The sequence below is a fragment of the Romboutsia sp. 1001216sp1 genome (assembly GCF_039841805.1).
Taxonomy (GTDB): domain Bacteria; phylum Bacillota; class Clostridia; order Peptostreptococcales; family Peptostreptococcaceae; genus Romboutsia_C; species Romboutsia_C hominis.
Genome location: NZ_JBDPHA010000006.1, coordinates 1 through 57671, shown reverse-complemented (window position 1 = coordinate 57671; position 57671 = coordinate 1). Strand labels below are relative to the sequence as shown.

Genomic DNA, 57671 nt, shown 5'->3' with positions numbered 1-57671 from the left:
AGGATAAAACCTATGTTAACTGGTGGGGGACAAGAAATCGGTGTAAGAGCAGGGACAGAAAATGCACCTGGTATATATGGATTAGGCGAGGCTATAAAAATTATAAATGATGATTTAAATTCTAAAATAGAAAAAATATCTTCTTTAAAGAATTTACTTAAAGAAGAAATATCTAAAAATATAGAAGATATAAAAATAAATTCTCCAGAAGATGGAGTGTGTCATATACTTAATATCTCATTTAAAGATATAAAAGGAGAAGTGTTACTTCATTGCTTAGAGCAAAAAGGTATGTATGTATCTACAGGTTCTGCATGTTCTTCTAAGAAAAAAGGAAGTCATGTACTAACTCAAATGAAATTAACTAATGAAGAAATAGAAGGAGCTATAAGATTTAGCTTATCAGATTTAAATACAGAAGAAGAGATTTTAGAAGCTGTAAAAATACTTAAAGAGGAAGTTGAATCTTTAAGAAAAATAATAAGAAGAAGTTGAATTTTTAAGAAAAACAACAAGAAGACGATAATCAAAATATGAGGTGATACATTTGTATAATATATTAATAGTTAAGTACGGGGAAATAGGTGTAAAAGGAAAAAATAGATACTTATTTGAAAATAAGTTAATAAAAAATGTAAAAAATATGCTTAAGCCATTAGGTGAATTTAAAGTTTATAAAGAATTTGGAAGAATATATGTAGACTTAGAAGACTATGATTATGAAGAAGTTGCAGAAGAAGTAAGAAAAGTATTTGGTATAGTAGGAGTATGTCCAGCAATAAGAGCTGAAAAAGATTATACTAAATTAAAAGAATTAGCATTAGAAGTATTAGAAGAAAAAATAGATGCAGGGGCAAAGAGCTTTAAAGTAGAAAGTAAAAGAGGAGATAAGAGCTTTAAATTTACTTCTCAAGAAATGAGTAGAGATATAGCAGGTTACTTAGTATCTCAAGTTAAAGACAAAATAGCAGTAGATATAAGAAATCCAGAAGTTAGAATACGTTGTGAATATAGAGAAAATCATGTAATGGTATACAGTGATACTATACCAGGGTATGGAGGATTGCCTCTTGGAACAAATGGTAGAGCGATGTCTTTATTATCTGGAGGAATAGATTCACCAGTTGCATCTTGGATGGTAGCAAAAAGAGGTATGGAACTAGAATGTATACATTTCCACAGTTATCCATTTACTAGTGAAAAATCTCAAGAGAAGGTAAGAGATTTAGGAAAAATATTAGCTAAGTACTGTGGAAGAGTAAGACTTCATAAAGTTAATATGTTAGAAATACAAAAAGCTATAGGTTTAAATTGTAAAGATGAAGAAATGACTATAATATCAAGAAGATTTATGATGAGAATAGCTCAAGCAGTAGCAGAAAAAAGACACTGTGATGCTTTAGTTACAGGAGAGAGTATAGGACAAGTTGCATCTCAAACTATACAAGGACTAACTTGCACAAATGCATCAGTTAGTATACCTGTATTTAGACCTCTTATAGCTATGGATAAAACTGAAATAGTTGATATAGCTCAGAAAATAGGAACATTTGAAACATCAATACTTCCAGAAGAAGACTGTTGTACAGTATTTGCTCCTAAAAAACCTGTGACTAAGCCTAGATTAGAGAGAATTGAAAAGTCAGAAAATGCATTAGATGTAGAAAAATTAATACAAGATGCTATAGAAAACATAGAAGTAGAAGATTTAGAATTCTAATTCTAAAATACTAATATTAAAATATATAACAAAAAAAGAAGTCCTAGGACTTCTTTTTTTGTTATATATAAATTATTCAAAAAAATTTAAGGGCTTATTTATTAAATACCTCAACACCAAATTCTTTTAAGACTTGGCTAGCTTTTTTAATATCTTCTGGAGTAGCATCAGGAACACCTTTTAACTCATACTCGATCCCCATACTTTCCCATTTGTGAACACCTATTGTATGATATGGTAATAATTCAAGTCTATCTACATTGTTAAGAGTAGATACAAACTTACCTAATGCTTCTAAGTTTTCTCTATCATCTGTTATACCAGGGACTAAAACGTGTCTTATCCAAACAGGTATATTTCTTTCATCTAAGTGTTTAGCTAACTTTAATGTTTTTTGGATTGTTACACCTGTTAAGTCTTTAGCCTTATCATCTATCATATGTTTTAAGTCAAGTAAAACTAAATCAGTATTATCAAGTATTGGATCTATTTTATCTATATCTACAAATCCAGAAGTATCTAAGCAAGTGTGTATACCATTTTTCTTAGCCTTAGCAAATAATTCTGCTACAAATTCTGGTTGAAGTGTAGCTTCACCACCTGAAACAGTTAAACCGCCACCAGAGAATTTCATATAAGATGAGTACTTAAGTACTTCAGTGATTAGTTCGTCAGTTGTATATTTTTTTCCACCTTTTGCATCCCATGTATCTCTATTGTGGCAATATTTACATCTTAATGGGCATCCTTGCATAAATACTATAAATCTTATTCCTGGACCATCTACTGTACCAAATGTTTCTATTGAATGAACTCTTCCTTTTATCATAATATCCACCTCTAAGTCGTTTTATAAATTAAGTTTTAAATATACTGTATACATAATATCGTCTAAATATATTATAAATTATTATATCTTTAAAGTCTATATTGTTTAAGTAATGTATAATTCCTTATATTTTAATTATACCCAGTAAGTACCTATACAAACTATATATGTAAAAAAATTTTAGATTATAATATTATTACATACAATTAATTTTAAAATAAATAAAAAAAGAGTGTAAGTTGATGAGACTTACACTCTGAAAAATTATATACTTTGACTTTTGATAATTGTTAAACTATCTGATGTAAGATTATAGATGTTATAAATTAAGCCATTTTTCCGTGGAATGTTCTGTTTATAACGTCTAATTGTTGCTCTCTAGTTAACTTGATGAAGTTTACAGCGTATCCTGAAACTCTTATAGTTAATTGAGGGTATTTTTCTGGATGCTCCATAGCATCTTCTAAAGTAGCTCTATCAAATACGTTAACGTTTAAGTGATGAGCTCCTTGAGCGAAGTATCCGTCCATCATTGAAGATAAGTTGTTTACTCTTTCGTTCATATCTTTTCCTAAAGCACCTGGTACTATAGAGAAAGTATTAGATATACCATCTTGAGCATGCTCGTATGGTAATTTAGCAACTGAAGATAATGAAGCTAAAGCTCCGCTGTTATCTCTTCCGTGCATTGGGTTAGCTCCTGGAGCGAATGGCTCACCAGCTCTTCTTCCGTCAGGAGTGTTACCAGTCTTCTTACCGTAAACAACGTTTGAAGTTATTGTTAATATAGATTGAGTATGGTAAGAATCTCTGTAAGTTTTGTTCTTTCTTATTTTGTTCATGAAGTTTTCTACTAAGTCACAAGCTATTTGGTCAACTCTGTCATCGTTGTTTCCGAATTTTGGATAATCTCCTTCTATTTCGAAGTCAACAGCTATACCAGCTTCGTTTCTTATAGTTTTAACTTTAGCATGTTTTATAGCAGATAATGAGTCAACGCAAACTGATAAACCAGCTATACCACAAGCCATAGTTCTGAATATTTCTCTATCATGTAAAGCCATTTCTAATGCTTCATAAGAGTACTTATCATGCATGTAGTGGATTATGTTTAATGTATTTACGTATAAGTTAGCTAACCAATCAGTGAATGGTTCGAACTTAGCCATAACTTCATCGTAATCTAAGTATTCTGAAGTTATTGCTTCGAATTTAGGTCCAACTTGTACTCCTGACTTCTCATCAACACCACCGTTTATAGCGTATAATAAAGTCTTAGCTAAGTTTACTCTAGCTCCGAAGAATTGCATTTGTTTACCTATTCTCATTGCAGATACACAACAAGCTATACCGTAGTCATCTCCCCAGTATGGTCTCATTAAGTCATCGTTCTCGTATTGAACAGAACTTGTATCTATTGAAACTTTTGAACAGAAGTCTTTGAATCCTTGAGGTAATCTAGTAGACCATAATACTGTTAAGTTTGGCTCTGGAGATGGTCCAAGAGTGTAAAGAGTATTTAACATTCTGAATGAGTTTTTAGTTACTAATGTTCTACCATCTATACCCATACCACCGATTGATTCAGTTACCCAAGTTGGGTCTCCTGAGAATAAATCGTTGTATTCTGGAGTTCTTAAGAATTTAACCATTCTTAACTTCATAACGAAGTGGTCCATTATTTCTTGAATTTCTTCTTCAGTTATTGTTCCGTTAGCTAAATCTCTTTCGAAGTATATGTCTAAGAATGTAGAAGTTCTACCTAATGACATTGCAGCTCCGTTTTGATCTTTTATAGCTCCTAAGTATCCGAAGTATAACCATTGAACAGCTTCTCTTGAGTTAGTAGCTGGCTTAGATATATCGAATCCGTAAGATAAAGCCATTCTCTTTAATGCTTCTAAAGCTTTTATTTGATCAGATATTTCTTCTCTAGCTCTTATAACTTCTTCGTCTATACATCTTACTTCGTATTCAGCTTTTTGAGCTAATTTATCTTCTATTAATCTATCTACACCGTATAAAGCAACTCTTCTGTAGTCACCTATTATTCTACCTCTTCCGTAAGCATCTGGTAAACCAGTTATTATACCAGATCTTCTAGCAGCTCTCATTTCAGGAGTGTAAGCATCGAATACCCCTTGGTTATGAGTTTTTCTATATTTAGTGAATATTTCGCTTATTTCAGGATCACATTCGTATCCGTAAGCCTTACAAGAATTTTCAACCATTTTTATACCACCGAAAGGCATAACAGCTCTTTTTAATGGTGCGTCAGTTTGGAAACCAACTATTGTTTCTAATTCTTTATCTAAGTATCCTGGTGCATAAGCATCTATCATAGATACTGTTTTAGTATCAACGTCTAAAGTTCCGCCATTTTCTCTTTCTTTTTTGAAAAGAGCCATAGCTTCTTCCCATAATTTTTTAGTGTTTTCAGTAGCTCCAGCTAAGAAAGAATCATTTCCTTCATATGGAGTGTAGTTTTCTTGGATGAACCCTCTAACATCTATTTCTTTAGTCCATCTACCTTCTTTAAATCCTTGCCATGCATTCATGTGAATAGCCTCCTTGTTAGGGTTTAAAATTTGTAAAGTTATTTATTGTTATTTAAATTTAAATATTTAATATTATTATTTAAATTTAAATATTTAAAAAATTTATATTATTAATCTAGCTAGATAATTTTTAGACAATATAATCATAACATATAAAAGGTATTTTGTATACAACCTTTCGCATAAATATTGTCGATAATTTTTAAATTTAATCTGAATTTGTTTTCCTTATAATCATATAATACCCAAGTGTTTTTATGCTAAAACAAAAAAATTTAAAAATAAAAAAATAGTATATATGTCCAAATAATGAATATCTATCTTATATAGGGGAGGGATATTATGTTATTTATTATTATACTATTTATTTTAGGTTTTATATTAATAACAAAAGGAGCAGATATATTTATAAACTATACAGTAATAATAGGGAAGAAGACTAATATATCGGAATTGGTACTTGGTGCTACGATAGTAAGTTTTGCAACAACTCTTCCAGAGTTAACAGTGTCAACAGTAGCATCTTTACAAGGGCATACAACAATGAGCCTAGGGAATGCAGTAGGTTCTATTATTTGTAACACAGGCTTAGTACTTGGGTTAGTAGCATTTATAAGTCCATTTAAAGTAGATAAAAATATGTTTTTTTCAAAATCAATAATTCTTTTAATATCAGTATTTTTAACAATATTACTTAGTATAGATGGAAATATTAATAGAATAGATGCATTATTGCTTCTTTTAATGCTTTTAGTATATATGTATACAAATTATAAAAGTGTAGAAAAAGATAGTAAAACAGACTTAAGTAAAAATTATAATAGAGGAAGTATAAATATAAAGGAAACATTGAAAATAGCTGTCTTTTTTATACTTGGATTAGTAATGATGGTTTTAGGCTCAAAATTATTAGTAGATAATGGGATAAAAATAGCAGAAATTATAGGCATACCACAAGGAATAATAAGTCTTACTGTAATAGCACTAGGTACGTCACTGCCTGAATTAGTATCATCAATAACTGCTATAAGGAAAAAGCATCATGCTATATCAGTGGGAAATGTATTAGGTGCTAACATATTAAATATAGTATCTGTAATAGGAATATCAGCAATACCAAATGATATACCAATTTTGGCACAAACAGCAAAAATAGATTTTCCTTTTATGATAGCTCTACTTTTGATTTTAATAATACCAACTATTAAAAAACATAAATTACATAGATGGCAGGGAATGCTAATGCTTTCAACATATCTTTTATATATGGCTACATTATATTATATATATATCGTTGCTTAATGGTATAAAACAAGTTGTATTATCTTGAATATTATAGATGAGTAAGGGATAAAATACTAATTGCATATTATTCGAATTAAATATATAATAGATAAGTTAATATAATTAGATAACGGAAAGGAAATAATATATGAACACAATAAAATTTGAAGACTTACCAATAAGTGATGATATAAAAAGAGCTATATCGGACATGGGGTTTGAAGAACCATCTCCAATACAAGCTCAATCTATACCTGTTGTATTATCAGGTAAAGATGTTATAGGTCAAGCACAAACAGGTACGGGAAAAACAGCAGCATTCAGTATACCAATACTAGAAACTATAAATCCAGAGGATAAAAGTTTACAAGCGGTGGTACTTTGTCCTACTAGAGAACTTGCAATACAAGTTTCTAAAGAAATAAGAAAAATATCTAAATACATGCACGGAATAAAAACTTTACCTATATATGGTGGGCAACCAATAGATAGACAAATAAAGTCTTTAAAAGGGGGAGTTCAAATAGTAATAGGAACTCCAGGTCGTGTTATAGACCATATAAACCGTAAAACATTAAAAATGGATAATGTTAAGATGGTTGTATTAGATGAAGCGGATGAAATGTTAGATATGGGGTTCAGAGAAGATATAGAAACTATAATAAGTAGAACTCCAGAAGATAGACAAACAGTATTCTTCTCAGCTACTATGCCAAAAGGGATATTAGAGTTAACAAAGGCATACCAAAAAAATCCAGAGCACATAAAGGTTGTTAGAAAAGAACTTACAGTGCCTAATATAAAGCAATACTATATAGAAACTAGATCTGCAAATAAATTAGAAGTATTATGTAGATTAATAGATGTTTACAATCCAAAATTATCAGTAGTATTCTGTAACACTAAGAGAGGTTCAGATGAATTAGTTAGTGAATTACAGGCTAGAGGATATTTTGCAGATGCATTACACGGGGATTTAAAACAAACTCAAAGAGATATAGTTATGGATAAGTTTAGAGGGGGAACTATAGACATATTAGTAGCAACAGATGTTGCAGCTAGAGGAATAGACGTTGATGATGTTGAAGCGGTATTTAACTATGATCTTCCTCAAGATGAAGAATACTATGTTCATAGAATAGGTAGAACAGGTAGAGCTGGTAGAGAAGGTATATCTTTCAGTTTTGTATTTGGAAAAGAAATGAGAAAGATGAAAGATATAGAAAGATATACTAAGACTAAGTTAATTAAGCATGGTATACCTTCAATAGCTGATGTTGAAGAAAAGAAAGTAAGTGCATTCTTCAAAGAAGTTAAAGCAACTATGGAACAAGGGCAATTAACTAAGCAAATGCAATGGCTAGAAACATTCTGTCAAGAAGAAGATTACTCTACAGTTGATGTAGCTGCAGCACTTTTAAAATTAGCTTTAGGTGAAGAACTTAAAGAAGAAATAGTAGAAGAAAAGCCAAGACAACGTAGAGAAGCGCGTTCTAAAGGTGGATCAACTGGGGCTCAAGAAGGTATGGCTAGATTATTTATAAATGTAGGTAGAAACCAAAGAGTTCAAGCTAAAGATATATTAGGTGCAATAGCTGGAGAAGTTGGGATACCAGGAAAACTTATAGGAACTATAGATATATATGACAAATATACTTTCGTTGAAGTACCTAAGCAAAATGCTAAAAAAGTATTAGAAAAGATGAAAGATATAAAAATAAAAGGTAACAAGATAAACATAGAAAAAGCAAACAACAAAAGAAGATAGATAAAAAGCATAGCAAAAGCTATGCTTTTTTATATGCAAAAATTTTCTATTAATTATTACTTTATATAAAGATAAATAAATTAATAGAAAAAAATGTATATTAATAAAAAATATGTAAATAATAAATATGTGGATTGCCAACATTTAACATCATTAATTATATAATTTATGTCTGATGTTGATTAAGACATAATAAAACAAAAGTAGTTAAATTTTGTTGAAGGATAAAAAGTAAATATAATAGAATTGATTAAGAGTTAATATACTCAATAATCAGGGGGGATACAAATGATAAACTACTACTTAGAACAAAAAACTCTAACAATAGAGTTTGTATTTACAGAACTAGACCACCATATAACAAATGAGGTTAGAGATGAAATAGATAATATATTACTATCTAAGCCTATAAAAAACATAATATTTGATTTTAGAAATATTAAATTTATGGATTCATCAGGGATAGGTGTAATTATAGGTAGATACAAAAAAATATCAGCTGAAGGTGGAAAAGTATCTATAATAAATGCAAATGAAAGAGTTGAGAAAGTATTTAATTTATCTGGAATGAATAAAATTATAGACATAAACAATACAGATGAAGTAGTAAGTTCTATATAAGGGGGAATACAAAATGAAGAACATTATGGAAGTTAAATTTTCTGCTAAATCTGAGAATGAAAGTTTTGCTAGAGTTATAGTAGCTTCATTTGCTGCGAAATTAGATCCGACTATAGATGAACTAGCAGATATAAAAACTGCAGTATCAGAAGCTGTAACCAATTCAATAATTCATGGATATGATGAAAATGAAGAAGAATTCGTATATTTAAGATGTGAAATAGAAGGAAATACTATAAAAATAGTAGTAGAAGATAGAGGTAATGGTATAGAAGATGTTCAAATGGCTATGCAACCACTTTACACATCAAAGCCAGAGCTTGAAAGATCAGGAATGGGATTTACTGTAATGGAGAGCTTTATGGATGATGTATGGGTAAGTTCAATAAAGGGTGAAGGGACTAAAATTGTAATGACTAAAAAGATAAACTTACCACAATAAAGTCCAAAAGAATAGAGGTTTTATTATGGGGATAATTGCAATAAAAGAAGAAAAGAGAGTATTGCTTAGTCATGAAGAAACATTAAAATTAATAGATAAAGCACAAAATGGAGATGAGGAAGCTAAGGAAATACTAATAACTAACAATCTAGGATTAGTTAGAAGTGTTGTAACTAAATTTTTAAATATAGGTTATGATAGAGATGATTTATTTCAATTAGGATCAATAGGTTTAATAAAGGCTATATATAAGTTTGATCCTAAGTTTAATGTAAAGTTTTCTACATATGCTGTACCAATGATATTAGGAGAAATAAAAAGATATCTAAGAGATGACGGAATGGTAAAAGTATCTAGATCTTTAAAGCAAATAGCTATAAAAGCTAAAACACAAAGCGAAATACTTAGTAAGAAACTAGGAAGAGAACCAAGTATAGAAGAAATAGCTAATGTATTAGAAGTGGAAAAAGAAGACTTAGTTATGGCAATGGAATCTAATTTTTCTGTAGAGTATTTACATGGAGTTATACATGAAGAAGAAGGGAATCCTATTTGCTTAATAGATAAGATTAGCTTAAAGGGAGAGTGCGAAGAAGAGAAAGTAATAGATAATCTTCTTTTAAAAGAAGTTTTAGGCAAATTAGAAAAAAGAGAAAGACAGATAATAATGCTTAGATACTTTGAGGATAAAACTCAAAGTGAAATAGGGGATATGCTAAATATATCTCAAGTACAAGTTTCTAGAATAGAGAAAAAGGTATTAGCTAAATTAAAATCATATATTAGTTAATAAAAAATAAAAAAACACTAGACAAATATTTGTTTAGTGTTTTTTTTATTTCAAATAAATTATAGATAAAAACAACCTAGGTTTAAATTTATATAAATATTATTTAAGTTTTAATATATTAGAATATTTTATTAGCTTAAACAAATAATAAAGTAAGAAGGAGGTATTATATATGGATGATATTTACTTAATACCTAAGAGTATAAAACCTTTTAACATATCAAAAAAAGAGATTTATATAGGTGAAATATATACTATCTATCCAGAGGCTTATGAAGCGAAAATAAAAGATATATGCTTAAGAAGCTACGACAATAATACATCTAAATATGATGTAATACATTTAGGTGAAGTTATAGAAGGAGTAAATAATAGGTTTCCAAAATTAAGGTTAAATTTTTTGAAACCTGAAGATATAATAATCTTCTTTGACAGCTACAAAAAAGATAGAACTAAATACATAAGAGTTTTCATAGTAGCAGTAGTAGTACTTATGGGTTCTATAATGGGAATAATGAACTTTCATGCAGATGTAAATATGGCTCATTCGCAATTTATGATGGTAAATGCAATCACAAAAGATGCAAAGTCTTATATGCCATATTTTCAAATACCATACTCAATTGGTATAGGAATTGGCGTAGCATTATTTTTTAATAAATTCATACCAAATTATTCTAGAGGAGAGCCTAGTCCTTTAGATTTAAAGATGGTTTCATTAAATAAAGAAATAGAAAATCAACTAAGAAAAAAACAGTGAGGTATTTTGTGAAATTATTTTTAATAATATTTGGAATATCATCAGGAGTAGTTGTTGGGTCAGGAGTAGTTTCTTTACTAATACTTGTAGGTATAATACCTAGAATGGCACAAATAAGTAAGACAAAAGAATTTATAGGGGCATATGAAAGTCTACTGGTTATAGGAACTTTATTTGGAAGCTTAATTTCAATTCAAGGCATGAATATACGCATAGGTAAAATGGGTGCTTTAGTAGCAGGGCTTGCTTATGGAGTATTCGTAGGTTTTTTAAGTTCAGGCCTAACAGAGATATTAGATTATATACCTGTAGTTGCAAGAAGATTAAAAATACCTGCTTTGTATTTAAAATATATAATTATAGCAATGCTTGTGGGAAAAGTAATTGGATCTTTAATAGGATGGTCTATAATTCAAGGAGGTTAATTTATGGATAAAAATTACAAAAAGTATGTTGAAGAAAAAAGCCCAAAACCAACATACGCGAAAAACTATATATTAGCATTTATAGTTGGTGGAATAATATGCGTAATAGGACAAGGTATAAATGATTTTTATATGAATTTTGTAGGGCTTGGTAAACTAGATGCAGCAGGCGCTACATCAATAACTTTGATATTTATAGGAGCTTTATTAACAGGTCTTGGTGTGTATGACCTTATAGGAAAAAGGGCAGGTGCAGGTTCAGCTATACCTATAACAGGATTTGCAAATTCTATAGTATCACCTGCTATGGAGTTTAAAAGAGAAGGTTATGTACTTGGAGTAGGAGCAAACTTATTTAAAATTGCAGGTCCAGTATTAGTATATGGAATAGGCTCATCTATTCTATGTGGATTTATATACTATATTTTCAATCTTATAAAATAAGGAGACTAAAATATGAAAAGTAAAAGAATTGGAAATAGAACAGTAAAACTAGAAAATAAGCCAACTATTATATCAGCTAGTTCAGTTGTTGGTCCCAAAGAAGGAGAAGGACCATTAAGAGAATATTTTGATATTATACTTGAGGATGACTTATGTGGTCAAAAATCATGGGAATTAGCAGAAAGTGATATGGTAAAAACTGCTATGAAAAAAACATGTGAAAAAGCTAATAAAAAATTAGAAGATATAAATTATATGATAGGTGGAGATTTGCTCAATCAAATATTTCCTGCATCTTTTGCTGCTAGGGACTTATCTATACCATTTATAGGAATATATGGAGCATGTTCTACTATGGCAGAAGGTATGTGTATAAGCTCTATGCTTATAGACGGAGGATTTGCAGACTTGATACTATCTGGAACATCTAGTCATTTTTGTGCAGCAGAGAGACAATTTAGGTTTCCTCTAGAATTTGGTAATCAAAAACCTATGACAGCTCAATGGACCGTTACTGGTGCAGGTAGTGTATTAATATCTCCAAAAGGGCAAGGGCCTAAGGTTACCCATGTAACTATTGGAAAAGTAATAGATAAGGGTATAGATGATGGTAATAATATGGGAGCAGCTATGGCTCCTGCAGCAGTAGATACTATATACTCATATTTTAATGATACAAAAGATGACCCAAATAGCTTTGATGTAATAGCTACAGGAGATTTGGGAAAACTAGGTAAAGAAATAACAGAAGAATTATTAGCTCAAAGGGGACTTGATATATCAAAAGTATATATGGATTGTGGAATAGAAATGTTTAATATGGAAAAACAAGATGTACACTGTGGAGGTAGTGGATGTGGATGTTCAGCTACTGTTTTCTGTGGATATATTTACAAAAAACTTAAAAATAAAGAATTCAATAAAGTAATGCTAGTATCAACAGGGGCTTTATTATCACCAACTAGTACTTTACAAAAACAAACAATACCCTGTGTAGCTCATGCAGTAATTATTGAAAATAAGGAGTGATTAAATATGCTTATGGATTATGTAAGGGCATTTATAGTAGGAGGAATAATTTGTCTTATTGGTCAGATTCTTCTTGATTACTTTAAAGTACAAATGCCCTATATAATGGTATCTTATGTTACTAGCGGAGTAATTTTAACATTTTTAGGGATATATGAACCTATAGTTAAGTTTGGAGGATCAGGAGCGACAGTACCTATAATAGGATTTGGATATTCATTAGCAAATGGCGTAAAAAAAGCAATAGAGACTAATGGGTTTATGGGAATATTCACAGGAGGTACAATTGCAACCGCAGGAGGAATAGCAGGAGCTATATTTTTTGGATATATGATGGCACTTATTTTTACACCAAAAGCTAAACCTTAAAATTAATAAATGTATATAAGTTAATAATTTAAGTTATATAAAATATTATAATATAAGGCATAAATAAAAAAAGACTATCTCAAAATAGAGAATAGTCTTTTTTATATATATTAAACTATTGTCCAGTTGGATTACTAGCTGGATTAGTAGCTCCACCGCTATTATCGGCAGGAGGAGTAGTATTTCCACCACCATTACTAGGAGGAGGAGTTGCAGTTCCGCCGCCATTATTAGGAGGAGTTGTAGTATTTCCGCCACCATTATCGGCAGGAGGAGTAGTATTTCCGCCACCATTATCAGCAGGAGGAGTAGTATTTCCACCGCCATTATCAGTAGGAGGAGTAGTATTTCCACCGCCATTATCAGCAGGAGGAGTAGTATTATTATCTACAGTACCTTCATTATTTTGGTTTTCAGGAGGTGTAGTAGATTCTTCATGTTTTGGCTTTACAGCATTGGCTCTAGAAGTATATTTAGTTGGAGATGTTCCATCTATAAATGCTGCTTTAACACCAGATGAAGATCTTCCACCATCTATTAAGTTAATTTTAGCAAAGTATACTTTATCAGGAACTTTGAAATCAACTTTCTTTAAGTTTTCATGAATTTGTCTCATAACTATAGACCAAAGTTTTGCTGCCGAACCACTTCCACCTTCAACACTTTCACGAGGTATAAATTCTCCTGTAGTAGGATTTTTTCTACCTGCATCATCACCTATATAAGTTGCACCAACGTAGTATGGAGTGTAACCAACAAACCAAGCATCTAAGGCTTTATTAGTTGTTCCTGTTTTACCAGCAACAGGCATTCCACCAGGTATAGCAGCTTTACCACCGATACCTTCAGTTATAACTGCCTTTAGCATATCAGTAATTACGTAAGCAACATCAGGATCAACAACTTTGTGTTGTTCAGGAGTATTTTTAACTATTAATTGTCCATCATAACTTGTTATAGTTGTAAATATAGTTGGCTCTATATAAACACCGCCATTAGCTAAAGTTCCATAAGCAGAAGCCATTTCAAGAGGTGATATACCATGAGTCATACCTCCAAGTGTTAATGCTGGGAATCTTCTATCATTACTTTCTGCATTTGCAGTATTACTATCAACTAAAGTTGTTATACCAAAATTCTTTAAGTAATCCATCATTATATCAACACAGTCTTTATAAGAATCACCTAAAAGTTCAGCAGTTCTTATAGCTATAGTATTTGATGAGTAAGCTAAAGCTTTACGTAAACTCATGATATCTTTACCAGGAGTAGTCGTATTTGGATTCCACTTATTATTTTCCTTAAACTTATAAGGTGTAAGATTTGCAGTAGTATCACTTAATGCAGTAGCTTGAGTTAATTTAAGTGTATCTATAGCAGGTGTATAAACTGATAATGGCTTTATAGTTGAACCTGGTTGTTGAGGAGTAGTAGCTCTATTTAGAGTTTTTCTTCCTGTTATATGTCTACCACCAACTAAAGCTTTTATTTCACCAGTTTTATAATCTAATATAACCATAGATGATTGAGGTTGCGTCATTCCATTGCTATGACGGCTACCAGGGAAGTTATTATCATTATCATATTCTTTTTCTAATATTTTTTGCATTTTAGGGTCTATAGTAGTGTGTATCTTTAAACCACCATTATAGAACATATTATATGCTTCGTCTTTAGTATTACCTTGTGCTACTAAAGCATCTATAACTTTATATTCTATTAAATCCTCAACTGAAGAAGAAACACTTTCTTTAGGCTTAGGTAGTTTTATATTTATTTCCTCAGCCACAGCCTCATTGTATTCTGATTGTGTTATAGCTCCAGTTTGTAGCATTTTACCTAAAACAATATTACGTCTTTCTTTAGCCTTAGGATTAGGTACAGCTTTTCTAACAACCATAGTACCAGCTTTTAATTGCTTGTAAGTATCATCGTTAGGAATAAGTCCCCAAGAATTTAACTTTTCAACCATATCTAATTCCATTGGAGTAGGATCATCAAGAGTATCATCAGGAGTATTTATGAAAAATAGTAATCTATTTGCAACATCATCCTTAGTTTCATTACCTTCCAGCTTAGCAGTAATATAAGCTGAATATCTTGACGGGTTTTGAGTAGAACCTGCAAGTAATGCTGACTCACCAAGAGTAAGTTGCGATGCTTTTTTATCAAAATATCCTCTAGCACCAGCCTCAGCACCAGCTAGACCCTTACCAACGAAGAAGTTATTTAAGTAAAGTTCTAATATCTCATCTTTACTTAAGACTTTACTCATTTCATGAGCATAGTATATATCCTTTATTTTACGAGGAAGGCTTTGTTCAGTAGATGTTAGTAACATTTTTGATACCTGCATAGGTATTGTACTACCACCTTGCTTATCTCCAGTAAGAGTTTTTACTACAGATCTTAGCAATCCTCTTATATCTACTCCACCATGTTCATAAAAACGCTCATCTTCTATAGCTACTATTGCTTTAGGAAGATATTTACCCATATCTTTTAGAGGTACAGGTTGCTTTTTATTTACACTAGGGGCATTAGAAAGTAGATCATTATTAGCGTAGTATATACGCGTTGTTTGATAAGTCTTTTCTTCTAGAAGCGCTTTTGATATTGGTTCAGCATTTCTTAATGAAGCAAAGACTACACCAGTTCCAACGGCTACTCCAGCAACTAATAAAACTAAACAAACTACCAAAATAGACCTGAGAGTCTTAAACTTATCTTTTTTCTTTTTTGGTTTAGTTTTTTTATTTGAGCTATTAGTAGATGAACCACGAGAAGTAGATGAACTACGAGTGGTAGATGAACTACGAGTAGCTGTTGAAGAAGAAGAACTTGATTTCTTTCTTCTTATTTTATTTCTATTTTCATTATTATCATTATTCATTAAGTTAACCTCCTTACTTAATGCAATATTATACCATATATATATGAAATTTTCTAATTACAGAATAAAATAGTCATAATTTATATATACTAAAAATCTGCAAAATACTTCCAAAACAAACATGTTATTAATTATATAATTTAAAAAATTATTATAACTTTAATAATAATTATTTTTATCTAATAATATAAAAAATATGTGATACTTTGTTTGCATAAAATATTATGGGGGTGATATTTTGAATAAAAATAGATATGATTTTAAAAATAGCTTTATTAAAAAACCACTAATAATATTTTTAATTATATCTATATTATCTATATTAATAGGAAGCTTTATATATGTAGATAAAAATTTAAGACCAACAATAACAGTTCTTGCAGAAACAAAAGCAATAGAACTGGCAAACAGATCTATAAATAAAGCTGTTGGAGACATTGTAAAAGATAAGATTAATTATTCAGATTTAATGAATACAAATATGGATTCTCAGGGAAAAATAACTATGATTCAAGCCAACACTATAATGATGAATCAAATAGCTTCAGATGTTGCTTTAGAAATTCAAGAAGAATTAAAAAAGGTAAAATCAACAACTGCATACATACCTATAGGAACAGCTCTTAAAAGTCCCATACTTGCTAAATACGGTCCTCAAATTAAGGTATCTATTGAACCAATAGGAACAGTATCAGTAGATTTTGAAACTAAATTTGAATCATCTGGTATAAATCAAACTAGACATACAATATATCTTCAAGTTAAGACACAAGTAAGAGTAGTAATACCACTTACAACATCAACTAAAGAAGTTAAAGCTAAAGTACCTATATGTGAAACTATAATAGTAGGAGATGTACCAAATAGCTTTATTAATTTACCAGAAAAAGGTTTACTAAATGTATCTCCTTAAATATAAAGATAAGCCAGGATTAACCTGGCTTATCTTTATATTAATTTTCATTCATCCACTTTATATAAACTGCATATCCAAGAGCAGGATTGTTTTCAATAGCATGTGATACAGCTCCGATAATTTTATCACCCTGAACAATAGGAGCTCCACTCATACCTTGAACAATACCACCTGTAAGAGCTAATAAATCTTTATCTACTACTTTTATTTTAAAAGTTTTAGCTTTAGGAGAATGTTGAAGTTGTATATCAACTATTTGTATATCAAATGCATCTTTTGTATAAGAACCAGTTTGTAAGATTATTTGAGCTTTTCCTAGTTTAACCTCATCCAAAGAAGCAACTTTATAAGGTTTTAACAAAGAATCTTTAAATGTAGCTATTTCACCTTTTATACCAAAATCTGAATTATGGGTAAACTCACCAATAACATCTTTTCTTACAGCATTGATGCAACCAACATGACCTCTACATGACTTGTCGATAGTTAAATCTTTTGTAGTATATATATTACCATTTTTGATAGGAACTTTTCTTGCCAATCCAATACTTATAGGATGGCCGACAGCTCCAAATCTATTTGTTTTAGGATTTATATAAGTTAGTGTAGCAAATCCACTTATATAGTTGTTACAATTTACCTTTTCTAATTCATTTTTAGTAGTTTTAAATGAAAAAGTATTTTCACCTCTTTTTACAAGAACAGCTACATCATCTTTAGTAGATAAATTAGACAATAAATCTGTAAAATCCTTGTAACTATTAACCTGAGTTCCATTAACCTTTAAAATTGAATCTCCCACACAAAATGAAGAACCTTCAATAAAATTTTTAACAACTAAATTTTCTAATTCAGCGTCTATTTGGATTAGATTTCCCATAGGAATTAGGTAATCTTCATCTTTTTGGATAGAATGTGAATAAATTAAATTAGTTGAGAGAAAATATAATAAAAATGATACACATAAGATAAATTTTAACTTTGATAAACTTTTATTTTTTAAATCTAAAAATTTATACATAAAACACCTTCTTTCTGCCTATACTTGATTGATTTTGGTGCCTTAATAATATATTGCACACTAATTTTCTTTTAATCCTTGTAAAATAGAAGCAATATAGTTTTAGATTACATAAATAAATAATTAATCAATAACCTAGAAAAAAATACTTTTTAAAATATAAATACATAATCAAATATCAAAATAAAAATAAAAAGTATTCATTTATAGTTCATAATATAGGGTATTTTAAAAATAAAATAAAAAATAATTACAGTTAAAGTATTTACATAAAAAATATTCACAAAAAAATAAAAACACTTATACAAAAATTGTTAAGTGTTTTTTCTTTTTACTTTTTTATAAACTTTCCTTTTATAAGATTTATTTCTAATTTTTTTAGTAGGTATATTAGTTATAGCAACATCTGGAATAGGAGATGGAACTGGTTCTGAGTCATCCTCTGAAAAGCATGCTTCAACTGATGAAATTAAAGCAAGTTCATCAGACAGTACTGCAAAAAAAGAAGCTAAGATACTCAAATCTTGAGTATCAAACTCCTCTGCAAGGGCAATGGATATAGTTGAAGCTAACACTATATAATCAACATAACCAAATTTACATAGTCTAGGCTTATTTTTATCATTACACTTATCATTCATTTTTATAACCACCTCCTATAAAAGGTCATATAAATATATATGAGTTTAATAAAAAAATAAAACCATAATATAAAAGTATAAAAAATTTCAAAAAGTAAAATATGTAATATTTAACTAAAAATGAATATAAGAGTACATTTAATGTAAAAATATATAAAGATATTAGTTTTAATATAAATTGAAATTTAGGAAGGTGTATGTAGTTGAAAAAATATAGAATATTAGTATTATCTATAATGACGATAGCAATTATAATAATATTTACTTCAAACCCAATGAGCAATTTAAATAAAGGGACAGGTTTAATAGGTAACATCATAAAACAAAATGAACAATCTAATGATGAAAAAGAAGCAAAAGATAATAAAGTTAATGACAATAGTACAAAAGAAAAGAATAAAGCTGATCAAAAGGAAATATTAATATGCATAGATCCAGGCCATCAAGAAAAAGGAGATAGAAGACCAGAACAGGTAGCTCCTGGCTCAGGTCAAACAAAGGCAAGAGTATCATCTGGTGCAACGGGTGTTTCAACAAAAAAACCAGAATACATATTAAATTTAGAAGCATCCATGGTTTTAAAGCATATATTAGAGGGTAAAGGATACAATATAGTGATGACTAGAGAATCTCATAATGTTAATATAAGTAATGCAGAAAGAGCTCAGTTAGCAAATGATAAAAATGCAAAAATGGTAATTAGAATTCATGCAGATAGTATAAGTAATCCATCAAAAACAGGAGCGTCGATTTTAATACCAGCTAAGGATGGTAAATATACAACTTCAATATACGAAGAAAGTAGTAAGTGCGCAAATTTAGTACAGGAAAAGATGAAAAATGATGGTATAAATATAAATGGTATATTTGAAAGAAATGATTTGACAGGATTTAATTGGTCTAAGGTACCAGTAATTTTAATAGAAATGGGATTCTTAAGTAATCATAGTGAAGATCAGATGATGTCAAATCCAGAATATCAAAGAAAGCTTATGCAAAGTGTAGCTGACGGGGTGGAAGAGTATTTTTTGACTAATTAGATTAGGTGAGGACAATGAAAAAAAAAATAGAAGGTGTTTATGCCAAAGCATTAACAAATACTTTTAAGTTTGTAAATCCAATAAAAAAAAGTATAATAAAAACAACTTGTGAAGTACATTTATTTATAAATGAAAATTCACTAGAAATATTAAAAAAAGAAGGAAATTATGAAATATATAATTTTTTTAAGGAATATGTAAATGATATAGAAAGAGGTCTTGTATGGGCTGATCAAGACTTTAAATCATACCACCATTTTTATAATCCAAAGGAAGGTAAAGGTAAGTATGGGTATGAAGATAATGCTCTAACAGTAGCTATAGGATATTACGATAAAGCGAAGAAATATTTTAAGGCAGGTAATTACACAAGAAGTATGTTTTTCTTTGGAGCAGCGTGTCATATAATACAAGATTTGACAATACCACAACATGCTAAAGGAAGGCTTTTAGATAATCATAGACAGTTTGAAGTGTATGTAAAAAATAACTATAAGAAAATAAAGCGATTTAAAGCACATGAAGAGCCTATTTTATTAAATAGTATAAAAGAATATGCTGATTATAATTCAATGTATGCCTTAAATGTTGACTATATGTATAAAAATGTCACTGACTTAAATACAAAATTTTATTTGATAGCAGTAAAAAGTATAAATATAGCTCAACGAACTACTGCAGGATGTATGGTAATGTTTTTTGAAGATGTAATGCATTTAAACTAATAAAGAAGAGAATGTTCTAGTATGAATTTTCATAAAAGAGCATTCTTTTTTTATAGATGCTAAAGGTTTGCTATTTACTTGATTTAACTTTAAAAAGAATATATTATATTATAGAATGTAAAGATAAAATAACAAAAGAGGTGTGAAAATGCTAGTAGTAGAAAATGTAAGTCATGGTTTCGGAGCGAGGACTATACTAGAGAATGTTTCATTCAGATTAAGAAAAGGTGAACATATAGCTTTAGTAGGAGCCAATGGAGAAGGAAAATCAACATTTTTAAATATAATAACTAAAAAACTTATGCCAGACGCAGGTAATATAAAGTGGTCATCTAGAGTAAGTGTAGGTTACTTAGACCAGCATACAGTACTTGAAAAAGGTAAAACTATAAGAGATATATTAAGAGATGCCTTTAAGCCTATGTTTGATTTAGAGCAAGAAATGTTAGCTATGTATGATAAAATGGGAGAAGCTAATGACGATGAAATGTCAAAGCTTATGGAAGAAACAGCTGAGATTCAAACAATATTAGAAAATAGTGGATTCTATATGATAGATGCAAAAATTCAAGAGGTAGCAAATGGTTTAGGTCTTGGAGAAATAGGGTTAGATAGAGATGTTACTGATTTAAGTGGTGGGCAAAGAACAAAAGTACTTTTAACTAAATTATTACTTGAAAATCCAACTATATTAATACTAGACGAGCCTACAAACTACCTAGATGAAGAACATATAGTATGGTTAACAAGATATCTACAAGAATATGAAAATAGTTTTGTATTAGTTTCTCACGACATACCATTTATAAATAATACATGTAATGTTATATATCATATGGAAAATGGAGAATTAAATAGATACAAAGGTAACTATGATGAGTTTATGAGACTTCATGAAATTAAAAAGCGTCAAGAAGAACAAGCTTATGATAGACAAGTTGAGGAAAGAAAGAAATTAGAAGACTTTATAGCTAGAAATAAGGCGAGAGTTGCAACTCGTGGAATGGCTAATAGTAGACAAAAACAATTAGATAAAATGGAAATATTAGAAAGACCAAAGGAAAAGATAAAGCCTACATTTGGATTTAAAGAAGCAAGAACTCCAAGTAGATTTATATTTGAAACAAAGGACTTAGTATTAGGATATAATGAACCATTAACAAAGCCATTAAACTTTACACTAGAGAGAAATCAAAAAATAGCTTTAAAAGGTATGAATGGTATAGGGAAGTCTACACTTCTTAAAACATTACTTGGTATAATAAAACCATTTGATGGTGAAGTTAAGTTAGGAGATTACTTAGAAGTTGGATATTTTGAACAAGAAAGCTCAAGAGAAAACACAGCTACTCCAATGGATGAAGTATGGGCGGAATTCCCAGGCCTTACAAACTTTGAAGTAAGACAAAATCTTGCTAAATGTGGTCTTACTAATGAACATATAACTAGCCAAATGAGAGTTTTAAGTGGAGGAGAAGCAGCTAAAGTTAGATTATGTAAAATAATGTTAAAAGATATAAACTTATTAGTTCTTGACGAACCTACAAACCACTTAGACGTAGAAGCTAAAGATGAATTAAAGAAAGCTATAAGAGAATTTAAAGGAACTGTATTATTAGTATGCCATGAGCCAGAGTTTTATAGTGATATAGTTGATGATGTATGGAATATAGAGGACTTTACAACTAAAATAGTATAATTATGTATTTAAGAGAATAGAGTATTTTATAAGACTAAGGGGTATGATTAATGAAAAAGATTATAAATATAATATTTTCGTTGTGCTTTAGCATATTAATAATAACTGGTGTAATAAAATTTACAGTAGGTTTTAAGCCTTTATACTACTATGATGTAGATAAGCTTAATATAGTAGAATTAACTAATATGTCTAAGGAAGACATAAAGTTAAATTATGACTATTTAATAGAGTATATTACAAGTAAAAAAGAAAATGATTTTGAAATGCCTACTCTAACTTCTTCAAAAGAAGGTAAAATACATTTTGAAGAAGTTAGAGAAATATATCAAAATGTTAATAAAATATTTAATGTATGTCTTATAATTTCTGTATTAGGAATTGTTTATAACATAAGAAATAAAAATATAAGATTTTTAAATTTAACATCAATATTATTAATAATTATGCCAGTTGCGTTGGTTATACCTATAGTCATAGATTTTGATAGCAGCTTTGTTGTATTTCATAAGCTATTATTTGACAATGACTATTGGATATTTGATCCAATATTAGATCCTGTTATAAAAATTTTGCCAGCAGAATTTTTTATGAATTCAGGTTTGATGATACTAGGTTTTATATTAGCATCTAGTATAATTATTCAGGGTATATATAGACTTTTAAAAAGAAAGAGAGAGCAATAGTATTATGCTCTCTCTTTAGTATATTACTCTTTTTCACTAGCTACTTTAATAATATCTTGAAATTTACTCATAATATAGTCATAGTTATTTTTATTATGAGGAAGTAGACACTGAGAACAATCTTTTATACCTTTATCTGTATATCTAAAATTTCCACCACAGTTTTTTCCTAGAGCGTATAAAGGACAGTAGCAAAATAAGCAATTAAATTCCTCGGGTTTATTAGTTTTATGACAAGGAAAATACTCGCAATTTTTATGGTTAAAAAACTTATAATTTTCACTCATGAGACTAACCTCCTAATTAATTAAACTAAGATAATTATACTAAATATTTCTATTAGTGGTATAATAAAAACATTAAAATCTTTGGAAAATCAGTAAGATAATGAGGTGTTATAATGGAACATATAGAAGAAAAAAAACAAGAAAGAGCCTTGCTTGTAGGACTTAATATAACTTCTACAGCAAAAAGAACAGATGATATAGATATAAATGAATCAATGGAGGAATTAAAAGAACTTGCAAAAGCTGCAGGAGCGGAAGTTGTAGGAAGTTTAATTCAAAATAGGCAATCAAGAGATTCTGCATTTTATGTAGGAAAAGGCAAAGTAGAAGAAATAAAGGCATACTGTGAATCTTTAGATGCTACAATGGTAATATTTAATGATGAATTATCAGGTGCTCATATAAGAAATATAGAAGAAATAGTAGGCATAAAAATAATAGATAGAACTACTTTAATACTTGATATATTTGCACAAAGGGCATTAAGTAAAGAAGGTAAACTTCAAGTTGAACTAGCTCAGTTAAACTACAGACTTCCAAGATTATATGGAATGGGTGGCCAAATGAGTAGAACTGGTGCAGGTATAGGTACTAGAGGACCAGGTGAACAAAAGTTAGAAATAGATAAGAGAAATATACTTAACAAAGCAGCTGACATAAGACGTGAACTTAGAGAAGTTAAAAAAATAAGAGAAACTCAAAGAGTACAACGTATAAAATCAAATATACCTATAGTTGCACTTGTGGGTTACACTAATGCAGGAAAATCAACATTATTAAATGAATTAATAAAAACACATAAAGATTATGAAGCTGAAAAAGAAGTATTTGCAAAAGATATGCTGTTTGCTACTTTAGATGTAACTTTAAGAAAAGCAGTACTTCCAAGCAAAAAAGAATTTTTAGCAGTAGATACAGTTGGATTTGTAAGTAAACTTCCACATGATTTAGTAGAGGCATTTAAAGCAACTTTAGAAGAAGTTCAATATGCTGATTTAATACTTCATGTAGTAGACGCTACAAACTCAAATTATGAAATACAAATGAAAACAACTGAAAAAGTTCTTAAGGAATTAGGAGCAGATAATAAAAATACAATACTTGTATATAACAAAATAGACAGATTAGACCTAGATATATACCCTAAAAACAGAGATGATGTAGTATATATATCTGCTAAAAAAGGTGTGAACATGGATAAGTTATTAGAACTTATAGAAAATGCCCTAAGTGAAGCTACATATCAAGTTAAGCTTTTATTACCTTATGAAAGAGGAGATATATTTAGTAAACTTAAAAATAAATATAATGTAGAAAATTTTGAATATGTAGAAAATGGAATAACAGTTGATGTTAATTTGTTAGAAGAGGATTATAATATATATAAGGAGTATATATTAGAAAAGTAGGTAATAATATGAATATAAGTTGGGACAATATAGGCAACTTAGAGGACCATTATATAACTTATCTTCTATACAAAGAATCTAAAACAGTTTCTCAAATCAGTAAAATAAGAAATATATCAGTTACAGAGGTAAATGACCAATTAATAAAGGCAAAGCTAGAAATAAAATCAATGTTAAAAGAAAAAATTGAGTTATCAAAAGACATAATAGACAAATTTTTAGGGAAAAACAAAAATGACAGATTAGATTTTATAAGTAGCCTAAGTGAAGAAAATTTAATAGACTTTAAAAGAAAGCTATACAAAAGAATACTGACAGAAAAAAATGCAGAAGACTTAATGATATTGATTTGGACAACAGGAGAGCTAAAGGATGATAGGTTCCTAAAATTACTACATCCTCTTACAAGTCATAGACATTCGGACGTAAGAAGGATAACATATTCAGCCCTTAGGAAGATAGAATCACCTAAAAGTAGAGAGTACTTACAAAGGGGATTATATGATACCAATCCTCAAACTAGACAATACTGTGCAAAAGCACTTGCTAAAATTGGAAATGAAAATAGCTTAAAGATGTTAAAACAACTAAAAAGCAAAAAACAATTTGAGAAAGACTACGTATTAAGAGCATATGAAGACGCTATTTATAATTTAGAAAATATAGATAAATAACTTAACATAAAGGAAAAATATTTTACATATAATTAACAAATTAGTTATTTATCTATAAGACATTAAAAACCTAACATTAGAAAATCTAATAAAAACTTTGAAACATTACTTTTTAAGCAAAATATCTAAAAATTTATTACATGCTATAGAAAGTTAAATAGGAGGGGTTTTAAATGATAGTAAGACATTGTGCTGGTGGAGTAGTATTTTATGCAAATAAGGTTCTTTTGATAAAAAACGATAGAGGAGAATGGACACTTCCAAAAGGTAAAATATTTAATGGTGAACTAAAAACAGAAAGTGCAATATTAAGTGTAAAGCAAGAAACAGGTGTAGAAGGAAAAGTTTTAGGGGTAGCCGGAGATAGTATGTATGAATTTTTCTCTAGAAGCAGACAACAACAAGTATGCAACTCAGTTACTTGGTATATAATGGAAACATCAGATACTAGTTGTGTATTAAATAAAGAATTATTAGATGGTGGATTCTTTAAGGTAAAGGATGCTATAGAACAACTAACACATAAAAAGGAAAAATCATTAGTAGAAATATCTTATAAAAAGTACAAAGAATTAAAAAAAGAAGTAGTTGAAACTAGTGCAAGTATATAATATATATTAAATATAAATAAGAGAAAGGGTTTAGCCCTTTCTTTTTTGATTTATAATAGCTTATTCGATATAATATATTATAAAAAGTATAAAATAAAGTTAGTAAATTAAGAACTAATATTTAGATAGATGGAGGCTTTTATGAGTACATACAAAACATTGCATGAATTTGGAATGGATGAAGTTATAATAGAAAAATCAACTTTTATAGGGTATGCAAAGCCTATAAAAACAGAAGAAGAAGCAGTAGAATTTATAAACGAAATAAAGAAAAAGCATAAGGATGCAACTCACAATGTGTGGGCATATACAGTGGGAAAAAGTATGAACATACAAAGATATAGTGATGATGGAGAGCCGCAAGGAACAGCAGGAATACCAAGCTTAGAAGTTATAAAAAAAGAAGATTTAAGGGATGTGGTAGTTGTTGTTACTAGATACTTTGGAGGAGTTAAGCTAGGTGCAGGAGGACTTGTTAGAGCATATACTAAAGGTGCTAAGATAGGCCTTGAAGCTGGTAAAATTATAGATAAGGTTATGTATAAAGAGGTTAGAATAAAGATAGATTACAATCAACTTGGAAAAATACAAAATGAGATAATGAACATGGGGTATTTTGTAAAAGATACTATTTATGAAGATAGTGTTGAGATGATAGTTTATTCAAGACTTAATGAGGTTGATGCACTTACATCAAGAATGACAGACATAACTAGTGCTACGGCAGATATAACATTAGGTGAGGAATTTTATTTATCAGAAAAAGATGGTCAAATAATAATTTAGTATATATTAAATTGCCATATAAAAAAACTAGTTTTAATCTAGGTTTATTCACTAATTCTACATTTTAAAAATCTTATAATATAAGAGGTTATTATAACTTTAGCTTATTGTACATCGGTTGTTTTTTTAATTGGAGAATCTAAAATAAATCCATAAATAATTTTAGTGATATTCTTATAAAACAAATAGAGTAAGTATTTTGACTTACTCTATTTTTATATACTAGAGTATTAATATGTAAACTTTTTATTGATATTTAATTATTATGAGCATAAAGAAAGATGTAATACATTAATTATAGAATTTTTACCTTGATTAAAATATTGACCAAAATTTTAATTTGTAACTTAAGGGAATTAAATTTTCTATTCACTAAGTTATATTTAAATGCATATTATAGATAAAAATGATTTTTAGGAGGGAATATGATAAACGATCAAAAGTATGCTATTTTATCTCTTGAATTACATCTATTTTTTGCAAGGATAATGAAAGAGCACTCTATTTTTTTAGCGGCCGGATTTACACCTAAAAACTCAGACCTTGCTAATGAGGCAGAACATTACAAAAGGGAATTTGAAAAATTACTATCATTTGCAGTGAGTGCTAGTAATGGAATAATTAGACCTAATGTCTTACAATCTGGAGAAATTATTACTAACTATACATTAGGTACAGAAGGAAAGACACAAAATTTAACAGGAATAGAAATAGACCAAAATATAACTAGATCAGAATCAAGGCTACGTAGTGGAAATAATCCTAATGTTAGCGCTAATTTAGTAAATTATGTAGGTCAACTTAATGACAATGCAAAGAGATTACTTAAGGGACTTATTGGTTTTAAGGAAAGATTATTAGATGGAGTATTATCTTGTAACTTGTTTACAGTTAACTACCCATTACTTATTGAACATATACTTCGTGAGGCAAAATTATATCTTTCATTAGTGGAAGATCTTGATAATAGAGTTGATATTGATTCTAAAGATGCTAGAGAAACAGAGTTATTCTGGGATCAAATAATGATGGAACATGCACTATTTATAAGGGGACTACTTGATCCTTCTGAAAATAACTTAATTGAAACTGCAGATGAATTTGCAGATGATTTTGAGGATTTAATAGAAGATGCAAAAAATATGATGAATGCAACGATAAATAGTATTACAAATAAAACATTAAATCAAACTATTCAACTTAGAAACTTCAAACAAGCAGGAACAGAGGGGATTGCAAGTTGTAAAATAAGATCTATAATACTTCCACTTCTTGGAGATCATGTATTAAGAGAAGCTAATCATTATATAAGATTATTACAATCTTATCAAAACATGTAAATAAAAAAATGAGTTCTATTTATTAGAACTCATTTTTTTATTTTCTTAAAACTACATTTACAAGATTTAGGAGGGCATTTTATACCTTTGTAAATCTCTAAACATCCTATGGATAAAAGGAATACTCCAAATATTTTTCTAAGTAGTTCTGATGAAAGGTGGTTAGCTACTAGAGAACCAATAACAGCACCAATAACACCGAAGGTTGCAATTGGAATTATAAGTTTTAAAATAGTGTTTTTATTTTTTATATGAACCATTAATGCAAATATTGTCATTGGAATTGAAGAAAGTAAGTTTATGCTTTGAGCTATCTTTGGATCAATATTTAGGAATAAGATTAGGGCTGGTATTAAAATAGTTCCGCCGCCCATACCCATTCCACCTATTATGCCACCTAAAAATCCTATCAAATACAGCAATCTAAAACACCATCCTTAAAGATGCAATAATCATAATAAGCCCAAATGAAATCCGTAAAAAACGCCCAGTTACTTTACATAAAAGCTTAGCACCTAATATTCCACCAATAACACTTCCTACAGCCACTTTAAATGTAAGTTCAAGATCATAGGTACCATTAGAAATATATACAACAGAGCTTGCACTTGTAAGAAAAACTATTATCGCCAATGCAGTAGCATGGGACTTGTGTTCTTCAACCTTTAATATGTTGTTTAATATAGGAACTAATAAAGTACCTCCTCCAGATCCAAATACCCCATTTATAAACCCTGTTATAAGACCTATTAATGTATTTTTAATATTAAAATTAAAATGTTTATTTTTCATTATAATCACCTTTTAAAGATAGCTTTTACAGAAATGCTAAATTATATTTATGTAATATATAATAATTAAGAGAAAATAATTTTGAATTTTAATTTATATATATGGTTATACTATGATTAAACGAGCTTAAATACCTTCAATTAGAAGGAGAAATTCAGAAAATCATCTGAAAATATATTTATGTAGGAGAGTTCAATTATGAAAGCAGTAGTAGATAAAGATACATGTATATCATGTGGCCTATGTCCAACTATATGTCCAGAAGTATTTTCAATGGACGATGATGGAAAAGCAGTAGCAATAAGTGGCGAAGTTCCAGAAGGTGAACAAGATGCATCTAAAGAAGCTGAAGAAAGCTGTCCAGTTGATGCAATAAGCGTAGACTAATTTAAAATAAAAAATCCATCTATTTTTAGATAGCTATTTAAGTAATTAATTAGTTCTAAATAGATGGATTTTTTTTATTTATAAACATATGATATAATGAAAATATACAAAATATGTAAAGTGTGGATAGGAGATAAATATGAAAGATATAAAGTTAAAGATAGACAAAACTGTAGAGTGGTTAAGGGAAAAAGTTAAGGAAGCTAATAGTAAAGGCTTAATTGTTGGAGTATCTGGTGGGATAGATTCAGCTGTAGTAGCTTACCTTATAAAAAAAGCATTTCCTGAAAATTCTATGGGTGTAATAATGAGCATAAAAAGCAATCCAAATGATAGAGAAGATGCCCTTAAAGTTATAAATGGATGTGGTATAGAATTTCTTGACTTAGATTTAACACAGCCGCAAGATTTAATATTAAGTACAGTAATAAATTCTCTTAAAGAAAAGAATTTATATAAAGAAGATTATTTAAAAATGACAGATGCAAATTTAAGAGCGAGAGTTAGAATGAGTACTGTATATACAGTGGCAAACAATTTAGGATACTTAGTAGTAGGAACAGATAATGCGGCGGAAATACATACAGGTTACTTCACAAAATATGGAGATGGAGGAGTAGATTTAGTGCCGTTATCAAACCTTACTAAAAAAGAAGTATACGAGTGGGCAAAAGTATTAGGCGTACATAAAGATGTAATAAATAAGGCACCATCAGCAGGTCTTTGGGAAGGACAAACTGATGAAAATGAAATGGGTACGACTTATGATATGATAGATGCAGTAGTGGAAGGAAGGTTAGATGAAGTTCCACAAAAAGATAAGGAAATAATCGACAGACTTCACAGAGTGAGTGAGCATAAAAGACACACGCCAGCAGGTCCTCCTAAGTTCTAATTTACTAATTTAAATATATATGCTAAAATTTACGAGTAATAATAAATTTATGAGAATTTATTAAATGATTAGAAATATATATATATTTCTAAATAATATAAAATTAATCATACGTAGTAAGGAGTGAAAGTATGGGACGTATAGGAAACATAATAAATAGAAAAGGTAAGCAAGATGCCAAAAGAGCAAAGATATTCACTAAGCATGCTAGAGCAATAGCTGTTGCAGCTAAAGAAGGTGGAGGAGATCCAGAATACAATGCTACTTTAAAAACTGCTATAGAAAAAGCTAAAGCTGATAATATGCCAAACGACAACATAGATAGAGCTATAGCTAAAGGAGCAGGCGGTGGAGCTAACGAGAACTATGAGACTATAGTTTATGAAGGATACGGACCAGGTGGAGTTGCTGTTATAGTTGAAGCTTTAACAGACAACAAAAACAGAACTGCTGGTAACGTAAGATATTATTTTGATAAAAACGGTGGAAACTTAGGAACTAGCGGATGTGTATCATTTATGTTCGATAAAAAAGGACAAATGTTAATAGAAGCCACTGATGAAGTTTCAGAAGAAGAATTAATGGATGCTGCTCTAGAAGCTGGTGCAGAAGACTTCATAACAGAAGAAGATGGATTTGAAGTAATAACAGCTCCAGAAGACTTTACAGCTGTAAGAGATGAGTTACAAGCTAAGGGATATGAATTTATATCTGCTGAGGTAAAATTAATACCTCAAACTACAACAGTATTAACTGATGAAGAACAATTAAAGTTCATGGAAAAATTAGTTGATATGTTAGAAGAAGATGATGATGTTCAATCTATAGCTCATAACTGGGAAATCGAAGAATAATCTATAAAGATAAGAGCCTAGGCCAAAATATTTGGTCTAGGTTTTTTATGTATTTATTTGCATTTAAAACTAGAACAATATGTTTCAGATAACTCATTTGGTCTAGGCGTTTTAGAAGTAACAGCTATATTATTAAGTGCACATATGACACCTGCATTATGAGTACATGTTTTAACATTACATCCTATAAATGAACATGGATGATCATTATTAGAACTAGATAAGTTATCACTAGACTCTACAAAGGAACTACAACAAGTATGAGTGCTTGTATGAGATTTTTTGCCATTAACAGCAATTTTATTTGCATAACACATTCCGCTATCATTATGTGAACAATTTATTACATTACAGTTTACACTAGACATAAAATTAACCTCCTAATAAATTAATAAATCTATTAGGAGTATTTCCAAGAATAAGGAAAATATATCATTATTTAACAATAAAAATAAATATATTAGTTATCGTGCATAAATAATTGATCAAAATATTGAGTATCCATAAGTGCTTTTGCAACCAATGTTGATGATGATGGATAACTTTTTATAGGTGGCCAGATAACAAATAATTCTTTTTCAAAATCATATATAGTATATTTTTCTCCACGTGTCATGATATCAGAAACTTTAGCAGCTAAGCTTTTCATCTTTAAAAAATCATCTAAGGTAAGGTCATAAAATATAGATGCCTTATGTTGTGGTTGTTTTAAAAGTAAAATATTTTGCTTAAATTCTATAAAATCAAGTCTATCGGAAATTTCTTTAACGTATGAACTCACATAAATACCCCCCTTATAAATAAATTTAATAATGATATATATAATATGTATAAAAAACAATTAATGGGACAAAAATTCAAATATAAATAATTACTAAAAATTACCTAAATATAAAAGATTTTATATCTATAACAATAAATTATGTAGAAGGAGGTATTTTAATGTTTGAAAGAAGAGACCCATTTAATTGGAAAATACCAGTTATGATAATAGCAGGAGTGGTTGCTTTAACAGGTGGTATTTATATAGGAGTAAAAACTAATAGTGCAGATGCTCAAAAAGTGAATGCTAAAGAAGAAATAAAAAAAGAACAAAAGGTTAAAGAAGTATTTGGTTTGAGTAAGGATTGTGAAATATGGGTTCATACGAAAAATGAAGATGGTAGCGAATCAGATAAGACTCCTATGATGGTAGGAACAGTAGATAAATCATTAGTAGAAATGAATGAGAAAGAAATAAGAGAATATTTAAAAAATAAATATCCAGAAAGAGAAGTAGAAAAAATAAGTAAATATGAGATAGTTTTATCAGAAATTCAAACACATAAAGATGCATCTAGAAGCAATAAGTATGCTTTAGAAGCAGATGATGATCTTATAGGACTTTATAAATATGATGATGATGGAAATCGAGAATTAGTAGAGGATACTCAAATACATATAAATTCACTTCCAAAATCAGTACAAGAAGAAATTCAAAAGGGAGTGGTCGTAGATTCACAGGAAGAAGCTTACTCAAGACTTGAAAACTTCGGAAGTTAATGAAATAACCACAACGTAGTGTATATGTTGTGGTTATTTTTGTAACGTAAATAAAACTTATGCTATAATGTATAAGAACATAAGTTTTATTTGAGTTACAAAGATTAATGGGAGGAAGTTTTATTTGATAATACTAGGCATAGACCCAGGAATAGCAATAGTTGGGTTTGGAATAATAGAGTATAAAAATTCGAAATTTAGAGTAATAGATTATGGAGCAGTTACAACTCCTGCAGGAATGGATACATTAAAAAGATTAGAACTTGTTTATAAAGGAATTGATTTAATAATAAAAAAATACAATGTAGATGAAGTTGGAATAGAGGAATTGTTCTTTAATAAAAATGTTAAGACGGCTATAAGTGTAGCACAAGCTAGAGGAGTAACCATGCTTGCTTGTTCACACAATAATAAGCCTGTATATGAATATACACCTCTTCAGGTTAAACAAGGTGTAGTAGGATATGGAAGGGCACAAAAGGCACAGGTTCAGCAAATGGTAACTTCATTTTTAAACCTAAAAGCAGTACCAAAGCCAGATGACGTAGCAGATGCTTTAGCAGTTGCAATATGTCATGCTCATGCCAATAGATTGGAAAAAACATTAAAAAATATAGGGGGTAAGTATGTATAGTTATATAAAAGGAACAATAGAAGAAATATATTTAGACCATATAGTAATAGATAATAATAATATAGGATATAAAATAAATGCATCATCAAACACTATAAAAGATTTAGAAATAGGAAGTATGGCAAAGATATATACAAAACTTATAGTAAGAGAAGATGATATGAGTCTTTGTGGATTTTCAACAAAAGAAGAAATGCATATGTTTGAATTATTAACATCTGTATCAAAAATAGGTCCTAAAGTTGGACTTGGTATATTATCTTTTGCAACACCAGGACAATTAGGAGCCTATATATTAAGTGAAGATATAGCAAAAATGTCTAAAGCACCAGGTGTAGGTAAAAAGACAGCTGAAAGAATAATACTTGAGTTAAAAGATAAAGTAGATAAAAATAATATAGAATTTGAGCCAACTCTACTTACGCAAGCTCCAGTTGCTATATCAAAAGACGAAGCAGTAGATGCATTACTTGCTCTTGGGTACTCAAGTGCTGAGGCAAAGGAAGCAGTAGATAAATGTAAAAAAGACGGACTTAATACAGAAGACATAATAAAGAAATCACTAACATATCTAATGAGTAAGGCATTAAGATAAATTTATAAAATATGATATATTAGTTGAAAATTGAATCAATGAAAATTGAATCAATTAGGATATTTAATATTGTATATTTACAAGGCTTTATATTAAATACTAAAAATTAAGTTGATTGAAGGAATTTAACTTAAATAAATTGTTTAAAGACAATAAAATGTAAGGGGGTAGGATTATGTACGATTTTGAAGATGAAAACAGAATAATTACATCTACCATGAAAAATGAAGATGTAGATATAGAAAATAGCTTAAGACCAAAATCTCTAGATGATTATTTAGGTCAAGAAAAAGCTAAAGAACAGTTAAAAATATTTATAGAGGCTGCAAAGTCTAGAAATGAACAATTAGACCATGTACTATTATATGGACCTCCAGGATTAGGTAAGACAACTTTATCAAGTATAATAGCTAATGAAATGGGTGTTAATCTAAGAATAACATCAGGTCCTGCAATAGAAAGAGCAGGGGATTTAGCTGCAATACTAACTAACTTAAATGAAAATGACGTATTATTCATAGATGAAATACATCGTATAAATAGAAGTGTAGAAGAAGTATTATATCCTGCAATGGAAGATTTTTGTTTGGATATAATAATTGGAAAAGGTCCATCAGCTAGAAGTATAAGACTAGACCTTCCAAAATTTACACTAATAGGAGCTACAACTAGAGCTGGTATGCTTACAAATCCACTAAGAGATAGATTCGGAGTTATATCAAAACTAGATTATTACACTGTTGATGAATTAGCAAAAATAGTCATAAGATCAGCTGAAATATTAGGAGCTACTATAGAGGAAGGTGGTGCAATAGAAATAGCAAGACGTTCTAGAGGAACACCAAGAATAGCAAATAGACTTTTAAAAAGAGTAAGAGACTATGCACAAGTAAGAGCAGATGGAGATATAACTAACGAAGTTGCAGATAAGGCACTAGAACTTTTAGGCGTAGATAGTTTAGGTCTTGATTATGTAGACGAAAAGTTACTTATGACAATAATTGAAAAGTTTAAGGGTGGACCTGTAGGGCTAGATACATTAGCTGCATCAATAGGAGAAGATAGAAATACTATAGAAGATGTATATGAACCTTATTTATTACAATTAGGATTTTTAAATAGAGGGCCAAGGGGAAGGGTGGCAATGCCACTTGCCTATGAGCACCTAAAAATTCCTTACCCTACTAAATAAAGCTATTAAAAATAAAAACTAGGCTTTGTTTTAAAAAGAAATCTAGGGTAAAATAGAAAAGTAAAATAAAGACGAAATAAAAAATCATTAATTTATAGAGTTATAATAATGGCTAGGAATATGAATATAGAAAAAATATGATATTTTTGTTATTATGATAATTATATAAATTTTATGGAAAGGACGTTTAAATTGAAGACAAGTGATTTTTACTTTGACCTACCAGAAGAATTAATAGCGCAAGTACCTATAAAGGATAGATCAAGCTCAAAGCTTATGGTCTTAGATAGAGAAAGCGGAGAAATTGAGCATAAGATATTTAAAGATGTAATAAATTATTTAAATCCAGGAGATTGCTTAGTTCTTAACAATACTAGAGTTATACCAGCTAGATTGATAGGAGAAAAACTTGATACTGGAGGAAAAATAGAATTTCTTTTACTTAAAAGAACAGAAGAGGATACTTGGCAAGCTCTAGTTAAGCCAGGTAAAAGAGCTAAGGTAGGAGCTAAATTCTCTTTTGGAAATGGAAAGCTAATAGGAGAAGTAGTGGGACTTGCTGAAGAGGGTTCTAGAATAATAAAGTTTTATTATGAAGGGATATTTGAAGAAGTTTTAGATGAACTAGGAAATATGCCACTTCCTCCATATATAACAGAAAGATTAGAAGAAAGAGAAAGATATCAAACTGTATATTCAAAACACAATGGTTCAGCGGCAGCACCAACAGCAGGGTTACACTTTACACAAGAGCTACTTAGTGCGATAAAAGCAAAAGGTGTAGATATAGCATTTGTTACTCTTCATGTTGGCCTTGGAACTTTTAGACCAGTAAAAGTAGAAGATGTATTAAATCATGAGATGCACTCTGAGTTTTATATGGTAGATAAAGAGGCAGCTGACAAAATAAATAAAGCAAAAGCTAATGGAAAGAAAGTTATATGTGTTGGAACTACTAGCTGTAGAACTTTAGAGTCTACAAGTAGTGAAGATGGAGTTGTACAAGAGTCTAGTGGATGGACTAATATATTTATATACCCAGGATATAAGTTTAAGGTAGTAGATAGACTTATAACTAACTTCCACTTACCAGAGTCAACTTTAATAATGTTAGTAAGTGCTTTATGTGGAAAAGACAAAACATTAAATGCATATAATGTTGCAGTTGAAGAAAAATATAGATTCTTTAGTTTCGGAGATGCCATGATTATAAAATAGGGGGAATTTGATGAAAAATATAGATAAAAATAATTTATCTTTAAGAATAGCCTATGTTTTTGAATCAATTTTAGCAATGGTGGTTCTACTTGCTGTATTTTTAGGAACTATAGACGTTTTAAGAGTAATATGGACAGCCTATATAGTAGATTTTCATACACCGGTTGATTATGGTCAACTAAATGATATATTAGGACAGATTTTACTTTTAGTTATAGGGGTAGAGCTTGTAGTAATGTTATCACTTCATATTCCAGGTGCTCTTTTAGAGGTATTACTATATGCAATAGCTAGAAAAATGCTATTACTTCCAAAGAGTGAAGGGATGACAGAAGTATTATTAGGTGTTATAGCAATAGCAGGATTGTTTATTATTAGAAAATACTTAATAGCTAAGGATAACAGTACTATGAATATAACCAGTATTCACTATGAAGACTGTGAAGAAGGTCAAGAATGTGAAGAATGCGAAGCTTGTAGAGAAAGAATGAAGCAACACAACGTATAAAATGAATAGATAGTAAGGAGACAAAATTATGAGTGCAATAAGATATGAGCTTATAAAAACATGTAAGCAAAGTGGAGCTAGATTAGGAAGACTTCACACTCCACATGGAGTTATAGAAACACCTATATTTATGCCTGTTGGAACTCAAGCAACAGTAAAATCAATGACTCCAGAAGAGTTAAAAGAAATAGGATCTCAAATAATATTAAGTAACACATATCACTTATATATGAGACCAGGACATGAGTTAGTTAAGGAAGCTGGTGGGCTTCATAAGTTTATGAACTGGGATAAGCCAATACTTACAGATAGTGGAGGATTCCAAGTATTTAGTTTAGGGCCACTTAGAAAGATAACAGAAGAAGGTGTACATTTTAGATCTCATATAGATGGATCTAAACACTTTATAAGTCCTGAAAAAGCTATGGAAATACAAAATGCTCTAGGTTCAGATATAATGATGGCCTTTGATGAATGTGCTCCATATCCAGCGGATAGAGAGTATGTTAAAAACTCTTTAGAAAGAACTACAAGATGGTTAAAAAGATGTAAAGAAGCTCATAAAAACACTGAAAAACAAGCATTATTTGGTATAATTCAAGGTGGAATGTACAAAGATTTAAGAGAGCAATCTGCTAAAGAAATATTAGAATTAGATTTACCAGGATATGCAGTAGGTGGTCTAAGTGTTGGAGAGCCTAAAGAATTAATGTATGAAGTATTAGATTATACAGTACCTCTAATGCCAGAAGATAAGCCAAGATATCTAATGGGTGTTGGAAGTCCTGACGACTTATTAGAAGGTGTTATAAGAGGAATAGATATGTTTGACTGTGTTTTACCTACTCGTATAGCTAGAAACGGTACAGCTATGACTAGTGTTGGTAAAATAGTAGTTAGAAACGCAAAATATGCAAAAGACTTTACTCCATTAGATCCAAATTGTGATTGTTACTGCTGTAAGAATTATACTAGAGCATATATAAGACATCTTGTTAAGGCTAATGAAATATTAGCAGCAAGACTAATAACGACTCACAACTTACACTTCCTATTAAACTTAATGAAGCAAGTAAGACAAGCTATAATGGAAGATAGACTATTAGACTTTAAAGAAGAGTTCTTTAAGCAATACGGATACAAATTATAGAAATTGTACTATGAAATAAAGTATTTTTAATATATAATTATTAATGAAAAGGTAAACTCTTCCTATATTTTAGGGGTATAGTTTATATAAATACTAATTAAAAATAAATAGATTATCCAAGGAGGGTAATCTATAATATTTATAGTATTATAGAATTTAGTATAATAAAAAGGAGTGAAGGTAATGCCACAACAAATGATAATGGCTGTAGTTATGTGGGTAGCAGTATTTGCTGTATTCTACTTCCTATTAATAAGACCTCAAAAGAAAAAAGAAAAGCAATTAAAAGAAATGAGAGAAAACCTAAAAACAGGAGATAAGGTAACTACTATAGGTGGTATAATAGCTCATGTTGCAAAGGTTGAAGAAGATCATGTAGTATTAGAACTTGGACCAAACAGAAGTAAAGTTCCATTTGAAAAATGGGCTATAGGAACTGTTCAGCCACAAGATGAGAAATAATTAAATAATAGTAATTTAAATACCTTTCCTAGAATATATATATATTACTGAGGGGAGGTATTTTTTATGGAAAAAACAAATCATATCTTAAAAGGTCTTGGATATGCGTACATATTAACATTAGCTACTTTACTTATATATAATTTAATACTTACATTTACAGATATGTCAGGAAGCAGTATAGCTATGGCATCTTCAGTTATAACTACAGCATCTTCAGCGTTTGGGGGCTTTTATGCTACTAAACATATAAAAGAAAAGGGTCTTATATATGGATTATTAGTAGGTTTAGTTTATATAGTGTTTCTTATATTGTTAGTTTGTTTAGCTAAAGATCAATTTATGTTTGATATGGGTATGCTTTATAAGGCACTTTTAGTATCCTTATCTGGTGGTATTGGAGGGGTTTTGGGTGTAAACTTCAAATAGAAGTTTTACATAAATACATTTTGTGATATAATCAATAGGGAAATTTAACTAGGAGGTACTTAAAATGGAAAAGAAACATGTTAAAACTTTATCTCAAGCTACATTAAAGCAAAGTGCTGCTAAAGGTGGATGTGGAGAATGTCAAACTTCTTGTCAATCTGCTTGCAAAACTTCTTGTACAGTAGCAAACCAAGAGTGCGAAAGATAATAAGTTTAGGATAAACATAAAAAGTAAGGCGTCATAACTTATGACGTCTTATTTTAATTTTAATTAATGAGTGTGATTTAGCATAGATTATATACATAAATATTATTTTAGATATAAATTAAGCTAATTTTTTGAAGTATTGCCTATATTTTATTTAAGTTATATAATGAAGGATAGAGTTTAAATACAATGAGGAAAATTGTTGATATAGATGAATAAATAATAAAACTTGGGAGGACGCAAAATGAGTATGATACATAAGTTTTCAATGAACGGATATAATATAGTTTTAGATGTAAATGGTGGAGCTGTTCATGTTGTTGATGATGTAGCGTATAGATTATTAGATCATTACAAAGAAAATACAAAGGAAGAATTATTTAAGATTCTAGGTGAAGAATTCACTAAAGAGCAATTAGAAGAAGCATATGAAGAAATAGCTACTTTAGAATCAGAAGGTCTTTTATATACAGAAGATAGCTATGAATTACACCCAGCATTTGTTGATAGAAAGAAAGTTGTTAAGGCATTATGCTTACATGTTGCACATGATTGTAACTTAAAATGTAAATACTGCTTTGCAGCACAAGGTGACTTTGGTGGAGCTAAGGAAATGATGAGTTTTGAAGTTGGTAAAAAAGCAATAGATTACCTTATAGCTAACTCTGGAAACAGAAGAAACTTAGAGATAGATTTCTTTGGTGGAGAGCCATTAATGAACTTTGATGTAGTTAAGCAATTAGTTGAGTACGGAAGAAGTGTAGAAAAAGAACACAATAAAAATATAAGATTCACTATAACTACCAACGGTATATTACTAGATGATGAAAAGATAGAATATATAAACAAGAATATGCACAATGCAGTTTTAAGTTTAGATGGTAGAAAAGAAGTAAATGATAATATGAGACCAACTTTAAATGATAAAGGAAGTCATGACATAATATTACCAAAGTTTAAAAAACTTGTAGAAGGTAGAGATAAAGATAAGTACTACTACATAAGGGGTACTTTCACAAGAGAAAACTTAGACTTCTCTAAAGACGTTATGCATTTTGCTAACGAAGGATTTGCTCTTACATCTATAGAGCCTGTTGTAGATGCAGATGAAAATCCATATGCTCTTAAAGAGGAAGATTTACCAAGAGTATTTGAAGAATATGAAAACTTAGCAGTAAAATATGCTGATATGTTAAAATCAGGTAAAGATTTTAAATTCTTCCACTTTATAATAGACCTAAATCAAGGTCCATGTGTAATAAAGAGAGTAACAGGATGTGGAGCAGGAAATGAATATCTTGCTATAACTCCAAATGGAGATATGTATCCATGTCACCAATTCGTTGGAAATGAAGACTACAAACTATCTAACATAATGGAAGAAGAAATAGTATTCCCTAAAGAAGTTGTAAAGAGCTTTAGAGATGCTCACGTATACAGCAAAGAAGATTGTAAAAAATGTTGGAATAAATTCTACTGTTCAGGTGGATGTCATGCAAATGCAATAAACTTTAACAATGACATAATGAAGCCATATGAATTAGGATGCGAAATGCAAAAGAAACGTACAGAATGTTCAATAATGATACAAGCAAAATTAATGTTAGAAGGAGAATAAGATGATAAAAGGGTACAAAGGAATAGAACCTAATATTCATGAAAATGTGTTTGTAGCAGATAGTGCAGATATAATAGGTAATGTAACTATAGGAAAAAATGCTAACATATGGTATAACGTAGTTATAAGAGCAGATGAAAGTAGCATAACTATAGGAGAAAATACAAATATTCAAGATGGATGTGTAGTTCATATTTGTCATGATGCACCGACTATAATAGGAAACAATGTAACTATAGGACACAAAGCTCTTATACATGGATGTAAAATAGGAGATAATACATTAATAGGTATGGGGGCAATAGTGTTAGATGGTGCTAAAGTCGGAGAAAGTACACTACTTGCTGCTGGAAGCTTAGTACCTCCAGGTAAAGAAATACCATCAGGAGTACTTGCTATGGGTTCACCTGCAAAAGTAATAAGAGAACTAACACATGAAGAAAAAGAAAATCTTAAAAAATCAGCATTAAAATATGTAGAAACTGCAAATAATCATAAATAAGAAAACTAAAAGGGCAATTTTAATATTGCCCTTTTATTGTTTACTTAAGTCAATAAAAGATGGAGCTGATAAGAGTGAGAATAAGTTACAGAAATATAAAAAGATACAAAGAAATTATACGCATATTAATTAAATATGGGTTTTCTTATATAGTAGAAAAATTAAATATTGAAGGTGTAGCATATAAAATACCTATAACCAATCCATCTGAAGAAATAAAACAAATGTCTACGGGGGAAAAGATAAGACGAGCTTTTGAAGAGTTAGGACCTACTTATGTTAAGTTAGGACAAATCTTAAGTACTAGAAAAGATTTGTTAGACCAAGATATAATAGATGAATTATCTTTGCTTAGAGATAGTGTAGAACCTTTTGATACGGATATTGCTAAAGAGATATTTAAAGAAGAAATAGGTCTAGATATAGAAAAAGTATTTAATGAATTTAATCCTAATCCAATAGGGGCGGCATCTATTGGACAAGTATATGAAGCCAAGCTTCAAAATGGAGAAGATGTAATAATAAAGATACAAAGACCTAATATTGAAAGTAGGATAAAATCAGATTTAGAAATACTAAAGGGAATGGTTTTAGCATTTAAAGATTCAAATAAACATAGCTCTATAGACGTTATACAGATAATTGAAGAGTTTCAAACTCAATTAATGAGAGAGCTAGATTACAACTTTGAAGCTATAAATGCTATGAAGTTTAGGAAAATGTTTGAAAATAGTAGAGAAGTTTATATACCTAAAATCTATGGAGAATTTACTACAAAAAAAGTATTAGTAATGGAAAAAATTATAGGTATAAAACTAAATGACGCAGAGAAAATAAAGGAACTTAATTGGGACACAAAGATAATAAGTGATATAGGGATTAAGTCTTTATTTAAGCAAGTATTTGAGTATGGCTTTTTTCATGCTGACCCACACCCAGGCAATATTTTTGTAGTTAGTCAAAACACTATATCTTACATTGATTTTGGGATGGTAGGAATAGTAGATAGAAATACACTAAATGCTTTAAATGAAATTGCAGTAGCTCTGGTAGAGAAGAATGTAGATAGGGTAATATATATATTAACAGAGATGGATGTTATAAATAATGAAGTGGATATAATTGGGCTAAGACAAGATTTATTATATTTAATTCATTATTATTATGATGTTCCAATAGAAAAAATAAATATATCGGATATTATGAATGAAGTATTTAGATTCTTTAGAAGATATAAAGTATCAATACCATCACAGCTTTCTACACTTGCAAAAGCAGTAATAACCCTAGAAGGAACTGGAAGAGATTTAAATCCAAACTTCTCCGTGTCATCTATAGGTAAAGAATTTATGAAGCATTATTATATAAATAAATTTAATCCTCAAAATGCTTTCTTAAAGTCAAAACATATGACAGAAGAGATTATATCAGATATGAAAACTATACCTAAGCAAATAAGAGGTATACTTAGAAATATAGAAAAAAACAATATAAAAATTCAATTAGAAGACATAAAGTTTGCTTCACTAGAGGAAATAATGAGGGATCTAACTACACAAGTGTCTTTAAGTTTAGTATTAGCTGCTATAATAGTCGGTTCCTCACTTATAATTTCATCACCTAATATAACTAATAATATATGGATAAGGTTTACTGCATTAAGCGGTTTCTTTATATCATTTATAATAGGTATATTAATAGTAGTCAAAATTATAAGAATTCAATATAAAAAGAAATAGAGGGGGATAAGTTATGTTCAATAAAAAATGGACACTTAAGCATACGGGAGATGTATGTGAAAGCGAATTAAGTAAAAAATTAAAAATTTCCCCGGAAATTAGTCAAATTTTAAAAAATAGGGAAATAAATAACGAAAAAGATGCAGAAATATTTATGAATCCATCATTAGAATATTTAAGAGACCCATTTTTAATGAAGGACATGGATAAAGCCGTAGATAGAATAAAAAAAGCTATAGACAATAAAGAGAGCATATGGATATATGGAGATTATGATGTAGATGGAGTATCTTCTACCTCAATATTATGTTTATATTTTGACTCTATTAACTATCCAGTTAATTATTACATACCAAATAGATTAGAAGAAGGATATGGCATAAATGAAGAAGCTATAAGACACATACATAATCAAGGATGTAACCTAATGATAAGTGTAGACTGTGGTATTACATCTGTAGAGGAAGTAAAAATAGCAAATGAATTAGGTATAGATGTTATAATAACAGACCATCATGAGTGTCAAAGTGAAATACCTAATGCTCTAGCTGTTATAAATCCAAAACAAGAAGATTGTAATTATCCTTTTGATATGCTTTGTGGATGCGGTGTTGCCTTTAAATTAATACAAGCACTTACTCCTAAAGAAGAATTTAAAAATAGTTTATATAAATATTTAGAAATAACAACCCTAGCTACTATATGTGATATAGTACCGCTAGTAGACGAAAATAGAATAATAGTAAAAAATGGTTTAACTCTTATGTCTAAGGGCAATAATATAGGCTTAAGGGAGCTTATAAAGGTTTGTGGAGTTGAAACAGAAAAAATAGGTTCATCTCATATAGGATTTTCTATAGGACCTAGAATAAATGCATCAGGTAGACTTGGATACTCAATGTTAGGTGTTGAATTATTTACTACAAAAGATACAGAAAAAGCTAAAGAAATAGCTATGTTATTAGAAGAGAAAAATAACGAAAGACAGTTAATAGAAGGAAAAATGTATCAAGAAGCAGAGGCTATAATAGAGGCTAATGAAAAGTACAAGACTGATAAAGTTTTAGTTATAGCTAATGAAGGGTGGCAACATGGAGTTATTGGTATAGTTGCATCAAAGCTTACAGAAAAATATTACAAGCCAACAATACTATTAACTATAGAAGATGGTGAAGCTACAGGTTCAGCTAGATCTATAAAAGGGTTTAGTATATTTGATGCACTTGTAAGATGTAAAGATTTATTAAATAAGTTTGGTGGGCATGAACAAGCAGCAGGTTTATCTTTAGATAAAGAAAACATAGACAAGCTTTCTAATGAAGTTAATAAGTTTGCAGATTATGAACTTACTGAAGAAGACTTAATCGAAAATGTAAAAGCAGAACTTGAATTAAAAGAAGAATCTATAAGTTTAGAATTAGTAGAAGAACTTCATAAGCTAGAGCCATATGGATTAAATAACCCTAACCCTAGATTCATAGTAAGAGATGCAATACTTAAAAGTATAATAACTATGGGTAAAAATAAACAACATATAAAGTTTACTATAGAAAAAGAAAAGTCTTATGAATGTATAGGATTTAATATGGCATACCTTAAAGAAAGATATATGCCAGGAGATAAGGTAGATGTACTTTTTCAATTAGATGAAAATAATTTTATGGGAAGAAGAAGTATTCAGCTTTTATTAAAAGATATAAGAATGTCTTATCCTAAAAATAGTAGTACAAATGAAGATATTATTGAACTATTTTCAAAGACTATACCTAGTGAAAATTGCTTATACGATATAAAAGAAGTTGATAAAAATTCATTATATGAAAAATTTGGATTTGATAATATAGAAGAAATGATAAGTGGAAATAAAGATATTAATATATTTGATTACATAACTAAAGATACATTAGTTATAGCAAATACTATAAATGGGTTTTATAGAGCTATATCAGATATGTCATTAGTAGATGAAGATATAATAGATGGATTTGACATAAACTACAACGAAATTATGTCAAAGAGTGATAAACTTCAGCTTATATTCTCTCCAAATATTGAAAAAATTAATATAAAAAGATATAATAATATTATTCTTTATGATTATTTGTATAATATGGGGGACTATTCTCATTTATACGAAAAAGCGAATAATGAGGCTATAATTATCAAATATTATAGTCAAACGGATTTACTATATCTAAACAATATTGTAAATAATTTAATTCCAGAAAGAGAAGAATTTATATACGTATATAAATTTATGCTTTCAAATAAAGAAATAAATGTTGACTTTAGAGATATAAAGAAGGTATTTAATATAATACCTTTAAAAGTATTTACAATATTAAAAGTGTTTAAGGAATTATTATTATTAGATTTTGAGTTTGTAGATGATGAAGTACTAAATACAAAATCTATACATATAAAGTTATTACCGAAACCAGACAAAAAATTAAATTTAGATGAAAGTAAAATACTTAAAAACTTAAAAACTTTAAACGAGAAATATAGAGAAAGTTATTAGGAGGAGCAATTGTAATGGATTTAAAACAAAAGATAAGAGAAATCAAAGACTTCCCAAAAGAAGGAGTAAGTTTTAAGGATATAACTACATTAATGCAAGACGGAGAAGCTTTTAAATATGCTATAGATGAATTTATAAAAAATTTAAAAGATAAAAACATAGACATAGTAGTAGGACCTGAAGCGAGAGGTTTCTTAACAGGAACTCCAGTTGCTTATGGAATGGGAGTTGGGTTTGTCCCAGTTAGAAAACCAGGAAAATTACCATATGAAACAGAAAGCTATCAGTACGGATTAGAATATGGTAGTGACACTTTACAAATACATAAAGATGCTATAAAGCCAGGACAAAGAGTAGCAATAGTTGATGACTTACTAGCTACTGGAGGAACTATGGAAGCTGCAGCGGCTCTAATAGAAAAATTAGGTGGAGAAGTTGTATCTATGCAATTCTTAATAGAATTAGAGTCCTTAAATGGAAGAGAAAAGCTATCTAAATACGATGTAAATTCTCTAATAAAATATTAATAAATTAGATTATTTTACAAAGGTGCTTAAAGGCATTACTAAAATAGTTGGTATTATACCAACTATTTTAGTATAAAGAATTAAAATGTTTACACAATAGGATTAAAAAGGTATTAAATTAATATAGGGTTTTGTTTCTTTGAGTAAATGAATGAGGCTTTATAAAATTACATATGTAAAATAGGTGGTATTATGCATGATAAGGAATTACAAGAATTAATAGAAAAAATAAAAGGTTATGCTCCAAATGCTGATATAGATTTAGTAAAAAAAGCTTATTATCTTGGTAAAAAAGCACATGAAGGTCAGTTTAGAAAGTCTGGTGAACCTTATTTCATTCATCCTCTAGCAGTTGCCAATATACTAGCAGACATGGAACTTGATATAGAAACTATAGCAGCAGGAATATTACATGACGTTGTTGAAGATACGGACTATACTTATGAAGATATAGAAAAAGAGTTTTCTCAAGAAATTGCCAATTTAGTGGACGGAGTAACTAAACTTGGACAAATTAAGTATCAATCAAAAGAAGAAACACAGGCAGAAAATCTAAGAAAAATGTTTATGGCTATGGCTAAGGATATAAGAGTTATACTTATAAAATTAGCAGATAGACTTCATAACATGAGAACTTTAAAATTTATGCCTCCAGAAAAAGCAAAATCAAAAGCAAAAGAAACACTTGAAATCTATGGGGGAATAGCAAATAGATTAGGTATTTCTAAGATAAAATGGGAATTAGAAGATTTAGCACTTAGATATATAGATCCAGATGGATACTATGAATTAGTTGAAAAAGTAGCTAAAAAAAGAAGCCAAAGGGAAGAGTATATAAAAAAAGTTTTAAGTATACTAGATGAAAAATTAAAATCTGTAAATATACCATACAATGTATATGGAAGACCTAAGCATTTTTATAGTATATACAGTAAGATGAAAAATAAAGACAAGGGATTTGAAGAAATTTACGATTTAACAGCAGTCAGAATAATAGTAGATAATGTTAAAGATTGTTATGCAGTACTTGGAATGGTACATACATTATGGAAGCCAATTCCAGGAAGATTTAAAGATTATATAGCAATGCCAAAACCTAATATGTATCAAAGTCTTCATACCACTGTTATAGGACCAGATGGAGAACCTGTAGAGATACAAATAAGAACAAAAGAAATGCATCAAATAGCTGAATACGGGATTGCAGCTCACTGGAAATATAAAGAAGGTAAAACTCAAGATACAAGACAAAATGTTGAAGAGAAACTTCAATGGTTAAGACAAATGATGGAGTGGGAAAAAGACTTAAAAGATCCTCAAGAGTTTTTAGATGCTCTTAAAGATGATGTATTTAGTAGTCAAGTTTATGTATTCACTCCAAGGGGGGACGTTATAGAACTTCCGGCAGGTGCAACTCCAATAGATTTTGCTTATAGAGTGCATACTAATGTAGGTAATAAATGCGTTGGAGCTAAGATAGACGGAAGAATAGTTCCTATTGATTATAAATTACAAAACGGAAATATAGTAGAAATATTAACTTCTTCAAATTCAAATGGACCAAGTAGAGACTGGATTAATATAGTAAAAACACCAAATGCTAAAAGTAGAATAAGACAGTGGTTTAAAAAGGAAAGAAGAGAAGAAAATATTGAACGTGGAAATTTAATACTTGAAAAAGAATTTAAAAAATATAATATACCAGCAAAAGAAGCTTGTATAGAAAAGTACCTAGGTCAAGTGGCTAAAAAATTCAATCAACAAACTGTAGAGGATTTAATAGCTACTATTGGTTATGGTGGAATAATGGCATCACAAGTTGTTCCAAAGGTAAGAGAATTATACGAAAAAGAAGTCAAAAAAACTAAAAAAGAACAAGAAGTAAATGCTGTAGAGGACTTAAAGAATCATAATTTAACAGATTCTGAATATAAGAAAAAGAGAAAGAATACATCTCAAGGAGTAACAGTAAAAGGACTTGATAATATATTAGTTAGATTTGCAAAATGTTGTAATCCACTTCCAGGTGATGAAATAGTAGGATATGTTACAAAAGGTAGAGGTGTAGCTGTTCATAGAAAAGACTGTCCTAATGCAAATGTAAATGGAGACTTCTTTAAAAATAGATTATTAGAAGTTGAATGGTGTAACTCGGAAAGTAGTAGATTTGAAGCAGAAATTCAAATAAAAGGTGTAGATAGAAAAGGTATAATTAATGATATAACTCATGCTGTAGCAGTTGAAAAAGTAGGATTTAATGGTATAAATGCCAGAAAAGGAAAAGAAGGTATTATAAATGTTAATCTACTTATTGAAGTTGATAATATAGATGAGCTAAATTTATTAATGAAAAAGATAAAATCTATACCAGGAATAGAAGATGTATATAGAGTAATAAACTAGGAGGAAGGACTATGAGAGCAGTTGTACAAAGAGTATCATCATCTAAAGTTACAGTAGGTGATCGTGTTACAGGCCAAATAAACAAGGGACTACTTGTTTTACTTGGAGTGACTCATGAAGATACATCAAAAGATGTTGATTACATGATAGATAAAATACTAAACCTAAGAATTTTTGAAGATGAAAATGAAAAAATGAACTTATCTCTTAAAGATGTAGGTGGAGAACTTTTAGTGGTTTCACAATTTACCTTATATGGTGATTGTAGAAAAGGAAAAAGACCAAGCTTTACAAATGCAGCAAGACCAGATGTTGCAACTAAACTTTATGAAGAGTTTGTACAAAAAGCAAAGAATAATGATATAGTAGTTGGAACTGGTGAGTTTGGTGCTCATATGATGGTAGATTTAACTAATGATGGACCAGTTACAATATTATTAGAGTCAAATAAAGCTTTCTAGGGGGATTTAAAAATGAAAATAGAAAAAATACTTGAACCAAGCTTTGGTGAAAATATGTATATATTAGTAGATGAAGAAACTAAAAAATGTGCAGTAGTAGACCCAGGTGGAGCAGAAGATAAGATATTAAATTATATAAAAAATAATGGTTTAACACTTGAGTATATATTATTAACTCATGGACATGGAGATCATATAGGTGCAGTAAAATCTATAAGAGAAAAGACAGGTGCTAAGGTAGTTGCACATACTGATGAAAAAGAGCTATTAAATGATAATAGAAAAAATTTAAGTTGTATGATGCCTCATTGCGGACCACAAGAATTAGATGCTGACATATATGTAAATGATAAAGAGAAATTAACATTAGGTAATTTAAAACTATCATTTATACATACACCAGGACATACAAAAGGTGGAATGTGTATAAGAGTCAATGATGATATGTTTACTGGAGATACTTTATTTGCAGGAAGTATAGGTAGAACAGATTTTATTGGAGGAAGTTATAAAGAGTTAGAAAAATCTCTTAAGAAATTATCAAAATATGAAAATGACGTTAAAATTCATCCAGGTCATGGACCAAGTTCTACTTTAGGAATAGAAAAGACGAGCAATCCATATATGAGCAGATAAAAAATAATTGCTCCAATAACTTATGGATAATATATAACTAAAGTTTTAAAAGATAGCTATATTAGCTATCTTTTAGGCATTTAAGTAACTTAAAGTAAATTTAACTATTATGTTAAGAAGGAGCAAGAAAATGATAGGTGTAGTTTTAAAAGGACATGATTATAAATACGAAGTAGCTGAATTAATAAAACTATTTACTACGGATTTTGAATTTGTAGAAAGAAAAAGCTTCGGAAGAATATTAACAAATACATTGTTAAAATATAATGATACAATAATCGCTAAAACTGAATACTATGAAAATTATGATTTAAAGTATGAGTTTAGAGACCATATAAACATAAGTGGATTAAATGAACAAGAAATAAAAAAAGCTACAAAAGAAACTATAAAAAGAAGTATATTTAAAGTTTTAAAAAATAGATTAAACTCATATGTACCTTGGGGGATACTAACAGGTATAAGACCTGTTAAGATAGTACACACTCTATTAGATCAAGGTGTAGATGAAGAGTCTATAAGAAAAATATTAAAAGAAAAATACTATATAATGGATGAAAAAATAGACTTAAGCTTAGAAATTGCAAAGAGAGAAAGAATATTTATATATCCAATAGATAAAAATAAAATTTCTTTATATGTAGGTATACCATTTTGTCCAACAAGATGTTATTATTGTTCATTCCCAGCAAATCCATTAAAGCAATTTGGACATTTAAGAAAAGAATATGTAGATAAGCTTATAGAAGAAATAAAGGGACTTTCTAAAATATTAAAAGACACTAATAAAGAAATAGAAACACTATATATTGGCGGAGGAACTCCAACAGCTTTAGAAAAAGAAGAGTTAGATACTTTAATAACTGCTTTATTTAAAGAGTTAGATTTAAGTACAATAAAAGAATTTACAGTAGAAGCAGGAAGACCTGATACTATAACTAGAGAAAAATTAGAAGTTCTTAAAAAGCATAATGTAGATAGAATAAGTATAAATCCTCAAACTATGAATGATGAAACATTAGCTAAAATAGGTAGAGACCATACTGTAGCTGATATAGTAGATTGTTTTAATATGGCAAGAGCAATAGGATTTGATAATATAAATATGGATATCATATTAGGTCTTGTAGATGAAGATTTAGATATGGTTAGAAATACTTTAGAAGAAATCAAAAAACTTTCACCAGAAAGTTTAACAGTACATACATTAGCTGTAAAAAGAGCATCTAATCTAAAAGAAAATCTAGATAAATACGAACTTACAAGATATGAAGAAATGATAAAAATGATAGATTTATCAATGGAATATGCTCGTGATATGGGACTTAATCCATATTATATGTACCGTCAAAAGCATATGTTAGGAAATCTAGAAAACATAGGATATGCTAAAGAAGGTTATGAATGTATATATAACATTCAAATAATGGAAGAAAAGCAAAGTAACTATGCAGTAGGTGCTGGATCTATATCAAAATTTGTATATGTTGATGAAGATAGAATAGAAAGAGTTGACAATGTTAAAAATGTAGAGCAATATATAGACAGAGTTGATGAAATGATAGAAAGAAAGAGAAAGGAGATATACAAAAATGTTAACTAAAGCTCCAAGAGGAACTAAGGACATAACTCCAAAAGATGCTTACAAATGGAATTATGTTGAAAATAAATTTAGAGAGGTATGTGCATTATTTGGATACGAAGAAATGAGAACTCCAATATTTGAACATACAGAATTATTCAAAAGAAGTGTTGGAGATACAACTGACATAGTACAAAAGGAAATGTATTCTTTTGAAGATAAAGGTAAAAGAGATATAACTTTAAAGCCAGAGGGAACTGCTGGTGTAGTTAGAGCATTTATAGAAAATAAATTATATGCAGAAACTCAACCAACAAAGTTATTTTATATGACACCTTGTTTTAGATATGAAAGACCACAAGCAGGAAGACAAAGACAATTCCACCAATTTGGAATAGAAGCTTTAGGAAGTGACAAACCATCATTAGATGCAGAAGTAATAGCTTTAGCTGTTCAATTTTTCAATGAAGTTGGTCTTAAAGATTTAGTGGTTAGCATAAACTCTGTTGGATGTCCAACTTGTAGAGCTAAATACAACGAAATACTAAAAGCATACTTAGATTCAAAAGCAGATGTATTATGCGAAACTTGCTTAGAAAGAAAAGATAAAAACCCAATGAGAGTTATAGACTGTAAGAATCCTACATGTCAAGAAAACTTACAAGATGTACCTTTTATGGTAGATCACTTATGTGATGATTGTAGAGAACACTTTGCAAAAGTACAAGAGTACTTAAGTGAAATGGAAATAAACTATGTAGTTGACAAAAAAATTGTTAGAGGACTTGATTACTACAAGAAAACTGCTTTTGAGATAATATCAAATGATATTGGTGCTCAAAGTACAGTTTGTGGTGGAGGAAGATACGACGGACTAGTAGAACAAATTGGAGGACCTAAAGGAGTTAGTGGTATAGGATTTGGTCTAGGAGTTGAAAGATTATTATTAACTTTAGAAAATAATAATATAGAAATCGAAAATCCACATGCTATGGATATATTCATAGTAACAATAGGAGATAAAGCTAAAACTAAGAGCTTTAAAATATTAAAAGATTTAAGAAGTGAACATATAAGTGCTGAAAATGACCACTTAGATAGAAGCGTTAAGGCACAATTTAAGTACTCAGATAAAATAAATGCAAAATTCACTATAGTTATAGGTGATGATGAGTTAGAAAATGATAGTGCTACACTTAAGAATATGGCTACATCAGAGCAAACTACTATAAAACTAAGTGATATAGTTAAAGAATTAAAGGAAAGATTATAATTTATAAATTACTATACAATTTTAAATATAATTTATGATATATCATAAATTATAGAAAGCCAATTTTAAATGGACAAGTAAATTGCAGTAATGATAAAATATTAAATTATAATAAGTCTTATACAAAAGGTCTTAAAGAAAGACTTTTGAAGCACATATACAAAGATTATATATCAATAATTTTTAAATAAATATAGTTTATTATGTGCTATAGGAAATTTAAAGAAAGCCTGGAGGGTAAATAATGGAAACTCTAAACGGATTAAAGAGAACTCACTATTGTGGGGACTTAAGAGAAAACAATATAAATGAAGAAGTTGTCCTTATGGGATGGGTTCAAAAGAAAAGAAACTTAGGTGGATTAGTATTTGTTGACTTAAGAGATAGAAGTGGATTATGCCAAATAATATTTGATACTGACGTTAATGCTGAAGCTTTTGCTAAGGCTGAAAAGTTAGGTTCTGAATATGTTATAGCTGTTAAGGGAAAAGTTTGTGAAAGATCATCTAAAAACCCTAACATGCCAACTGGTGATATAGAAGTATTTGCTACTGAACTTAGAATACTTAATGAATCTCAAACACCACCAATATATATAAAAGATGATGATAATGTATCAGAAGAATTAAGACTTAAGTATAGATACTTAGATTTAAGAAAGCCATCTATGCAAAAGACTTTAATGTTAAGAAGTAAGGTTGCAAATATAGTAAGAAACTACTTAACAGAAAATAACTTCTGTGAAATAGAAACACCTTTCTTAATAAAGCCAACTCCAGAAGGTGCTAGAGATTATCTTGTACCAAGTAGAGTTAATGAAGGTAAATTCTATGCTTTACCACAATCACCACAATTATTCAAACAATTATTAATGGTAAGTGGTATGGATAGATACTTCCAAATAGTTAAGTGCTTTAGAGATGAAGACTTAAGAGCAGACAGACAACCTGAGTTTACTCAAATAGACTGTGAAATGTCTTTTGTTGAACAAGAAGATGTTATGGCAATAATGGAAAAAATGGTGCAAACTATATTTAAAGAAATATTAAATGTAGATGTAGCATTACCACTTCCAGTTATGACATATGCTGAAGCTATGGAAAGATACGGAAGTGATAAGCCTGATACTAGATTTGGATACGAATTAACTAATATATCTGATTTAGTAGAAAACTGTGGATTTGGAGTATTTGCTAATGCTACTAAAGATGGAATGAGCGTTAGAGGTATAAATGTTGAAGGTAAATCTGATGAAATAAGTAAAAAGCAATTAAGTAAAATAGAAGACCATGCTAAGACTTACAGAGCTAAAGGTCTTGCTTGGATGAGAATAGGAGCTAACAGAGAGGTTACTTCTCCAATAGCTAAGTTCTTCACAGAAGAAGAATTAACAGCTATACTTGACAGAATGAATGCTAAAGAAGGCGACTTATTATTATTCGTTGCTGATAAAAACTCTGTAGTATTTGATGCATTAGGTCAAGTTAGACTTGAAGTTGCTAGAAGACTTAACTTATTAGACAACAATGAATACAAAATGTTATGGGTAACTGAATTCCCTGTATTTGAAGAAGATGAAGAAACTGGAAGAATGGTAGCTAAACATCATCCATTCACTTCTCCAATGGATGAAGATATAGAAAAGCTTGAAGGAGATGACAAAGCATCTTTAAGAGCTAAGGCTTACGATATAGTTATAAACGGATACGAAGTTGGTGGAGGAAGTGTTAGAATATTTAACGCTGACGTTCAACAAAAAATGTTTAAAGCATTAGGATTTACTGAAGAAGAAGCTAGAGAGAAATTTGGATTCTTATTAGATGCATTTAAGTATGGAACTCCTCCTCATGCAGGAATTGCATTTGGACTTGATAGATTAGTTATGATACTTGCAGGAACTACTAACATAAAAGATGTTATAGCATTCCCTAAAAACCAAAGTGCAGTATGTCCAATGACTAATGCTCCAGCAGTAGCTGAAGAAGCGCAATTAAAAGAATTAAATATAAAAGTTGAAATAAACAAGTAATATACAAATTTTGTATATTATAGCAAAGAAAGTGCCTCAAGATAGATTATTAAGAGGCACTTTCTTTATTTATTTATTTTTGAGCAAGGTATAAACCTAGTGGATACATAAAAATTATAATTTAAGTTTGACTATTTAATATTATTTTGAGAATAGTACTTGCTTACAAGCATCTTTTCTCCACCTTCAACGGATCTTTCTCCACCCGCATAAGGTTTAGTACCCTCCATGTTATATGCTTTATCTCCAGATAATAAATTTTTAGCATGATCATCTAAAGTATCTTGTGAATATTTATTAGTTGTTTTATTATCTGAGCTATCGTAATAATCAAGTTCAGATGAAATTTCCATTCTTAAGTTATTTAAAGCTTTTTTAGCATTTGATTTAGAATTAGTATCCATATTAGAATCTCCTTTAAAAGTAATCTATTAATATAATCAACATAATAAGCTAAAACTATACTTAAAAGAGTAAAATAGTATTATAATTAAGATATAAATATGAAAAATATTTAGAATTTAATAATTATATTATATAATATAATTACTAATCATTATTAAAAACTATTTATTTTGTAATTAAAAATGATTAGTAGGCTATATTTTCTAAAAAATTCGTATAAAGTATTAGATAGTTTGAATTAAATTCACATCGAAAAAATAAAAATAAGCTATAATATATATATCAATAAAAGAGGTGAACATATGGAAAGAAAATTAGCTGAGTCAAATGATAAAGAAGCTCTTATAAAAAGACTTAAAAGAATAGAGGGACAAGTTAAAGGTATTCAAAATATGATAGAAGAAGAAAGGTATTGTGTAGATATATTGGTCCAAATATCGGCAATTAGATCTGCTATAAACAAAGTGGGTACAATAGTGCTTGAAAATCATATAAAAGGATGTGTTTCTCACACCATAAAAAGCGGTAATGAAGAAGTTACAGAAGATGTTATAAATGAATTAATGGGTACTATAACTAAGTTTACAAAATAGGGGTGGTTTTGTGGAACAACAAGGGTATATAATAGAGATTTTAGATAAAAATACTGCTAAGCTAAAAATGCAAAGGCATTCTGCTTGTGCAGCTTGTGGAAAATGTGTTACTAGTTCAGAATCAAAAGACATAGTGGTAGAAGTTGATAATAACATAGGTGCTAAAGTTGGAGATAGGGTAAAAGTAAATATGGATGGTGTAAATGTATTAAAAGCAGCCTTTTTAGTATATCTTACTCCATTAGCAGGTCTTTTGATTGGAACAATAGCTACATATTTTATACTAAATAGCATAAGTATGACAAGTAGTATAGAAGTTATAAGTTTTATAGTGGGTATTACTACTATGATGATTGTTTTTTTTATACTTAAAAAAAGAGATAAAAAATTTAGAGAGGGCAGAGAGTATATACCTATAATTACGGATATAGTATCAAGTGGAAAAGATATTTCTTTATAGTATATAGTCAATCATGCTCATATATTAATAAAAAGGCTATGAATATAGAATTAAACTCTATTTTCATAGCTTTTTTATAAAGGTTTTATAATTAAAATCTAAGCAATTATTTATTAACCTTTTGAATTAATGCTGCCATTTTCTTTAGTTTGAATATATTTATAGTTCTAACAAAAGAAGTCATAACTAATATTCCAAGTGCTATAGCGGCCCCAGAAAATAATACATCTGTACCAACTGATACAGCCATATCATAATCTCTTTGAACTAGATAAAGCATAGTATTATACATTCCAAGTCCAGGAACTAAAGGTATTATACCTGGTATTACAAATAATATTGCAGGATGTTTTAATTTCCTAGCAAGCATTTCACTTATAAAAGCAACAATTAGAGTAGCTATGAAGTTTGAAATTATTGCATTAGAAGTAATTCCCATTAAATAATAATACATTGTCCACCCTATACCTCCAGTAATTCCTGCTGGAACTAGTGTAGATATAGGTCCATTTAAAAATACAGCAAATCCAACAGTAGAAAATGCTGAAAATATAAAATGCCAAACTAAACTCATATCAGTCATTAGAATGCACCTCCAAACTTAAGCCATAAATCTAGAACAAGACCAACACCACAAGCTATAGAAATAGCAGTTAAGCCTGCATCAAAAGCACGTGCTACTCCTGAAATTAAATCCCCTGCAATTAAATCACGTATACCTTTTATAAAAGATACTCCAGGAAGTAGTGGCATTATAGAACCAACTATTAGGGTTTTAGGTGTTGCTAAGAAGCCAAGTTCTGTTATTAAAACCCCAGTTAAAGCTATAAATACTGAAGCTATTAAACTAGAAAAGGCTGGTATATTACTTATCTTCATAATTTTTTTATAACATATAACTGCTAGTATAGATATTATAGTTGTAAATATGAAATTAATTAAATTATTACCCCCAACAACACAAGCAAAAGAAGCAGATGCTAAACCTGTGGCTATGTAAACTAATTTAGGCGGATGTTCAGGAGTCTCCCCAAGAACTTTAAGCTCTGCTAAAGCATCTTTTATAGGCATATCCTTTGCATTAACAAACTCTCTAGAAAAATTATTAAGTAGAGAAATTTTGTTTAAGTTTATTCCACGGTTTCTAATCGTTTTCATGAAGGATAAACCATCAAATCTATCATCTGATATGATGATAGCGGTAGGAGTTGCAAATACGCTAATATGATTAAAACCCCTCGACTTACAAACTCTAATAACGCTATCCTCTACACGATAAGTTTCAGCCCCATTTATTAGCATAAGTTCACCAAGAAATAAAGCTAACCTAAGTACGTCTTTTTTGTATTCTTGATTGCTGTCGTTATACATAAAATTCCCTCCTAACTAACCTATTATAAGCATTATAACATCTTTTTTGACATATGTTTACAAAACTATAGTTAAATATATGAATTTAAAATAAAGCTTTAAATTTATACATTATATAGATTAAATAATAATAATTATTATATCTATTTTGTCAAAATACTCATCTTTTATTTATATTAAAAAACTTATAGAATTTAAAAATACAAATAAAAATATTTTTAAAAAATTTTATTAATACATAATATAATAAAAATAACCTAAATCTAGATTATTACTTGCTTTTTATAAAAATATTGATACAAAATATTGAGAAAAAATGAAAAAAATAAAAAAGTTTAAAAAAAGTGTTGACCATATAAAAATAAGATGATATAGTAGTACTTGTCCAAGAGAGGACAGTAAGAACTTTGAAAATTAAACAGTAGGTTAATTTATATAACTGATTCTTAAAGAATCGAAAACAAACCAAGCCAGATATTCAGATAATGATAGTCTGAGCAGGTAGTCAAATTTATTTTAGCAACGGATGTTGTTGAACGTATGTGAAACAATTTCGTTCGCGATATAAAGCGATATAAATTCGAAGAATTTATTTTGAGAGTTTGATCCTGGCTCAGGATGAACGCTGGCGGCGTGCCTAACACATGCAAGTCGAGCGATTCTCTTCGGAGAAGAGCGGCGGACGGGTGAGTAACGCGTGGGTAACCTGCCCTGTACACACGGATAACATACCGAAAGGTATGCTAATACGAGATAATATGAGAGAGTCGCATGGCTTTCTTATCAAAGCTTTTGCGGTACAGGATGGACCCGCGTCTGATTAGCTAGTTGGTAAGGTAACGGCTTACCAAGGCGACGATCAGTAGCCGACCTGAGAGGGTGATCGGCCACATTGGAACTGAGACACGGTCCAAACTC

Annotated in this window: 61 protein-coding genes and 1 rRNA gene (1 of these 62 running past the window's edge); 49 read left to right on the top strand and 13 right to left on the bottom strand. The window is 29.5% G+C overall.

All coding sequences use genetic code 11. From position 1 onward, the window contains the following. Both ABHC41_RS07570 and thiI read left to right on the top strand, forming a co-directional pair. Positions 1 to 495 carry the end of a cysteine desulfurase family protein gene (locus ABHC41_RS07570; protein WP_092923635.1) on the top strand. The gene continues 657 nt to the left of window position 1, outside the view, so only the last 495 of its 1152 coding nucleotides appear in the window; the start codon falls outside the window, past its left edge; it ends in the stop codon at positions 493 to 495. 52 nt (positions 496 to 547) lie between these two features. Continuing rightward, positions 548 to 1720, top strand: coding sequence for a tRNA uracil 4-sulfurtransferase ThiI (gene thiI / locus ABHC41_RS07565; protein WP_195238303.1), 1173 nt, complete (start codon positions 548 to 550; stop codon positions 1718 to 1720). Positions 1721 to 1814: 94 nt separating this feature from the next. Here thiI and pflA read toward each other — a convergent pair whose 3' ends face one another. Then, positions 1815 to 2549: a pyruvate formate-lyase-activating protein gene (pflA, locus tag ABHC41_RS07560; protein WP_271893654.1), complete on the bottom strand. Its 735-nt coding sequence runs from the start codon at positions 2547 to 2549 to the stop codon at positions 1815 to 1817. A 326-nt stretch (positions 2550 to 2875) separates the two neighbouring features. After that, positions 2876 to 5107, bottom strand: a complete 2232-nt coding sequence (gene pflB, locus ABHC41_RS07555) for a formate C-acetyltransferase (RefSeq protein WP_195238302.1) — start codon at positions 5105 to 5107, stop codon at positions 2876 to 2878. A 342-nt stretch (positions 5108 to 5449) separates the two neighbouring features. Here pflB and ABHC41_RS07550 point away from each other — a divergent pair, with 342 nt between their 5' ends. From ABHC41_RS07550 to spoVAE, 10 genes are all read left to right on the top strand, one after another. Next, the gene (locus ABHC41_RS07550) at positions 5450 to 6409 is read left to right on the top strand and encodes a calcium/sodium antiporter (RefSeq protein ID WP_092923647.1); all 960 of its coding nucleotides are present in this window, start codon (positions 5450 to 5452) and stop codon (positions 6407 to 6409) included. Between the two features lie 130 nt (positions 6410 to 6539). Further along, positions 6540 to 8159: a DEAD/DEAH box helicase gene (locus ABHC41_RS07545; protein WP_271893656.1), complete on the top strand. Its 1620-nt coding sequence runs from the start codon at positions 6540 to 6542 to the stop codon at positions 8157 to 8159. A 288-nt stretch (positions 8160 to 8447) separates the two neighbouring features. Then, a complete protein-coding gene (gene spoIIAA, locus ABHC41_RS07540; RefSeq protein WP_092923653.1) occupies positions 8448 to 8780 on the top strand; it encodes an anti-sigma F factor antagonist in 333 nt (110 codons plus the stop codon). A gap of 13 nt (positions 8781 to 8793) precedes the next feature. After that, positions 8794 to 9222 (top strand): anti-sigma F factor, encoded by a 429-nt coding sequence (gene spoIIAB, locus ABHC41_RS07535; protein ID WP_092923656.1) that lies wholly within the window; start codon positions 8794 to 8796, stop codon positions 9220 to 9222. A 25-nt stretch (positions 9223 to 9247) separates the two neighbouring features. Then, on the top strand, positions 9248 to 10012 hold the full coding sequence (sigF, locus tag ABHC41_RS07530) for an RNA polymerase sporulation sigma factor SigF (RefSeq protein ID WP_092923659.1): 765 nt from the start codon (positions 9248 to 9250) through the stop codon (positions 10010 to 10012). A 172-nt stretch (positions 10013 to 10184) separates the two neighbouring features. Continuing rightward, the gene (locus tag ABHC41_RS07525) at positions 10185 to 10772 is read left to right on the top strand and encodes a stage V sporulation protein AA (RefSeq protein ID WP_271893659.1); all 588 of its coding nucleotides are present in this window, start codon (positions 10185 to 10187) and stop codon (positions 10770 to 10772) included. 8 nt (positions 10773 to 10780) lie between these two features. Next, a complete protein-coding gene (locus ABHC41_RS07520) occupies positions 10781 to 11197 on the top strand; it encodes a stage V sporulation protein AB (RefSeq protein WP_092923665.1) in 417 nt (138 codons plus the stop codon). A 3-nt stretch (positions 11198 to 11200) separates the two neighbouring features. Beyond that, positions 11201 to 11641, top strand: a complete 441-nt coding sequence (gene spoVAC, locus ABHC41_RS07515) for a stage V sporulation protein AC (RefSeq protein WP_092923668.1) — start codon at positions 11201 to 11203, stop codon at positions 11639 to 11641. A 12-nt stretch (positions 11642 to 11653) separates the two neighbouring features. Then, positions 11654 to 12670 (top strand): stage V sporulation protein AD, encoded by a 1017-nt coding sequence (spoVAD, locus tag ABHC41_RS07510; protein WP_092923672.1) that lies wholly within the window; start codon positions 11654 to 11656, stop codon positions 12668 to 12670. Positions 12671 to 12676: 6 nt separating this feature from the next. After that, entirely contained in the window at positions 12677 to 13039 is a 363-nt protein-coding gene (spoVAE, locus tag ABHC41_RS07505) for a stage V sporulation protein AE (protein WP_271893663.1), read from the top strand. Positions 13040 to 13154: 115 nt separating this feature from the next. Here the strand turns inward: spoVAE and ABHC41_RS07500 are convergent, their stop codons facing one another. Further along, positions 13155 to 15932: a transglycosylase domain-containing protein gene (locus ABHC41_RS07500; protein WP_271893665.1), complete on the bottom strand. Its 2778-nt coding sequence runs from the start codon at positions 15930 to 15932 to the stop codon at positions 13155 to 13157. Between the two features lie 238 nt (positions 15933 to 16170). Between ABHC41_RS07500 and yunB the strand changes: the two genes are divergently transcribed. After that, on the top strand, positions 16171 to 16845 hold the full coding sequence (gene yunB, locus ABHC41_RS07495; RefSeq protein WP_207733579.1) for a sporulation protein YunB: 675 nt from the start codon (positions 16171 to 16173) through the stop codon (positions 16843 to 16845). Positions 16846 to 16885: 40 nt separating this feature from the next. Here the strand turns inward: yunB and ABHC41_RS07490 are convergent, their stop codons facing one another. Beyond that, positions 16886 to 17869 (bottom strand): SpoIVB peptidase S55 domain-containing protein, encoded by a 984-nt coding sequence (locus ABHC41_RS07490; protein WP_092923684.1) that lies wholly within the window; start codon positions 17867 to 17869, stop codon positions 16886 to 16888. Positions 17870 to 18183: 314 nt separating this feature from the next. Beyond that, complete coding sequence (locus ABHC41_RS07485) at positions 18184 to 18510, bottom strand: hypothetical protein (protein ID WP_092923687.1); 327 nt, start codon at positions 18508 to 18510, stop codon at positions 18184 to 18186. Positions 18511 to 18713: 203 nt separating this feature from the next. Between ABHC41_RS07485 and ABHC41_RS07480 the strand changes: the two genes are divergently transcribed. The 4 genes from ABHC41_RS07480 (at position 18714) to ABHC41_RS07465 (ending at position 22660) form a co-directional block, all read left to right on the top strand. Next, on the top strand, positions 18714 to 19550 hold the full coding sequence (locus ABHC41_RS07480) for an N-acetylmuramoyl-L-alanine amidase (RefSeq protein WP_092923690.1): 837 nt from the start codon (positions 18714 to 18716) through the stop codon (positions 19548 to 19550). A 14-nt stretch (positions 19551 to 19564) separates the two neighbouring features. After that, positions 19565 to 20275, top strand: a complete 711-nt coding sequence (locus ABHC41_RS07475) for a zinc dependent phospholipase C family protein (protein WP_092923693.1) — start codon at positions 19565 to 19567, stop codon at positions 20273 to 20275. A gap of 142 nt (positions 20276 to 20417) precedes the next feature. Beyond that, positions 20418 to 21974, top strand: coding sequence for an ABC-F family ATP-binding cassette domain-containing protein (locus ABHC41_RS07470; protein ID WP_334292229.1), 1557 nt, complete (start codon positions 20418 to 20420; stop codon positions 21972 to 21974). 50 nt (positions 21975 to 22024) lie between these two features. Further along, positions 22025 to 22660: a TIGR01906 family membrane protein gene (locus ABHC41_RS07465; protein WP_092923699.1), complete on the top strand. Its 636-nt coding sequence runs from the start codon at positions 22025 to 22027 to the stop codon at positions 22658 to 22660. A 23-nt stretch (positions 22661 to 22683) separates the two neighbouring features. Here the strand turns inward: ABHC41_RS07465 and ABHC41_RS07460 are convergent, their stop codons facing one another. Then, positions 22684 to 22947, bottom strand: coding sequence for a cysteine-rich small domain-containing protein (locus ABHC41_RS07460; RefSeq protein ID WP_092923702.1), 264 nt, complete (start codon positions 22945 to 22947; stop codon positions 22684 to 22686). Between the two features lie 113 nt (positions 22948 to 23060). On the opposite strand from ABHC41_RS07460, the gene hflX reads away from it, so the two are divergent. From hflX to ABHC41_RS07435, 5 genes are all read left to right on the top strand, one after another. After that, positions 23061 to 24356, top strand: a complete 1296-nt coding sequence (hflX, locus tag ABHC41_RS07455) for a GTPase HflX (RefSeq protein WP_092923704.1) — start codon at positions 23061 to 23063, stop codon at positions 24354 to 24356. 8 nt (positions 24357 to 24364) lie between these two features. Continuing rightward, entirely contained in the window at positions 24365 to 25030 is a 666-nt protein-coding gene (locus ABHC41_RS07450; RefSeq protein ID WP_166505993.1) for a HEAT repeat domain-containing protein, read from the top strand. A gap of 173 nt (positions 25031 to 25203) precedes the next feature. After that, the gene (locus tag ABHC41_RS07445) at positions 25204 to 25641 is read left to right on the top strand and encodes an NUDIX hydrolase (protein WP_092923710.1); all 438 of its coding nucleotides are present in this window, start codon (positions 25204 to 25206) and stop codon (positions 25639 to 25641) included. A 141-nt stretch (positions 25642 to 25782) separates the two neighbouring features. Beyond that, positions 25783 to 26427, top strand: coding sequence for a YigZ family protein (locus tag ABHC41_RS07440; protein WP_166505992.1), 645 nt, complete (start codon positions 25783 to 25785; stop codon positions 26425 to 26427). A gap of 425 nt (positions 26428 to 26852) precedes the next feature. Then, positions 26853 to 27767: a DUF2935 domain-containing protein gene (locus tag ABHC41_RS07435; protein WP_240275538.1), complete on the top strand. Its 915-nt coding sequence runs from the start codon at positions 26853 to 26855 to the stop codon at positions 27765 to 27767. A gap of 29 nt (positions 27768 to 27796) precedes the next feature. On the opposite strand, the gene ABHC41_RS07430 is transcribed toward ABHC41_RS07435, so the two are convergent. Both ABHC41_RS07430 and ABHC41_RS07425 read right to left on the bottom strand, forming a co-directional pair. Further along, the gene (locus tag ABHC41_RS07430; protein WP_166505991.1) at positions 27797 to 28189 is read right to left on the bottom strand and encodes a sulfite exporter TauE/SafE family protein; all 393 of its coding nucleotides are present in this window, start codon (positions 28187 to 28189) and stop codon (positions 27797 to 27799) included. A gap of 1 nt (position 28190) precedes the next feature. Further along, on the bottom strand, positions 28191 to 28559 hold the full coding sequence (locus ABHC41_RS07425; protein WP_195238293.1) for a sulfite exporter TauE/SafE family protein: 369 nt from the start codon (positions 28557 to 28559) through the stop codon (positions 28191 to 28193). A 198-nt stretch (positions 28560 to 28757) separates the two neighbouring features. Here ABHC41_RS07425 and ABHC41_RS07420 point away from each other — a divergent pair, with 198 nt between their 5' ends. From ABHC41_RS07420 to ABHC41_RS07410, 3 genes are all read left to right on the top strand, one after another. After that, positions 28758 to 28946, top strand: coding sequence for a ferredoxin (locus ABHC41_RS07420; RefSeq protein WP_092923725.1), 189 nt, complete (start codon positions 28758 to 28760; stop codon positions 28944 to 28946). A 139-nt stretch (positions 28947 to 29085) separates the two neighbouring features. Beyond that, positions 29086 to 29841, top strand: coding sequence for an NAD(+) synthase (gene nadE, locus ABHC41_RS07415; protein WP_166505989.1), 756 nt, complete (start codon positions 29086 to 29088; stop codon positions 29839 to 29841). Positions 29842 to 29972: 131 nt separating this feature from the next. Further along, on the top strand, positions 29973 to 30695 hold the full coding sequence (locus ABHC41_RS07410; protein WP_092923731.1) for a YebC/PmpR family DNA-binding transcriptional regulator: 723 nt from the start codon (positions 29973 to 29975) through the stop codon (positions 30693 to 30695). Between the two features lie 53 nt (positions 30696 to 30748). Here the strand turns inward: ABHC41_RS07410 and ABHC41_RS07405 are convergent, their stop codons facing one another. Together ABHC41_RS07405 and ABHC41_RS07400 are read right to left on the bottom strand one after the other, a co-directional pair. Then, positions 30749 to 31063 (bottom strand): DUF1540 domain-containing protein, encoded by a 315-nt coding sequence (locus tag ABHC41_RS07405; protein WP_092923734.1) that lies wholly within the window; start codon positions 31061 to 31063, stop codon positions 30749 to 30751. Between the two features lie 92 nt (positions 31064 to 31155). Then, a complete protein-coding gene (locus tag ABHC41_RS07400) occupies positions 31156 to 31476 on the bottom strand; it encodes a hypothetical protein (protein WP_271893673.1) in 321 nt (106 codons plus the stop codon). A 161-nt stretch (positions 31477 to 31637) separates the two neighbouring features. On the opposite strand from ABHC41_RS07400, the gene ABHC41_RS07395 reads away from it, so the two are divergent. The 21 genes from ABHC41_RS07395 (at position 31638) to aspS (ending at position 53924) form a co-directional block, all read left to right on the top strand. Beyond that, entirely contained in the window at positions 31638 to 32237 is a 600-nt protein-coding gene (locus tag ABHC41_RS07395) for a hypothetical protein (RefSeq protein ID WP_195238290.1), read from the top strand. A gap of 124 nt (positions 32238 to 32361) precedes the next feature. Next, positions 32362 to 32871, top strand: coding sequence for a crossover junction endodeoxyribonuclease RuvC (gene ruvC / locus ABHC41_RS07390; protein ID WP_240294389.1), 510 nt, complete (start codon positions 32362 to 32364; stop codon positions 32869 to 32871). Further along, positions 32864 to 33466: a Holliday junction branch migration protein RuvA gene (ruvA, locus tag ABHC41_RS07385; RefSeq protein WP_092923746.1), complete on the top strand. Its 603-nt coding sequence runs from the start codon at positions 32864 to 32866 to the stop codon at positions 33464 to 33466. The genes ruvC and ruvA overlap by 8 nt, the downstream gene beginning before the upstream one ends. A 175-nt stretch (positions 33467 to 33641) precedes the next feature. Then, positions 33642 to 34658, top strand: a complete 1017-nt coding sequence (gene ruvB, locus ABHC41_RS07380) for a Holliday junction branch migration DNA helicase RuvB (protein ID WP_092923749.1) — start codon at positions 33642 to 33644, stop codon at positions 34656 to 34658. 192 nt (positions 34659 to 34850) lie between these two features. Continuing rightward, positions 34851 to 35876, top strand: coding sequence for a tRNA preQ1(34) S-adenosylmethionine ribosyltransferase-isomerase QueA (gene queA, locus ABHC41_RS07375; protein ID WP_271893676.1), 1026 nt, complete (start codon positions 34851 to 34853; stop codon positions 35874 to 35876). A gap of 10 nt (positions 35877 to 35886) precedes the next feature. Next, a complete protein-coding gene (locus ABHC41_RS07370) occupies positions 35887 to 36384 on the top strand; it encodes a phosphate-starvation-inducible PsiE family protein (protein WP_092923755.1) in 498 nt (165 codons plus the stop codon). Between the two features lie 28 nt (positions 36385 to 36412). Then, positions 36413 to 37534, top strand: coding sequence for a tRNA guanosine(34) transglycosylase Tgt (tgt, locus tag ABHC41_RS07365; RefSeq protein WP_092923758.1), 1122 nt, complete (start codon positions 36413 to 36415; stop codon positions 37532 to 37534). 183 nt (positions 37535 to 37717) lie between these two features. Further along, positions 37718 to 37996 carry a preprotein translocase subunit YajC gene (yajC, locus tag ABHC41_RS07360; protein ID WP_092923761.1) on the top strand — a complete coding sequence of 93 codons (279 nt, stop codon included), beginning with the start codon at positions 37718 to 37720 and terminating at the stop codon, positions 37994 to 37996. Between the two features lie 66 nt (positions 37997 to 38062). After that, positions 38063 to 38425, top strand: coding sequence for a TIGR04086 family membrane protein (locus tag ABHC41_RS07355; RefSeq protein WP_092923764.1), 363 nt, complete (start codon positions 38063 to 38065; stop codon positions 38423 to 38425). Positions 38426 to 38489: 64 nt separating this feature from the next. Further along, positions 38490 to 38633, top strand: coding sequence for a six-cysteine ranthipeptide SCIFF (gene scfA / locus ABHC41_RS07350; RefSeq protein ID WP_092923767.1), 144 nt, complete (start codon positions 38490 to 38492; stop codon positions 38631 to 38633). Positions 38634 to 38877: 244 nt separating this feature from the next. Then, positions 38878 to 40251 carry a thioether cross-link-forming SCIFF peptide maturase gene (gene scfB / locus ABHC41_RS07345; RefSeq protein WP_166505987.1) on the top strand — a complete coding sequence of 458 codons (1374 nt, stop codon included), beginning with the start codon at positions 38878 to 38880 and terminating at the stop codon, positions 40249 to 40251. 1 nt (position 40252) lies between these two features. Next, positions 40253 to 40753 (top strand): gamma carbonic anhydrase family protein, encoded by a 501-nt coding sequence (locus tag ABHC41_RS07340; RefSeq protein WP_092923773.1) that lies wholly within the window; start codon positions 40253 to 40255, stop codon positions 40751 to 40753. A 74-nt stretch (positions 40754 to 40827) separates the two neighbouring features. Further along, the gene (locus ABHC41_RS07335) at positions 40828 to 42492 is read left to right on the top strand and encodes an AarF/ABC1/UbiB kinase family protein (protein WP_271893681.1); all 1665 of its coding nucleotides are present in this window, start codon (positions 40828 to 40830) and stop codon (positions 42490 to 42492) included. Positions 42493 to 42505: 13 nt separating this feature from the next. Beyond that, the gene (gene recJ, locus ABHC41_RS07330; RefSeq protein ID WP_271893683.1) at positions 42506 to 45013 is read left to right on the top strand and encodes a single-stranded-DNA-specific exonuclease RecJ; all 2508 of its coding nucleotides are present in this window, start codon (positions 42506 to 42508) and stop codon (positions 45011 to 45013) included. Positions 45014 to 45027: 14 nt separating this feature from the next. After that, positions 45028 to 45540, top strand: a complete 513-nt coding sequence (locus ABHC41_RS07325) for an adenine phosphoribosyltransferase (RefSeq protein ID WP_092923782.1) — start codon at positions 45028 to 45030, stop codon at positions 45538 to 45540. 192 nt (positions 45541 to 45732) lie between these two features. Further along, a complete protein-coding gene (locus ABHC41_RS07320) occupies positions 45733 to 47943 on the top strand; it encodes a bifunctional (p)ppGpp synthetase/guanosine-3',5'-bis(diphosphate) 3'-pyrophosphohydrolase (protein WP_166505985.1) in 2211 nt (736 codons plus the stop codon). Positions 47944 to 47954: 11 nt separating this feature from the next. Then, positions 47955 to 48404: a D-aminoacyl-tRNA deacylase gene (dtd, locus tag ABHC41_RS07315; protein WP_092923788.1), complete on the top strand. Its 450-nt coding sequence runs from the start codon at positions 47955 to 47957 to the stop codon at positions 48402 to 48404. 12 nt (positions 48405 to 48416) lie between these two features. After that, positions 48417 to 49040 (top strand): MBL fold metallo-hydrolase, encoded by a 624-nt coding sequence (locus ABHC41_RS07310; protein WP_166505984.1) that lies wholly within the window; start codon positions 48417 to 48419, stop codon positions 49038 to 49040. 130 nt (positions 49041 to 49170) lie between these two features. Continuing rightward, the gene (gene hemZ / locus ABHC41_RS07305) at positions 49171 to 50643 is read left to right on the top strand and encodes a coproporphyrinogen dehydrogenase HemZ (RefSeq protein ID WP_092923794.1); all 1473 of its coding nucleotides are present in this window, start codon (positions 49171 to 49173) and stop codon (positions 50641 to 50643) included. After that, a complete protein-coding gene (hisS, locus tag ABHC41_RS07300) occupies positions 50633 to 51895 on the top strand; it encodes a histidine--tRNA ligase (RefSeq protein ID WP_092923797.1) in 1263 nt (420 codons plus the stop codon). Before hemZ ends, hisS begins: the two co-directional genes overlap by 11 nt. Before the next feature lie 244 nt (positions 51896 to 52139). Next, positions 52140 to 53924, top strand: a complete 1785-nt coding sequence (gene aspS / locus ABHC41_RS07295) for an aspartate--tRNA ligase (protein WP_092923800.1) — start codon at positions 52140 to 52142, stop codon at positions 53922 to 53924. A 131-nt stretch (positions 53925 to 54055) separates the two neighbouring features. Here the strand turns inward: aspS and ABHC41_RS07290 are convergent, their stop codons facing one another. Beyond that, complete coding sequence (locus ABHC41_RS07290) at positions 54056 to 54328, bottom strand: hypothetical protein (protein ID WP_166505983.1); 273 nt, start codon at positions 54326 to 54328, stop codon at positions 54056 to 54058. Between the two features lie 303 nt (positions 54329 to 54631). Here ABHC41_RS07290 and ABHC41_RS07285 point away from each other — a divergent pair, with 303 nt between their 5' ends. Both ABHC41_RS07285 and ABHC41_RS07280 read left to right on the top strand, forming a co-directional pair. Next, positions 54632 to 54922, top strand: coding sequence for a metal-sensitive transcriptional regulator (locus tag ABHC41_RS07285; RefSeq protein ID WP_092923805.1), 291 nt, complete (start codon positions 54632 to 54634; stop codon positions 54920 to 54922). A gap of 10 nt (positions 54923 to 54932) precedes the next feature. Next, entirely contained in the window at positions 54933 to 55382 is a 450-nt protein-coding gene (locus tag ABHC41_RS07280; protein ID WP_166505982.1) for a SoxR reducing system RseC family protein, read from the top strand. A gap of 106 nt (positions 55383 to 55488) precedes the next feature. Here ABHC41_RS07280 and ABHC41_RS07275 read toward each other — a convergent pair whose 3' ends face one another. Together ABHC41_RS07275 and ABHC41_RS07270 are read right to left on the bottom strand one after the other, a co-directional pair. Further along, positions 55489 to 55965: a threonine/serine exporter family protein gene (locus ABHC41_RS07275; protein WP_092923811.1), complete on the bottom strand. Its 477-nt coding sequence runs from the start codon at positions 55963 to 55965 to the stop codon at positions 55489 to 55491. Further along, complete coding sequence (locus tag ABHC41_RS07270; protein WP_092923813.1) at positions 55965 to 56753, bottom strand: threonine/serine exporter family protein; 789 nt, start codon at positions 56751 to 56753, stop codon at positions 55965 to 55967. The genes ABHC41_RS07275 and ABHC41_RS07270 overlap by 1 nt, the downstream gene beginning before the upstream one ends. A gap of 590 nt (positions 56754 to 57343) precedes the next feature. Here ABHC41_RS07270 and ABHC41_RS07265 point away from each other — a divergent pair. Then, positions 57344 to 57671: ribosomal RNA gene (locus ABHC41_RS07265) — 16S ribosomal RNA — on the top strand; the annotation flags it as partial.

Coding starts and splice junctions, on each gene's coding strand:
- pflA (WP_271893654.1), bottom strand. CDS start 2,549: ATGATAAAAGGAAGAGTTCATTCAATAGAAACATTTGGTACAGTAGAT.
- pflB (WP_195238302.1), bottom strand. CDS start 5,107: ATGAATGCATGGCAAGGATTTAAAGAAGGTAGATGGACTAAAGAAATA.
- ABHC41_RS07550 (WP_092923647.1), top strand. CDS start 5,450: ATGTTATTTATTATTATACTATTTATTTTAGGTTTTATATTAATAACA.
- ABHC41_RS07545 (WP_271893656.1), top strand. CDS start 6,540: ATGAACACAATAAAATTTGAAGACTTACCAATAAGTGATGATATAAAA.
- spoIIAA (WP_092923653.1), top strand. CDS start 8,448: ATGATAAACTACTACTTAGAACAAAAAACTCTAACAATAGAGTTTGTA.
- spoIIAB (WP_092923656.1), top strand. CDS start 8,794: ATGAAGAACATTATGGAAGTTAAATTTTCTGCTAAATCTGAGAATGAA.
- sigF (WP_092923659.1), top strand. CDS start 9,248: ATGGGGATAATTGCAATAAAAGAAGAAAAGAGAGTATTGCTTAGTCAT.
- ABHC41_RS07525 (WP_271893659.1), top strand. CDS start 10,185: ATGGATGATATTTACTTAATACCTAAGAGTATAAAACCTTTTAACATA.
- spoVAC (WP_092923668.1), top strand. CDS start 11,201: ATGGATAAAAATTACAAAAAGTATGTTGAAGAAAAAAGCCCAAAACCA.
- spoVAD (WP_092923672.1), top strand. CDS start 11,654: ATGAAAAGTAAAAGAATTGGAAATAGAACAGTAAAACTAGAAAATAAG.
- spoVAE (WP_271893663.1), top strand. CDS start 12,677: ATGCTTATGGATTATGTAAGGGCATTTATAGTAGGAGGAATAATTTGT.
- ABHC41_RS07500 (WP_271893665.1), bottom strand. CDS start 15,932: ATGAATAATGATAATAATGAAAATAGAAATAAAATAAGAAGAAAGAAA.
- ABHC41_RS07490 (WP_092923684.1), bottom strand. CDS start 17,869: ATGTATAAATTTTTAGATTTAAAAAATAAAAGTTTATCAAAGTTAAAA.
- ABHC41_RS07485 (WP_092923687.1), bottom strand. CDS start 18,510: ATGAATGATAAGTGTAATGATAAAAATAAGCCTAGACTATGTAAATTT.
- ABHC41_RS07475 (WP_092923693.1), top strand. CDS start 19,565: ATGAAAAAAAAAATAGAAGGTGTTTATGCCAAAGCATTAACAAATACT.
- ABHC41_RS07465 (WP_092923699.1), top strand. CDS start 22,025: ATGAAAAAGATTATAAATATAATATTTTCGTTGTGCTTTAGCATATTA.
- ABHC41_RS07460 (WP_092923702.1), bottom strand. CDS start 22,947: ATGAGTGAAAATTATAAGTTTTTTAACCATAAAAATTGCGAGTATTTT.
- hflX (WP_092923704.1), top strand. CDS start 23,061: ATGGAACATATAGAAGAAAAAAAACAAGAAAGAGCCTTGCTTGTAGGA.
- ABHC41_RS07450 (WP_166505993.1), top strand. CDS start 24,365: ATGAATATAAGTTGGGACAATATAGGCAACTTAGAGGACCATTATATA.
- ABHC41_RS07445 (WP_092923710.1), top strand. CDS start 25,204: ATGATAGTAAGACATTGTGCTGGTGGAGTAGTATTTTATGCAAATAAG.
- ABHC41_RS07440 (WP_166505992.1), top strand. CDS start 25,783: ATGAGTACATACAAAACATTGCATGAATTTGGAATGGATGAAGTTATA.
- ABHC41_RS07435 (WP_240275538.1), top strand. CDS start 26,853: ATGATAAACGATCAAAAGTATGCTATTTTATCTCTTGAATTACATCTA.
- ABHC41_RS07425 (WP_195238293.1), bottom strand. CDS start 28,559: ATGAAAAATAAACATTTTAATTTTAATATTAAAAATACATTAATAGGT.
- ABHC41_RS07420 (WP_092923725.1), top strand. CDS start 28,758: ATGAAAGCAGTAGTAGATAAAGATACATGTATATCATGTGGCCTATGT.
- nadE (WP_166505989.1), top strand. CDS start 29,086: ATGAAAGATATAAAGTTAAAGATAGACAAAACTGTAGAGTGGTTAAGG.
- ABHC41_RS07410 (WP_092923731.1), top strand. CDS start 29,973: ATGGGACGTATAGGAAACATAATAAATAGAAAAGGTAAGCAAGATGCC.
- ABHC41_RS07405 (WP_092923734.1), bottom strand. CDS start 31,063: ATGTCTAGTGTAAACTGTAATGTAATAAATTGTTCACATAATGATAGC.
- ABHC41_RS07395 (WP_195238290.1), top strand. CDS start 31,638: ATGTTTGAAAGAAGAGACCCATTTAATTGGAAAATACCAGTTATGATA.
- ruvA (WP_092923746.1), top strand. CDS start 32,864: ATGTATAGTTATATAAAAGGAACAATAGAAGAAATATATTTAGACCAT.
- ruvB (WP_092923749.1), top strand. CDS start 33,642: ATGTACGATTTTGAAGATGAAAACAGAATAATTACATCTACCATGAAA.
- ABHC41_RS07370 (WP_092923755.1), top strand. CDS start 35,887: ATGAAAAATATAGATAAAAATAATTTATCTTTAAGAATAGCCTATGTT.
- tgt (WP_092923758.1), top strand. CDS start 36,413: ATGAGTGCAATAAGATATGAGCTTATAAAAACATGTAAGCAAAGTGGA.
- yajC (WP_092923761.1), top strand. CDS start 37,718: ATGCCACAACAAATGATAATGGCTGTAGTTATGTGGGTAGCAGTATTT.
- ABHC41_RS07355 (WP_092923764.1), top strand. CDS start 38,063: ATGGAAAAAACAAATCATATCTTAAAAGGTCTTGGATATGCGTACATA.
- scfA (WP_092923767.1), top strand. CDS start 38,490: ATGGAAAAGAAACATGTTAAAACTTTATCTCAAGCTACATTAAAGCAA.
- scfB (WP_166505987.1), top strand. CDS start 38,878: ATGAGTATGATACATAAGTTTTCAATGAACGGATATAATATAGTTTTA.
- ABHC41_RS07340 (WP_092923773.1), top strand. CDS start 40,253: ATGATAAAAGGGTACAAAGGAATAGAACCTAATATTCATGAAAATGTG.
- recJ (WP_271893683.1), top strand. CDS start 42,506: ATGTTCAATAAAAAATGGACACTTAAGCATACGGGAGATGTATGTGAA.
- ABHC41_RS07325 (WP_092923782.1), top strand. CDS start 45,028: ATGGATTTAAAACAAAAGATAAGAGAAATCAAAGACTTCCCAAAAGAA.
- ABHC41_RS07320 (WP_166505985.1), top strand. CDS start 45,733: ATGCATGATAAGGAATTACAAGAATTAATAGAAAAAATAAAAGGTTAT.
- dtd (WP_092923788.1), top strand. CDS start 47,955: ATGAGAGCAGTTGTACAAAGAGTATCATCATCTAAAGTTACAGTAGGT.
- ABHC41_RS07310 (WP_166505984.1), top strand. CDS start 48,417: ATGAAAATAGAAAAAATACTTGAACCAAGCTTTGGTGAAAATATGTAT.
- hemZ (WP_092923794.1), top strand. CDS start 49,171: ATGATAGGTGTAGTTTTAAAAGGACATGATTATAAATACGAAGTAGCT.
- hisS (WP_092923797.1), top strand. CDS start 50,633: ATGTTAACTAAAGCTCCAAGAGGAACTAAGGACATAACTCCAAAAGAT.
- aspS (WP_092923800.1), top strand. CDS start 52,140: ATGGAAACTCTAAACGGATTAAAGAGAACTCACTATTGTGGGGACTTA.
- ABHC41_RS07290 (WP_166505983.1), bottom strand. CDS start 54,328: ATGGATACTAATTCTAAATCAAATGCTAAAAAAGCTTTAAATAACTTA.
- ABHC41_RS07285 (WP_092923805.1), top strand. CDS start 54,632: ATGGAAAGAAAATTAGCTGAGTCAAATGATAAAGAAGCTCTTATAAAA.
- ABHC41_RS07275 (WP_092923811.1), bottom strand. CDS start 55,965: ATGACTGATATGAGTTTAGTTTGGCATTTTATATTTTCAGCATTTTCT.
- ABHC41_RS07270 (WP_092923813.1), bottom strand. CDS start 56,753: ATGTATAACGACAGCAATCAAGAATACAAAAAAGACGTACTTAGGTTA.